Below are 57,671 nucleotides of genomic sequence, written 5' to 3' on the forward strand. Positions count from 1 at the left end.
ACGCGCGCCGGAATGTCCGCGATTACGAGACCCGTCCCGAGCACTCCGAAGCGATGCTCACCCTTGCCGCGATCACGCTCATGACCCGGCGTCTCGTCCGGCCCGCTGTCCAGCCCAACGCCGCGGCGCCACGGCCGTCAGCAGCTGTCTGGGCCGGGTGAACTCATCGGGGTGCGTGGGTTGGCGGCTGGATAACCGGCGCGGGATGTGCCCTCCGCGCTCTGCCTCTTGGGCTGCTACTGCCTACCCTTAAGGTTGCCGACGTACCGGTTGGCGCTCTTGCTCAGCGATCCCGGATCGAGTGACGACTCCACCGATTTCCCAGCGTTCCCAGTGGTTCCGAAGAACCCGCTATTTGTATCGAAACCCTCAGCGATCTGCTTCTGCCTTTCCGGCGTCTGGCTCTTCAGCCATGCCTGGTTGTCAGGGCTGAGCAACCCCATCAGTGTTTCGAGTGGATCGGTGGCCGTCCCGAGGATGTCGCTCAAGTCGTCGGTCATAGTGCCTCCTGGTGTGCGGGGCTTGAAGCCCGGGGCGCGGTACGGCCGACGCTGTCGCCGGTCTCGGGCAGCCCTGCCCTCCTGTGAGATAGGGAATGTCTGATGGGCGACGGATGCACCCTAATGGGCGCTTTCGATAGCGGCCTCGGTCGTGGTCAGGCACCGCCAACCACTCGGCTCACCAGTTCAAAGATGGGCTCTTATGGCCTGCAGCACTTGTTGTCACGGGCGAAGTGGGACGCCGACGCGGTCCGTGACGACCTCCGCAACTTCGTCATCGAGCAACTCGACGACGAGGACGTGGTGTTGGTGGTCGATGAGACGGGCGATCTGAAGAAGGGCACCGCCACCGTGGGCGTGCAGCGCCAGTACACCGGCACGGCCGGGCGCATCGAGAACAGCCAAGTAGCCGTCTACGTCGCCTATTCCAGTCCGCGCGGACACGCGGCGATCGACCGGGAACTGTATGTGCCGCGCTCATGGACCACGGACGAAGACCGCTGCCGGTCCGCCGGAATCCCCGAGGAAGCCGGCTTCGCCACCAAGCCCGCACTCGCCCTCCGCATGATCAACCGCACCCTGGACGCCGGAGTTCATGAGCCCTGGGTGGCCGCAGACGAAGTCTACGGAGGCAACCCGCAGCTGCGGGACACCCTGGAAGACCGCCAGGTCGGCTACGTCCTCGCGGTCGCCCGCGATCACCAGATTCCCACCCGGGCAGGGAAGGTCCGGGCCGATGCCCTGGCCAAGACACTGCCGAAACGGGCCTGGCAGAGGCTCTCGGCAGGCGCCGGCGCCAAGGGAAGCCGACACTACGACTGGGCCCTGGCCGACATCCTCGTCGACCGTCCCGGCCACCGCCATCTGCTCAACCGCAGCAACGGCGAACTCGCCTTCTACCGCTGCTACTCGGCCGCCACGGTGCCGTTGACCAAGCTGGTGCGGGTGGCCGGACGCAGGTGGACCATCGAGGAGATATTCCAGGCCACCAAGAGCCTGGCCGGGCTGGATGAACATCAGGTCAGGCGCTGGACGTCCTGGCACCGCTGGGTCACCCTCGCGATGCTCGCCCACGCCTTCCTAGCGGCATCAACCGCCCACGAACGCGCCCACCGCCCGACCCCCCACGGGCTGATCCCGCTGACCTGCAACGAGATCAAGCACCTGTTCACCGCACTTGCCGCAACAGCCGTACGTCCAGGCGGACATCGCCTCAGCTGGTCTGACTGGCGCCGACGCCATCAAGCCCGATCCCGAGCCTGCCACTATCAACGGCAGGCCGCTCATCAACGATGAAGATCACGAACTACAACTGGAGTATTAGTCGATGTCCTGCATCAGGAGGCACGACTCGTTTGGCTGGATCGTGTCAGCCCGGGGCTGCGGCACTCAGAGGATCTGTCGGATCAGGTGATGTCGAGGGTTGTCAGGGGCGGGTGGCGTAGCGGCTGTGCTTGCGCAGGCCGGTAGCGATGGTGTCGTAGCCGGTGAGGGGAGTGCGCCGATGGCCAGTTCGCGCAGCGTGGCTGTGGCCCGGCGCCCTTTCCGTGACATGAGTCGGTGCTGGCTCGACGCGATGTCCCAGAGCGTGTCGGGTACGGCGGCGATCCAAATTCGGGCCGGGTCGGCGTGGCTGAAATGGACGCGCAGCATGTCGTTGGCTCTCCCCGCTGAGCGCGACCGGTGGGGACATCGCAGCGCGAGGGATCAGGAGGTGATAACCGTGTCTTCAATGCGTGCGTACGGGGGCCGGCCAGGGGTGGCGGGCAGGTGCCCCTGGCCGGAGCGAGAGCGCGATGGTTCGCTTCGGGCTGGGAACCGGAGCGGACACGGTCAGTTGCAGGCGTGGCCCCAGCCCATGTCGGGGCGCCAGGTCTTGGTGCTCGCGGTCCCGCCCTGCTTCTTCCAGGTGAACTTGGCCTGTACCTGGAAACTGTTGGTCGGCCACCTGCACGGGTTGACCGACGAGGTGCTTGCCAGGTCTTGGGTGCTGTGCCAGCCGTCGTTGTCCTTGGCGGACTTCACCGTGAGCGTCCTGGTGCCGTTGAAGCGCAGGAGCTTCACGTCGTTTACCTTGACCGTGTAGTTGCCACCGCCGGCGGTGTCGGTGATCTTCGCCCGTGCCCGGTATGTGTCGGCCTCGTCGTCCCACCATACGGTCGCACAGCGCTTGACCTGCTTGCCGTAGCACTCCCAGGTGCTGTCCGCGGACGCCATGGACGGTGTGAAGACGATCGATGCGCCCACCGCTGCGACGGTGAGCCCACCAGCCGTACCGATCCGCCCGAGTTGCTTGAGCCTCATGAGGTTCCCTTCCAATGGCCCGCGGCCGTTGGACGGCCGCCGGGTCTTAAGCGCTGGCGACGGGAACGCTAGCCGGGAATCGGGGGTGGCCCGTGAGGCGTGCGGTGCTGTTGCGCAGCCGTGACAACGTCCGGATTCGGCTGCCGCCGCCAGCCGACCGAGCCCCAGATCTTCCAGGGCGCGAGCGACGGTCGGCCAGGAGGTGACGTCTGGGCCATACCCGGTGCGGTGGTTGGTGACTTCACTCTCAGCCCACCGGCCTGCCTTGCGAACGAAGCTGAGGTCGGCGGCGCGGTGTGCGCGCCCCGCGTTTGGGTTCGGGCGCGGGGACGCAGCCATCTGGGATGGCGTGTAGAAGGAGAAGGCCCGCAGCGTTGCCCGGACATCTCGTGCGGGACGTGTCGCCGCCTGCGGTGCGGGGCTCTGGGTGCGAAAGCCCGGCCGGGCGTGGGTGCTTGGCGTCGGTGCGGCCCTCGTGAGCGTGTTGCTCGTCGCGCTGATCGTCGTCGTGGCGCCGCACCATCTCCTGGCTTGGGACACTGCCGGCGCCCGCGTTCCGGACCGCGCGAAGGCAATCAACGACATTCGGACCACCCTGCCCAACCATGCTGGTGCGAAGGGCAAGCCCCTGTACTACATGGGTGACAGTGCGTAGAACTCCACGAACCGGGGTCGCATCTGCCCCACGGGGTGGGCTGCGGCAAACGGTGACGCCAGCGCGCTGGACGATGCGGCGGACAAGCTGAACTGTGACGAGTTCGCCTTCGCCTCCTCCTACAACAGCGGCGGCATGAAGAAGAGCGAGGGCGGCCTGAACGAAGCGATCCCGTCGGGCAGCACCACAGGGACCCCGAACGGGGATGCCTGTGTGCAGTCCTTCGCCAAGAAGCACGGCACGAAGGTGCACCTGTACAACGTCGACAACGGCAAGGTGCCGACGTTCTCTGAGGTGTGCGGGCGCTCGTCCATCTCCGGTATCCACAACCAGGAGTCCATGGGCGCGAACTTCAGCTCGTTCATGAAGGGCATGCGGATCATGGACAAGGATGCCTACTGGCTCGACACCCGCATGACCGGGACCTGCGCGGGCACCGACGTGTCCGTGAAGGCGGTGATCTGCACCATGGTCGCGAAGTAGCGGCCACCATGTGACAGCCGTGGGGGCGCCCCGAAGGGGGCGTCCCCACCGGTCTTGGGTCAGATCGCCGGCAAGGAGATCATGGCCAGCGGGAGCATTCCAGCCTCGACCGTGGCGCAGTCGATCGTGAGGCCGCAGTACTGTCCCACAGCTGTGAACACGGCCGGGGAGAGCTCTGCGCGGTGCTCTTCGACGTACTGCTGTGCCTCTTCCGCAGTAGTACCGGAGCCGTCATACGGGGAGGGGAACACCGCGTGCGCCGCGCGTAGTGCAGCGTCCAGTGCCGGCGACCACTCGGCGGCCTCGCCGAACTCCGCCTGCCGGGTCTGGCCATCCCCCGGCGCGTGAAGGAGCAGAGCTGGGGCATCGTGGTGATTCAACGTGAGACAGATGACTTCCTCACCCACCAGGGGCGCCATGGCGGGCACCCCCCGGTAGCCAAAGAACCAGGTAGCGGCGAACCCGTCCTCCAGCACGTACAACCAGTCCCCGCAGGTGCCATACATCGCACGGCTGATCTGCGTCATGTCCAGACCCGAGGGCATCGCCAACTCATCGCGGTCCTTGTAGAGGTCCTGGCACTGAAGCTGCTCCAAGTCCGCTCCCAGACGGACCAAGAACTCTTCCGCCTCGACGCCACGAACGGCTGTCAGGGAAATGCTGCCGCGCATCCCGGGCACGCCGCTCTTCGCGTCCTCAAAACTGTGCTCGCCAATCCACTTCAGCCCGGCCGCTTCCACTTCTAAATGCTGTTGCTCGCTCATCCCGCCAACCTACAAGCGGACAAGAAGGCCACTGCATGCACACCCGCTGGTCGACGGAGAGCGGAGGGCCTGGGGTGTGTTCGCCGTTCCACTCCCCAATCTCTGCCGCGGGTTCGGCGCGGCACTACTGGGTGCCCTGGCCGGTGGCGCGTTCACCATCCTCGGGTCGTGGCTTCAGGCACGGAGCAGCAACATAGCGGCTGCACTCGCGCAGGCCCAAGCGAACGCCCAGCGCGGATTCGACACCTTGACCCAGCTCAAAGTGCACCTGGAGGCGCAGACCTTTCAGGGCACCGGCAGCGAGGAGAGCCGGGCGGCCTGGAACCGGGAGCGCGAGACCCTGACCACCACGGCCAACAGCACCATCATGCTGCTGCCGGACAAGTACAAGGAGACGCGCGACAGGGTCCTGATGCTGCTCCGCATGATCAAGCGCTGGGAAGGTCTCCCCGCCTGGCCTGAGTACAAGGTGGCAACCAGCCTCCTCCTCTCCGAGGCGCTGAAGTTCCTCGGCCTCTTCGTCCGGGGCTCGGACGTCCCGGAGAAGCGCGACATGACCGAGGTCATCGCCCGGGATATCGAGCACTATCGACGCCAGGAGGCCCACCGGGAGCTGGAGTCCTTGGAGCGCGATGCCGAGCACAGCGGGCTGGACGAGGAGGACATGCAGCGGGCCCGCGATCTCCGGGAGTTCCTGGGGGAGCATCACCCGCCGGAGATCACGGGAGCGAGTGCCGACACCCCGTCATGACACCGGTCAGAGCAGGTACCCCCGGGGAGGTTGACGACAGTGCAGGCAGAGACGTTGGCGGGCCTCATGGGTCTCGCCGGTGCCGTGGTGGGTGCGGCGGTCTCCACGGGAGCCGTGACCTGGCAGCAGCGGAAGACCGCGCACGAGGCCGAGCGCGTACATCTGGCGGGCTTACAACTGCGCCGAGACGCTGCGATCCGCCTCGTCCAGATGACCCGCGGTGGATCCCGCGCCGCGGCTGCCCGCTACCTCGGCATCACCCTCGGCGCCCTTCAGTCCGCAACCGTCACCATCCGCGCCTGGCAGAAGATGCCGGGCAACGCGGACGCCTACCAGGACGCACTTCAACACATCGTAGAAATCGCCGCCGCGACCGAGGCGCCTTCCTCGACGAAGCTCACCGCTCCTGATGAGGTGACCGTCGAGCCTCGAACGCGTCGATGCGGGGACCGCCTCCCCCCGGCCACGGAACCGGGACCGGGATCTACGCTGGGCACTCCTTCCGCCCCGTCCGAGGAGTAGCGTGCCGCCGGCCCTCGTCCATCGGATCACCAAGTACGACCCCGCCGACCGCGACGAGCACGGTCACTACATCGGCGCCGAGGACACGATCAGCGACCACGGGCCTGTCGAAGCGGCGTACCTTGCGGCGGTGTCCGCCTTTGCGGAGGGCTCGGGCATCGACCGGCTGGAGATCCGCGACCCCGCGGTCACGGGCTTCGTCCACTTCGGCGGGGAACCCTCAGTTGCGGGGCACGGCCTCGGCGGGCTCTTCCCGCCCGACCTCACCGGCTACCACGACGGGGCCGAGGTCTCCCTTCCGGTCGCCCTGGAACTGGTCCGTGCGATGCTCCGCGACCAAGGCGCTTGGTGCCGACTGGAGGTGGGGGATTTGTTCACCGTGCATGTCGGATGGGACCAGTATGTGTACGTGGGCAGCGACCGGCCCTGCGCGAACGCCGTGGCCCGGACGCGGGAACTCGGCCTCTTCCCGGAACCTCTTACGGCCTCGCCCTACGCAGCCGAGTTCGACGAAGCGGAAGTGACGGAGCCAGCCGACGAGCACTTCTGGACACGCGTGCACACCGCGCTGGCCTCGCGGCATGCGTTGCTCCTCGAGGAAAGCTACGTTCGCAACGCCGCACGCTGGCACCGAATCACGCCGGAGAACCTCGACACAGTGCGCGCCGGTCTCGGCCCGCGCGCCTTGCTGACCGTCTGGCCCGACCTGACCCCGGACGTCGGCGCCGTCCTCGCCGCATTGCCCCAGGAGGAATCCATCGACTTCATCTGGGAGGCGCAGGACGGGACGATCAGCCACGCGATCGTCGACGACATGGACTACCAGGAGCTCAGCGCCCACGTGGCCGATGCCCGCGCCGCCTGCGCCCTGCCCCTGTCCCTCGCTGAACACCACCCGCTGCTCTGTGCTGCCCTCCCGGACAGCGACGGCGTACTGCGCGCCCGGTGGTGACCCGGTTCGCGCGCCGGGCGAGCCCCGAGATCCTGCGAGCCAGTCTCCGGCACCACCGGATCGTCCGCCGAGGTCCCCATCCCTCCACCGCGCTGGCCTACATCGCCGCCCGCGATCACCTGACCAGATGGTTCACCAGCGAGAGCAGTGGTGAGCCGCTTGGGCGGAGGTGAAACCGTCGGCTCGACGTGCTGGGCGAGGACACGTTCGGTGATCCCCACCGCCCCTCCGACGCCCGGATCGAGCTGGTCACCTACCCCGAAGCCGTCGTTCTCAGCGGCCTGTTGGCCTTGGCATACTGGCGAGACCATCCCCGACTGCCGGCCGAAGCGACACAGCGACTCAACATCGCACCCCTTCAGCTTCCGATGCACGAAATGGTCATCGCCACGATCGGGAAGGGGCGGTGATCTCACTGCCCGCCTGTCAGTGTCGATCGTCATCATGGGAGACATGACCAACCCCAACCTGACCACCGGCAGTATCTGGCGGCTCCACCACGGCGACCGGGAGATTGCCCGGCTGGCGGTCACCGGCGCCGATTGGCCCTGGATGCACGCCGACGTCGAGGCGCTTCCCGGTTTTGACGAGTTTCGTCCCCTCTTCAGCGAGCAGGAGCAGGCTGTCGACGAAGAGGACTGGGAGCAGATCGACGAGTGCTACTTCCGAATCCGCAGTGCGCTCACCCTGACGTTTCCCGACGGAAATCCCGTTGTTGAGTTCATGCTGCACATCCACGACGACGGCACCGCCGGCTGGCGCTGGCACGACGAGCCCTTCGACGCGGTGAACCCGTGACGACCTGGGTTCGCTGCTTCTGGGACGAGGAAGACGTCTGGTTCTACTTCGAGGTGGACGCCGATGGCTATGTGATCCGGCAAGTCGAGTTACTGGGGCCCGGAAGCAAGGCTCTGACCGCTGCCTCGCTGGCCGAATGGCAAGAAGCCAGAGGAGACGGTCGGTCAGCTGAATACGAGAGCGTCTACGGTCTGACCGCGGAACCGCCCATCTCCGAGTGGGAAGGGCACGACCCGCAGTCGTTGTCGGCCGATGAGTTCGAGAACGTTTGGTCGACCGCCCGTGGTGAGCTTCAGGATCGTCAGCGGCGCCCCTCTTCCTGAGTACGTCCATTACTGCGGCTTCCGACCAGGAAACTGCCATCTTCATCGCGAAACCGGCTGTCAAACGTCTCGCCAACCTGACAAGGTCCTGCTCAGGTGGCATCACCGTCGCCATGATCCATGAGACGCGTCAACCGCACCGCCCGCGCGTCTTCGCGATCCCTCGTCGCTACCCCGAGCAAGTCGCGGTTGATCCTGTCACCCCGCAGGTCAACGGCCTCGCACCTGCAAGATCTAATGAGACGGGACACCCGGACCGGCGATGCGCCACCAGACGCGGCTCACTCGGGGGTGAAGCTTCGGGGCGTGACGCTTTTCGCCCCCGTGACGCAGCGGCATGTGAGCCGACTGGTCATCGGACGTCGAAGCCCGCACGATGCCAGGGAGGCGCTATGGGAACCGAGTTCTGGCGGACGATCCAGATGGCTATCGAGAAGGACAACGGGACTGCCCGCCTCGTCGTGGCTCTCTGCGCTGCAGCAGTCGCCTTGCTCGGCGTCTACACGGTCGCCACTGCCAGGTAGACGGTTGCTGTACACGCTGGCGCCCGACAATCGCAGGTGATTCTGGTTTGCCGAAGGGTTGAACTGCGAAACAGCGGAGGCGGACCAGATCAACTGAGACGGCAGCTGGCGTTCACCCGCTCGGGACCACATCACCTGAGATTCCCGAGGGCCTCCGCGTCTCAGGTGAACTGGTCGCCGCAGGTCTGAACTGACTGCGAGCCAGATCAATTGAGACGGGACACGTGGCAGCAGATTCGAACTCCCACATCATTCGGGGCTGTGGCCGATCCCGACTTTCCTTCCGACCTCCTTGCGGCGCAGCTGGAACTGGCGCAGGCGCAGGCCGAACTCAGGGCCCTCGCAGAACGCCTCCCCTGGTCGGCGCAGCCGCTGCCCGGATACGACGACGCGAACCTGTGGCGGCCGCGGCAGCGGCCGGATTCGCCCGGATACACGCCAGAGCAGCAGGAATGGGACCGTCTCCGCGTCCGGGAGCTGGAGCTGGAGCTGGAGCTGGAGCTGGAGCTGGCCACGGTGATCGTGGAGCACGCGTACTGGCAGACCCTCTCGGGGCAACACCTGGTCGCGGCGCGTATCAAGCTCAAGCACGTCCACGAGCCGCCGGCCGCCCCAGAGAACACGGCCGCCTAGCGCGCCCTGCCCGACACCCCGTCACGCGCTGGTCACGGTGGTCGTCTCGGGATCTGCGGGCAGCGGCGCTGCGTCCCCGTACATGCACACGACGACGCCGTCCTCACCGGGCACCCGGTAGGGCTCGGAGGTGCCGGTGAGGGTTGTGGCCGGCGATGAGCCGGTGGGCTACGGCCAGAGCGGTCTGCTCGTCCGCGGCCGCCACGGTGATGCGAGCCAGGCCGGGATGGTTCAGGTACACGGAGCGCGAGGTCATGCCTGCACCGACGCCCGGAACGGCCCCAGAAGTTCGGGCCCGCGCACGAATTCACTCGTCCGGGCACGGTGGAAACCGGGCCGTGCAGTCTCGACGACGCGTCGCGCACGCACCCTGGCCAACCTTGAGGAAGCTCTGAAGACCAAGCGCGATCCCTCAGGGCATATCCGTCTTCACGCAGGGAGCTCTGAGGGTGAACGGCGTTGTAAAGCGGGAGACTTGGTGGACCAGGAAGAGTCCGACAGGCCGCGCGAGGGGACATGGCACCGAATGATGTCGCTCATCCAGCAATTGCCTCGCCCCAGAGGGTGCATCGGCTGGGGCGTACTGACAGCAGGTGCTGTCCTTGTGATGGCCACCCTGCTCCTTTTCGCCCCGATGAGTGAGGAGCCAACGGCCCCAGGGCAGAAGAACTACCAAGCCTCCATCGTGGAAGCTCAGAACCAGCTCTTCACGGGGCAGCTCACCCATACAAACGCGAAGTCCCTCCTCCCCCTTGCTCCTGGCGAGGAACCGGCCCTGTTCACGGCCGAGGTCCGCGGCACTTGGAAGACAGGCACCCCCATAGACCAGTACGACAGATACCTGCCGGTCAAGGCGGGGGCGCAGTTGGGGGTGAAGCTGCACTGTTCCGGCCCAGGTGTCCGGTGCGAACCACACGGTGCAGAGCGCAAGCCCGTGATCAGGAGATCTGACCGTGCGCACTGGTCGTGGGACGTGAGCGTGAAGCATCCAGGAAAGGTCAGAATCGCTCTCACCGCGACCTCTTACTATCGCGACAGCGACAGCGTGCTGGCTGAGACAAAACCCAAGATCGTGAGCGTCATCGTGCCGGAACCTGATCCGAGCACGTCGTCGCGCATCACCAGTGCGTGGCAATGGCTGGTCGGCGTAGTGACGAGCGCCGCTGGGCTCGCAGCGGCCGTCCCAGTCTTTGTTGCCGCAGGCGCTGCGGTCCTCGCGCGTCGGCGGCGCTCGTCCCAAGGTGCGGAGCGTACGCCCAGCCTCCGACCACGGAACCCGGCGGGAGCCGTTCGTACTGAGCGCTACCGCCAAAGGCGTGGAGGACGACGGCCTCCACGTGGCTGAGCTCGCCCCTCGCCGCGCGTCGTGGCCGCCCGCTGGCCGGCTGCGCCGGTGGGCCTCGTCCGGCGTCGACCTGGCACCGCGCTCGGGGTGCCGGGCGGCCCATCGGTTCGAGCCACTGATGGCAGACGAAATGAAGCCTCACCCGGCCCCCCGTGGGGGCTGAACCATACGAGGGGCTCGACCACCCACGTGGAGGGTAGGGACGAAATGCGGCTCCGGGTCTGTCCGTCTGCGAAAGCGTTACGTGGCCTGCGCCGACGGATCGGCAGTGCGCCGGTGCGGGCGTTGTTCGAGGTGCTGGCCGGGCTGCTGGCCCGACCGACGACTCCAGGCGTTCGCTTCAGTCCGCACGGGACGGTGTCGTTCGACGGCTGCAGTTCGCTGAGAGTCCCCGATTCCGAACGGAACCAGGCCTGGCTGGGCAGGACTTCGCACCATGGCTATCCGACGCTGGAGTTGATGACGTTGATCGAGACGGCACCCGGGCCCTGGTCAGCGCCGTGTTCGGCCCCACTGCCGAGGATGACTGAGTGGGCGGTCGCCGCGTCCCGCTTCCTGGCGGGTCTTGCCCCGCGCACGGTGCGACGTCACCCGCGATGACATGACGCCGCCTCAGTCGCACAGGGCCGCCATCTGCGTCTTCATCAGTCCCTTGCTTCGCGGGACGGGCGGCTCGCCCCTCAGGTCCGCGCCGAGGTCATAGACATTGACGGCGAGGACCAGCTGGCGCTCACTGTCGGCGGTCGTGAGGGACACGCTGGTGAAGCCGGGTCCGCCGCCGTCGGTCGACCAAGCCCTGATCGGCTTGGTGTCCGGCTTCGAGCCGCATGGCACGTCCATGCGCTGTACGCCGAGTCCGTACGCCGGCGCGTCCGGGAACCGCACCGTGGTCTTGAGCTCGCGCTGCTGAGCGGGTCGCAGCAGCTTGCCGGTGAACAGGGCCCGGTGGAAATGGGCCAGGTCATCGACCGTAGAGATCATGGCGCCGGCGGTCCAGTCGTACGACGGGCTGAACCGGGTCACATCGCGTCCCGCGAGGTCATAACCGTGCAGATGAGGGCCGTGAATGGCCGGGTCGGTCACCGGGAAGGAGGTGTCCTTCAGGCCGAGCGGCGCGAGAATCCGCCGATGAATCTCGGAGGGCGCGCTGTGACGTGTGACTGCCTCGATCACCAGACCTGCGAGCAGGTAGTTGGTATTGGAGTACGACCAGCCGCCGCCGGGCGCGAAGAGCGGCTTGTGCCGGACAGCGCGTGCGATCACCTCCCGAGGAGTGTAAACGTGGCCCCATTCGTGGCGCTCCAGGTAGGGGGCGAAGAACTCCGCCTCGGTGGTGGGGTCATAGATGCCCGAGGTGTGGTTGAGCAGTTGCCGGACGGTGATGGCCCTGCCGACGTTGCCGTTGCCCCGGACCACGCCGGGCAGCCATTTCTCCACGCTGTCGTCGAGCGAGAGCCGTCCTTCGCCCTCCAACTGCAAAAGCACCGTCGACACAAATGACTTGGTGTTACTGGCGATCCGGAACCGCTGGTCCGGCCGGGCACGCTCGCCGCTCGCCGTGTCCGCGAGCCCGGCCGCCACCCGCGACTCCCGCTCTCCGTGCCTGGCGTACGCCACGACACCCGGGAATCCGTCCGCGACCGTCTGCTTGATGGCCTCCCTGAGTCCGGCAGGCGGCGAGGCCGACGCCCGCTCTCCCACCGCGGAGGTCCCTGATATCGCCACCGCGCACATCCCCACCAACAGTGCTGCGGCCCCCGCACGTAACTTCACCGACTGCTCCCTGCTTCTGTTGCCTGTGCCGTGCCTGCCCCAGCGTGCCGGGCCGGCGCACCAGTCGCCCATCCTGCTGACGCCCGGGTTGATACGGGGGCTGTCCCCATCCCCCACCGCCTTGTCCCTTGCCAAGTCTGTGCATGGCGAGGTCCGGGGCTACTGAACTTGATTGGGTGATGTCGGATCCGCCGTTCCGCACCTCCTTCGGTGTGGAGACCAGCCGCGACGTGCTGCTGGTCCGCGTCGTCACCGCCGACGGAACCGAGGGCTGGGCCGAGTGCGCGGCCATGTCCGAGCCCCGCTACTGCTCCGAGTACGTCGACGGAGCCCAGGACGTCCTGCGTAAGTTCCTCATCCCCGCCCTGCCCAAGGGCAGCGTCGACGCCGCGGCCGTGGGACGGATCCTGGAACCCTTCACCGGCCACCACATGGCCAAGTCCGCGCTGGAGAGCGCGGTCCTCGACGCCCAACTCCGCATCTCCGGCGAGTCCTTCGGCTCCTACCTCGGCGCCGCCCGCGACCGCGTCCCCTGCGGCGTATCGGTCGGCATCATGAACTCCATCCCCGAACTCCTCGAAGCCGTCGAGGGCTACATCGCCGAGGGCTACGTCCGGATCAAGCTCAAGATCGAGCCCGGCTGGGACGTCGAGCCGGTCCGCGCCGTCCGCGAACGCTTCGGTGACGACCTGCTCCTCCAGGTCGACGCCAACGCCGCCTACACCCTCGTCGACGCCCAACACCTCGCCATACTCGACGACTTCGATCTGCTGCTGATCGAACAGCCCCTGGCCAACAACGACATGGTCCAGCACGCGCAGCTCGCGAAACTCCTGCGTACGCCGATCTGCCTGGACGAGTCCATCGAGTCCGCCTCCGACGCCGCGGCGGCCATCTCCCTGGGCGCCTGCTCCATCATCAACGTCAAGCCGGCCCGGGTCGGCGGCTACCTCGAAGCTCGCCGCATCCACGACCTCGCCCGCGCCCACGGCATTCCCGTGTGGTGCGGCGGCATGCTCGAGACCGGCATCGGCCGCGCCGCCAACGTCGCCCTCGCGGCTCTGCCCGGCTTCACCCTCCCCGGCGACACCTCCGGCTCCCACCGCTACTTCGCCACCGACATCACCGAACCGTTCGTCCTCACCGACGGCCACCTCGACGTCCCCACCGGACCCGGCCTCGGCACCGAACCGCTCCCCGAGGTCCTCGACGAGGTCACCACCTCCAGCGAATGGATCACACTCTGACGCCCCTCGACGAGACGTAGACGCGTAGAGCTCCCCGAGCGGACAGGCGCCCGGGGAGCCTCGCCATCTCGCGGCGCGTCGGCCTTCCGGCACTCGTACCCCCAGACGAATCGCACTCGACCCATTCTGAGCGCGACACCAACAAACACGGGTTCCGATCCCCGATGGTGGAACCACCCCACCGCTTCGCGGCATTGACCCAGCACCCGCGGTACCGCCCTCACTACCGTGACGGTTTCGGTATCACCGCACCCGCGCAGACGAAGCCTCCGCCTACAACGCGTCGGCCGTCCCGCGCCGCCTGCCTGCCGCTTTCACCCCTGCCGGACCACCCACCGCAGCGGCGGGCAGGCACCTCCTTGTGACTCCACGGGCCTCGTCGCAGAGCTTCAGCGACGACGTAGCAGGTTCGACGCCGGCCGAGGTAGATGGTCGACGACCCTGGACTGGAACGTGAACTGGGCGCCGCTCAGCGTCACCTGGCCGACCCGCCTGATTGGCGGCTGTCCGGCCCGTTCACCCCGCCAGCAGCAACTTCGCCCTCCTCACCAACGACGGGTACCAAGAAGTCACCTCCACCACCAGCAACCGCCCGGGCACCTCCGGCTGCGCCGACTGGGGAGTCGCGGTCTGTCAGCGACATGTTGGGTTTCCTTCACTTCGCGGCCGCGGCGTATGCCTTGGCCAGCGGGGTCCAGATGTTGTCCGAGACGGTGGGGGACGGGCGGTCGCGGTTCGTGAGGACCACCAGCGTGACCCCGCGCTGAATGTCGGTGAAGGCGGTTGAGGTGAATCCGCCGAACGTACCGGTGTGCCCCTGCCACGTCACACCGTCGACGACCGTGTTCCGGGTGGCGAGGCCATACGTGGCGTCGGCTGCTCGTGCCTGTGGGGTGGGCTTCACCATCTCTTGCACCGTGGACTTCTTGAGCAGCTGGTCACGCGTAAAGAGAGCGTCCAGAACTTGAGCGGCACCGAGAGCGGTACCGGCGAACGAGCCGTCGCCGAACGGGAATCCGAACGCATCGGTTGGCACGCCGGTGGCGCCATAGGCCGTGTTGTAGTCCTGCACGCCGAGGCCGTCCTGCAGCGGATGGTAGCCGTGGGCGAAGTGGGAAAGCGTGTTGCGCGCGTACCGGTCCTGCGTGATCTGTTTACCGTTCTCCGGCGCTACAGAGCCTGCGCGGGCAAAGAAGCGAGCGATTTCGTGCTGGACCGCTGCCTGTCCGCCGAGCTTCTTCACCAGCACCTGCAGGAGAATGATGAAGTTGGTGTTCTCGTATTGGAAGCGCGCCCCTGGCTTCTTGGGACTGTGGATTCCGACGTTCAACTCCGAGAAGGTGAACGGTTTGTTCGGCTGGTACTTGTTGGGGCCCGTGCCGCTGGGAGCGCCTTCCGTGCCGGGCGGGAACAACGGGATGATCTTGGGATCTGCGTAGAGGTTGTTGTAGCCGGTGGTATGGGACAACAGCATGCGGAGGGTGATCTGGTGCGACCCGGCGATGTCGTCCCCGACGTACTTCGAGATCGGCGCGTCGAGATCCAGTTCGCCCTTCTCGACTTGGTGGAGGGCGAACACTCCCAGGAGCATCTTTCCGAAGCTGCCGTAGTTGAACAGCGTGTCGTCGTCCACCCGCATCGCGGGGTGAATGTTGTTGATGGCCATGCCCCGGTTGGACGACCAGACGAGGTGGCCGCGCTTGAGTAGAACCGCTTGTACGCCCTGGTCGGGCGCGCCGGCGATTGCCTTGGTGAGCTCCGCGTCGAGTGCCTTTCTCAGGTGCCGGGTCTTCGTGCTCTGATCATCCTGGTGCGACGACGGCCGTGTAGCCGACACCGGTTGCCCGTCGGCGGTGCCGACGAGGGTGAGTGCCGCGACGGTGACTACTGCGACTGACGAGGCGCGCCAATTTCTCCAAAGCATGTTCAGTCCTCAATTCCACTCTCGGGTGTACGAGTTCTGCGTCGCCCTGCTTGTGCCGGGCTGTTGCTGGATGGGTGGCTCATCTTGCGGATGGAACGTTCAGGGGTGCAGCGCAGGATCGGGGGCGTCGCCGGCGGGCTGGAGGCGAGAGTGGTGACGGCTGTAGAGGAGGTATACGGCCGTCGCCAGGGCCATCCAGATGGCGAACAACAGGTAGGTGTGGGTGGGGAGTTTGTAGAGCAGGTAGCAGCAGAAGACGACGGAGAGCACCGGGACGACGGGGTAGCCGGGCACCTTGAAGCCGCGCGGCAGATCGGGTGCGGTGCGGCGGAGAATCATCACCCCGACCGACACCACCACGAAGGCCACCAGGGTGCCCATGCTGGTGAGATCGGCGAGCTCGTCCAGCGGGATGGCCGCTGCCAAGACGGCAACCAGGGTGCCGACGGCGACGGTGCCGGCCACCGGTGTACCTGAGCGCGGGTGCACGCGGTGGAACAAGGCGGGCAGCATGCCGTCCCGGCTCATCGTGTACAGGATGCGGGTCTGTCCGTACAGCACGACCAGCACCACACTGACGATCGAGAGAACCGCGCCCGCCGACAGCAGGGCCCCCGGCCAGCTGGCCCCTGTGACCTTGACCAGGATCGCCGAAAGCCCCGCCTCCTGACCGCTGAACGCCGTCCAGGGCTGCGCGCCGACGCCGACCAGCGCGACGAGCACGTACACCGTAGTGACCACCACCAGCGAGCAGATGATCGCCAGCGGCAGGGTGCGGCGCGGGTTCTTGACCTCCTCGCCCGCGGTGGAGACGGCGTCGAGGCCGATGAAGGAGAAGAAGACGGTGGACGCTGCCGCGCCGATGCCTGCCATGCCCATCGGGGCGAAGGGGTGCAGGTTCGAGGAGTGGAAGCCGGTCACTGCGAGTGCCACGAACAGCACCAGCACGGCGAGTTTCACCAGCACCATCACGGTGTTGACGACGGCTGATTCCTTCGCGCCGCGGACCAGCAGGAGGCAGCAGAGCAGCACCAGGACGGCGCCGGGCAGGTTGAAGTACCCACCGGCGCCGGGCGGGGCGGCGATCGCGGCGGGTATCTGGAAGTCGAACAGCCGCTGGGTGAGGTCGTTGAGGTACTGGCCCCAGCTGACCGCGATCGCCGAAACGGAGACCGCGTACTCCAGCAGCAGACAGCAGCCGACCGCGTAGGCCGCGAACTCGCCGAGAGTGGCGTAGGCGTAGGAGTAGGACGAGCCGGACACGGGGACGGCGGAGGCGAGTTCGGCATAACAGAAGGCCGTCAGCGCGGCAGTGATCGCGCCGATGACGAAGGAGACGATGACGGCCGGCCCGGCTTCGGGAACAGCGGAGTTCAGCACGAAGAAGATACCGGTGCCGATCGTCGCACCGACACCGATCATGGTGAGCTGGAACAGGCCGATCGTGCGTCGCAGCCCGCCGTGCTCGGCGTCGTCCTCGAAGGACGCCAGGGGCTTACGCCTGAGGAGCTGTCGACGAAAGGTCAGGTCAGCGGGCATAGAGAAGTGCCTCTCAGGTACAGGGTCGCCAAGGCAAGGTCAGGGCAGGTCGCGGCGCATCAGGTCGTCGTAGGTCTCACGGCGCACCACCGCCCGGGAGCGGCCATCCCGGCAGAACACGACGGGCGGGCGCCGGGCGCCGTTGTAGTTGTTGCTGAGCGAGTAGGTGTAAGCGCCGGTGGCGGGCACGGCGATCAGATCTCCGGGCCGTGGGTCCTGGAGGGGGACTCCGGCACTGAGGATGTCTCCCGACTCGCAGTGGCGTCCGACCAGCGCGCACGGCTGGCCGCCGCCGACGCGGGTGGCGACGGTGGCCTCGAAACGCTGCCCGTACAGCGAGACCTCCAGGTTGTCGCCCATGCCGCCGTCGACGGCGACGAAGGTCGGCTCACCGGGCTTGACGGTGACGGCCCGGTAGAGAGAGACACCGGCCTCGGCGACCATCGACCGGCCCGGCTCGATCAGAATCCGCGCCTTGGCGGGCAGTAGCTCCCGGGCGGTGTCCACCAGGGCGTCCAGGTAGTCCTCGACGCTCGGCGGCCGGTCGGCGTAGGTGTAGCGGGCACCGAGCCCCCCGCCGAGGTCGTAGACGGCGAACTCGCCGAGTTCGGCGATGGCCTCCACGGCCTGCGTGAAGGGCTTGGTGTCCAGGATCTGCGAGCCGATGTGCACATGGACGCCGTCCAGACGCAGCCGGTCGCTGCCCCGCAGCCGGGCGATGGCCTGCCGGGCTTGGGGCACCAGCAGCCCGAACTTGGATCCTGCCCCACCGGTGGAGACCGCCTCGTGAGTGTCGGGCCGGATGCCGGGGGTGACGCGGACCAGCACTCCTTGGGTACCGCCGGCGGGCACGATGCGCTCCAGCCGGTCGATGTCGTCGAAGTTGTCGATGACGATCAGCCCGGCTCCGGCGTCGACGGCCAGACGCAACTCCTCGTCCGTCTTGGCGTTGCCATGCACTACCAAGCCGGCCGGATCGGCCCCGGCCGCCAGGGCGAGGGTGAGTTCACCTCCGCTCGCCACGTCCATCCCCAAGCCCTCCTCCGTCAGGAGCCGGTACACGGCGGTGCACGGGAACGCCTTGGAGGCGAAGGTGACTCGCGAGTTCGGCCAGCGTGCCGCCAGACCATCCGTGTAGCGGCGAGCACGCTGGCGCAGTGCGTTCTCGTCCACCAGCAGTGCCGGTGTCCCGTACTGCTCGGCCAGCTCGTCGACCGGGCAGCCGCCGATCACCAACTGGCCGCCCGGGGCGATCCGGGTTCCGGGCGGGAAGAGGCTGAGCAGATCGTTCACGGGGTGCCTTTCGGACTGACTGGCTCGTTCTCCGCTGTCCAGCGGTGCGCACCATGCTGAGGCGAGCAGGAGCCCCAGTCATTGGCGAATTCGCCTAAGCTCGCGCCATGGAGTGCACAGAATCGTCAACCGGAGAGGGGACCAGCGAGGAGCTGTTTGCCCTGTCCACCGCCATCGCCGCCGTGGTCGGCGGGTCGGTGGCCATCGAGGACCTGGACCGCCGGGTGCTCGCCTACTCCACGCTGCCCGACCAGCTGATCGACGACCTGCGGCGCCAAGGCATCCTCAACCGCCAAGTCCCCGACGAGCCCAGACAACTGAGCCAGTACCGTGCGGTGCTGAACACGACGGGAGTGCGCCGGCTCCCGCCGCTTGCCCCGGACGAACTGCCCAGGGCCGCGGTTGCGATCCGGGCCGGCGATCTTCCACTCGGCACCATCTGGGCCATCGAAGGATCCGAAGGGCTCACCTCGGCGAGCGAGCGGGCGCTGCTGGACGGGGCGCGGCTCGCCGCCCTCCACATGCTGCGCCGCCGCAGCGCCGCGGAACTCGACCTGCATGCCCGGCAGGAGGCACTGCACGGTGCACTGAACGGAAACGGGTCCGCAGCCGAGACACGGTTCCGGCTCGGCCTGTCCGACCAACCCCAGTTCAGCCTCCTCGGTCTCGCCCCGCTGCGCGTCGCGGGCCGTGAGTCACCTCCCGTGGTCCGGCTCGGTGTGTCGGCCGCGGGGCACTTCGCCGCAGTGCACACCGAGGCAGCGGTCACCACCCTGGGGCGGACGGTGTACGTGCTGCTGCCCGAACTGTCCGCACCTGCCGTCCGGCGCCTCGCCGAGCAGGCTGTGACCGCCCTGGCCCGGTCCCGCGACGTCCCCCTGCGGAGCGCGATCAGCCGATGTGACGTCGACCCCGGGGAACTTCCCCAGCTCCGGACGGAAGTGGACGACATCCTCCGGGTCACGACAACCGATCCGACCGCTCCGCCCGTCGCCAGCCTTGAAGACGCCCACGCCCGCGTCCTCCTCGCCCACATCGGCGACACACTGGCCCGCGAACCCCGTCTGCGGCATCCCTCGATCGCAGCGATGCTCGAACACGACCGCGAGCAGCGCACCTCCTACGGGGCATCTGTGCTGGCCTGGCTGGACGCCGTCGGCAACATCGGCCAGGCCGCGGACCTCCTCGGCTGCCACCCCAACACCCTCAAGTACCGGCTCAAGCGCGTGCGGGAGCTGTTCGGCCTCGACCTGAACCACCCGGACGACCGACTCTCCTGTTGGCTTCAACTACGCCTGAGCAGATGACGCAGGCCCGGCGACCTGGTGACACGCCTCGCTGACCACCTCGTCGTCGAAGCCAGCGCGCGTCTCTTGTTCGACGGTCATCTAACCGCCGCAGCCGACCAGCTGTGTCGCCACGACCGACTGGGAAGGCGAGCAGGCCGACCCCACGCCTGCACCACCGCCCCAGCACGTCCCGGGCATGCCGGGTCTCTGCCGGGGCGGCGGCGCTTTGCGGAGCGTCAGCGCTGCGCGACTGTCGCGTCGCCGCCGTTACTGCGCGCTGTGACCTTGTGCACCGAACTCTTGTCAGTCTTCACGCCGACCTTGCGATCCCCACCATTGGCCTGAGCCTGCACCGCATACCGCCCGGCTGGCAGATCCACGTCCACATCGCCGCCGGCGCTGAAGGCATCGACATCCGTCGGCGCCTTGGCGAACGCAAGATCCACATCCCCGCCGTTCGTCTTGGCGGCCGTGCTCCCCGCCAGCGCCGACCCAGTGATATCGCCGCCCCCGCTTGAAATCCTAGAGGCCAAGCGCTCGGGGACCTCGATGCGGTAGCTCACCGAACAGCTCCCCGACCGGCAGTCGTGATCCTTGAGTGTGACCTCGCCGCCGCGCGACGTGTGGGATGTTTTCGGCTTGTCAGCCGAGTACGTGATCTTCTCGGTCCCTTCAGGCTGGACCGGTCCGACGCCACGATGCGAACGTCACCGGCCGTGGTGTCCACGCTGAGCTGTGAAGCGGCGCCGCGCACTTCGTACGTAGCGCTGGAGGACTTCTTGTCCCGCATGTTCGCCGACCCCTTCGAGCTGGCGGGATCGTCGGGCGAGCAACCTGTCAGGAGCGCTATACCGATAGCCGTTGTCAGGGAGTAGGCGGTCAGAGTCCGCAGCTTCATGATGATTCGCATTTCGTTGTGGAACATGTACTCGCCGGCCTCCGCGAACAATCAGGCCCGGTGGCAAGCGCGGCGAAGACACACACGGAATCCGTCCACAGCGACGCACGACGCATACCGTCTCCTGCCGCGCTTCTGCCGGCCGCCGTGCGCACTTCGCGCCAGAGGAATCTACCGACAAGATCCCGGGTGGCCACGAACGGGTCTCCATCCTCCGCCGCCAGTATCCGGATCACACCGGCACTCACGCTCGTCCTGCGGCCCGAGCAACGGCGGCAGGATTTGTGCGCACATACGAAACCCGGCCCTCAGAGGTGAGCCTCGGCCGATGCCGCCCTGGTCCCACCGACCTGCTCGCCCGGCGAAATGGACCACCGCCGTCGCCGCAGCACGCGGCGGCTAGCCTGCCACCCGGGATGCAGCCGCACCCGCCCTGCGTACAGGTGCGGAAACCGACGATGAGGAGAAGATCGACCATGACGACCACCGCCCGCGCCGCTTTGCAGAACGAAGACGAGCGGGTCCGGGTCACCCGCTGGGACTTCGAGCCCCAGGAGAGCACCGGCCGTCACGTGCATGAGCACGACTACGTCGTCGTACCCGTCACCGACGGGCAAACCGACGTGATCACTCCCGACGGCACCGTCACCACCTCGCAACTGCGGGCCGGCCAGTCCTACGCGCGCCCGGCCGGCGGCGAACACGAAGTCGTCAACACCGGCTGCCCCGCTGACCTTCATCGAGATCGAACTGAAGTGACGGCACCTGAAGTCAACAAAATCCACTGAACGAACGGACCCCGCGCGGTTAGTCCCTATGCCTGAACCTCGCAGGCATCGTCCGGTGCAGGCTGTGATGACGGGGTGCGCCGTTGGAACGGTCGTTGCGGCGGTGACGTCGATCTGAGCGTCGCCACGACTACACATGGGAGCCTTCAGTCTGCTCGATGAGTCGGTTGATCGGTTGCGTATCTGCTGGGGCTGCGGTCGTTAGGCAATCCATGATCACGAACATGCTTGCCGCCGCTGGTCTGGCTACCGGCGCTCTTCTCCTTGCCGCTGTCCCCGCTTCTGCTGAACCGGGGCCTCTCGAAGAGTTGAGTGCCGCCGCCGCAAAAATGGCTGCGGGGGCCGAGGCCAACAAAGACGAGGCCATGCAGGCCGAATGGAACAGTGCTGCCGATTCCCTGAACGGCACCTTGGCCCTCCAGCCCAAGGCCCCGTGAGGGAAGCCTCTGAGGCACCTGATCCCGATGCCGACATGACATGGTGCCCGGTCAGGCGACTGGGGTGAGCCCGCCGGAGTGATGCCCCCGGCGCTCGGATGCAGAGCGCCGGGTTCGCCTTCCTCTCCCGCGGAAGTCGCCGACAGCCCGGCCGACCCTCAGGGCAACTTGGAGGCCGGGCCGAACCACGCCCCCGACTGCCTGGAGGGAGTGATCCAGCGGCACAAGCACACCTCACAATCCCACCGCAAGCCCCTAACTGACGTCAAAATAAGCCGACATCGCAAACTCGGTCAGAACGCGACTCCCACACTCATCGCGAAGCGTCTCCCCAACTCGGGTTCACAGCCGGGCTTCGATCATTCCGCCGGACGTTGCTATCGTGCCGAGGCGTCGTTGCTCTTGGTATGGAACGGTTTGAGGTGGCTGGCCGGGATGTCTTTCATGCCGAGTTGTCCGGCGCGTACTTGCTCGATGCTTCTGAGCACGATCCCGAGGGGTGTCCCCGGTGTGGGGCGTCGCAGTCGACAGCCGCGGAAGCGGCCAGGTTCGGTGTCCTGCGGACCACGATGACGGGAGTCGCAGCAGGAACAGTGGCGGCGGCCGTGATGATGATCGTGTGCCGCTGAGTCAGAGGTGACCGGCGTGAGACGGATGGCCCGGGGCGTGGCCCTCAGCCGCAAGGCCGGTTGAACCGGTTCGGCCTCGGAAGCCGGGCACTTCCATCGGGGCATTTGCCTCGTCCTCGTCGTGCTCGCGGGCACGCTCGTGCTTCTCACCGGCGTCCTGCACCGTCGCCCGACCGAACTCGCCCTCACCGGCGCCCTTGCCGTCACCGTCGGTGTCGCCGGTTGGTGGCTGCCGGGGCACTTCCGCGCCTCACCTGCCAACTTCCCCCCGTCCGAGGCAAGTCTGCCCCCTGCCCGCAGTCCGACGCGTACGCGACCACGTGGAGCTCGGACACCAGGAGGACCCCATAGTCTGGCTCGTACCCCTGCTCTGCTGCTTCGCCCTGCTGGCGGCAGTGGACTTACCGCGCATGCTGCGCGAATACGAGCGCGCCGTCGTCTTCCGTCTTGGCCGAGTACGACCACTGAAGGGCTCCGGCCCTCTGCTCCTTGTGCCGATCGTGGACCGCATGGTGCGGGTGGACTGGGGGGTGACTCACTCGGCCTCGTTGTCGGCCTGCCGGGGCAGGCAGAACATCAGAGCCCACATCAGGGCGAGCAGGCTGCCGACCCACCACAGCACGGTGAGGAACGCGTCGCGGTTGAGCCCTGCGTCGGGTGAGCCGTCGGTGGTGGCGAAGAACACCAGGGCGGTCAGCGCGGTGCCCAGTGCGATGCCCAGGTGCATGGCGGTGTTGAACAGGCCCGAGGCGGCCCCGGCGTTGTCGTGCGGGACCCTGGCGAGGGACATGTCGGCGAGCGGGCCGCTGACCATGCCGAGGCCGAAGCCGATCAGCACCACCGGAGCGGTCATCCCCAGCAGGGTCAGGTCCGCCTGGCCTGCTGCGATCTGGAGGCCGTAGCCGGCCATCGCCGCGATCGTGATGAGGATGCCGGTCTGGGGAAGCCGACGGGCGAAACGTCCGTTGCTCTTCGCCGCGATCGTCGCCCCGGCCAGTTCACCTATGGACAGCAGTACGAAGGCCAGGGCGGCGTGGAAGGGGCTCATGCCCAGTCCGTGCTGGAGGTAGAGGGTCCAGGTCATGAAGAACAGCCCGCACAACAGGCCGTGCATCAACTGCGCGGCCGTGCCGCCGGGGAACTGCCGACCATGAAAGAGGGACAGGGGCACGAGCGGGGCGTTGTTCTGCTTGCGCTGCTGGTGGCGCAGGAAGACGCCGAGCGTGAGGAGGCCGGCGGCGAGCAGGGCGAAGACCCACATCGGCCAGTGGTGGAGGTGCCCCTCGGTGAGCGGGAAGACGATCAGGACGATGGCCAGTGCGGACAGCGCCATGCCGGTCAGGTCGGGCCGGTCGGCCTTCTTCTCGGTCGACTCGGGGATGAACTTGCGTCCCAGGAGGATGACGGCGAGGCCGACGGGCACGTTGACCAGGAAGATCGGCCGCCAGGACAGCCCGAACAGATCCGCTTCAGTGAGCAGGCCGCCCATCACCGGTCCCAGGACGTTGGCGATCGAGAGGACCGCCCCGTAGAGGCCGAACGCCTTGCTGCGGTTCTGCCCCTCGAAGGTGACATGGAGGGTGGCCAGGACCTGCGGGATCATCAGCGCGACTCCCACGCCCTGAAGCGCGCGGGCGCCGATCAGCACGCCCGGCCCGGCGGCGATGCCGCACAGCAGCGAGGCCGTGGTGAACACGACGGTGCCAATGAGGAGGAGCCTGCGCCGGCCGCAGAGGTCGCCGAGGCGCCCGCCGGTGATCAGCCCGATGGCGACGGGCAGGGAATAGCCGGTGGTCAGCCACTGCAATGCGGCCGGTCCTGCGCCGGTCGATTCCTGGATCGCGGGCAGAGCGGTCAGCACGACCGACTGGTCGAGGATGTCCATCAGCTCGGCGGTCAGCAGCACCAAGAGGGCGATCCGGGCCGCCAAGGCCATTTTCGGGTGGTGAGGTGCTGGGTGGTCTGGGGACTGGGCGGTGCGCAGCGGCTCGTTATCGAGCGCGGAGGAAGACACGACGGGAAACTCCTGATCCTAAGGAATCGGGGAGCCCTGCCGACAGCCGCACCGGGGCCGGAAAACACGAAACCCGGGACAGACAGCAGAGCTGCACCCGGGGAAGACAGAAAAACTACGGGGGGGGTGACGCAACTCAGGCCAGCGCGACGTCCGCCCCCGGACACGTGCGACAACACAGCACGCGGGGAACGCGGACGACTACATGGCCTGGTTAATAGGACGTCACCTCAAGATCGACGCAGAAGGAACAAAAATCCGATCACTGCCACCGACACTCGGCACAGGAACCCGACCACCTTACGACGCCTCGGTCCTCGACGCACACCAGAAAGTGGACCCGCCCCTGTCGGTCTGGCTGGCAGAAGGCCGAGCCGCCGCTGTGAGGGTCTGTTCCTTCGAATACCCCGCAGGCTACGCGAAGCGGGGTATCGCCGCAGCTCAGAGTGCCTGAGGCACCGGCCGTGTGTCAGTGGTCCGTGGCAGACTCGAAATCATGATGCCCAGGTCGAGATTCACCCTGCTCCCGAACGAACAGACGGAGCGCATCGAGCCCCTCCTCCCGCCGGCCGAGAGCCGTACGGGGCGAGCGGCCGGTGGCCTCGACGTGACTGTGGGCGGGCGTTGAGATGGCCGATTTCAAGGATGAACTGTCGCCGGAGCTCATTGGGCGTCTCGCGGGTGACCTCGCGGGTGCCTCGGCCTCGTTCGACCGGACGGCGTTCGAGCAGCTCGCATGCACCGGTATCGGTGACCTGGAGCTGAAGGCCCGTATCGACTGGATCGCCCGTGCCCTCGCGGAGACGATGCCGACGCCCCCCGAGGAAGCCGGCCGGGTGATCCGTGGTGCCCTCGACAGCGGGGGCCTCACAGGGTGGGCTTCCATGCCCGTCAACGCCTACGTCGCCTCAGCGCTGCGGGACCGGCCCGACGTCGCGCTGCCGCTGCTGGCCGCGCTCACTTCCCGCTACACCGCCGAGTTCGCCATCCGCCCGTTCGTCGAAGCCCACTACGAGGTCACGATGGGCCAGCTCAGGGCGTGGACCACCGACCCGGACGAACACGTTCGGCGGCTCGTCTCGGAGGGCACGCGCCCGCGGCTGCCCTGGGCGTCACAGCTCTCGCGGTTCGTCGCCGACCCCGCTCCCGCGCTGGCGCTCCTGGAGCCTCTCGTCAACGACGAGTCCCTTTACGTGCGCCGGTCCGTGGCGAACCACCTCAACGACATCAGCAAGGACCACCCCGACCTCGTCCTCGACGCCGCACGGCGATGGTCCCGCGGCAGCACGCAGGGCGATTTCGTCGTACGTCACGGCCTGCGGACACTCGTCAAGCGAGGACACCCGGAGGCTCTCGCGGTTCTCGGGTTCGACCACCATGCTCCGATCGAGATCACGGACCTCGCCTGCTCGCCCTCCACCATCTCCGTCGGGGAGGCGACTACTGTCACCTTCACGCTGCACGCCACCGAGGCGACGAGAGCGGCGGTCGATTACCTGGTCCACTACCAGGGGGTTCGCGGTCCCAAGGCGGGCAAGGTGTTCAAGCTGACCGTCCAGGACCTCCCCGCGGGCCAGGCGGTCCACTTCTCACGCCGGCACCGGTTCGAGAGCCTCTCGGTCCGCACGATCCACCCCGGCCCGCACCGCATCGAGGTCCAGGCCAACGGACGCGTCCTCGGCGCGACCGAGGTCCACATCACCGCCGCCGAAACATCGGAAGGCCCAGTCTGAGCTGCTGAGCTGAACGTACTGGCTCTTGGCCCGGCGCACTGGCCGTCACCGCACACCGGCAGCCACATCTTCCGCCGCGGCGATGACATGATCGAGTTCCTCCGCAGCTGCGAGGCGTCCGAGGTGCCGGCGACCGCGCCGGAGCGCGAGCGGCAGGACGAGCCGGGCTTGGCCCTACAGCTCCCAGCATCTACTCCCAAGCCGCGGTCGGCCAGCGCCGCATCATCGGCCCCGCAGGCCGACGGGGGTCAACATCTGTCACGGCAGCCCCTATGAGCGGGGTCCTGACCGTAACTGTATGACCAGGTGGAAGACCTCTCGGGCCGCCTCACGGCTCAACACCTCCCGGCTCTCTTCAACAGATCGCGGAATCCCGCCCCGGTTGCCTGGAACTCGCCGATGGCGAGCGCGGTGCCCGTCACGGAGAGCGCCGCAGCGGCATGGGCATCCTGGTGCATGTCCCCTCCAGCACCATGTGCCCTGTTTGGCGACGACGACGGCCTACGGAGCGGGCTGCGTACTCGACATGATCGATGTGCATGGTCGATCTGGACATGTCCGTTCCCCTTCCGGTCCGGCTGCGCGTCGCGTTGCCGGTACGTGGTCGGCGGCGGGCAAGTTGATGACCCTGTACGCGAAGACGTTCCCCGGCTCGGACGGGGACCGCCGCCGTACTGGTACCGGTGGCCGCCCGCTCCCCCGACGAGTCCGGCGACTTTGGCGCCCGGGTGTGGAGTGGCGCCGCCTGCTCGCCAGATCACCGCTATCACGACCGAGCCTGTCCGAGTGGTGGGGGCCGTCGACACGCTGTACTGCCAGCGGTAACACCAACGTGCTGATCTGTGTGACTAGATTGCAGAGCTGGTTCGGCACCTTGAGCAGTGTGTCGTAGAGGTGTGGTGGTTCGTCAGAGAGCTGCTCGATGTTCGGAGAAGCGAGAATTGTGCTTTCCATCAGCCCCGTTCAACCGGATACGCGAGACATTGTTGAGCGGCTCTTGCGCGACGCGTCAGCTTGGCTGGTCAACCGTGGGATCGATCAGTGGAAGGAGTACCCCGGTCTCCGTGACTGCATCGAAGCGGCAATGAGGTGCGGCACGTGCTTCCTGGCCTTCAAAGGGCAAACGCCCGTTGCGACGTTGCAGGTGGACTCTTTCGCCGATCCCGATTTCTGGACAGCGGGCGATCAGCCCGGTGTAGCGCTGTATGTGCATCGCATGGCCGTGGACCGCGCGGCGGCTGGGGAAGGGTTGGGGAGGGTGCTTATGGACTGGGCCGCGTGTCGGGCTGCGGCGTTCGGCAAGGCGTGGCTGCGTCTGGATGCGCAGAAGGACAATCTCGGGCTGCACCAGTACTACGCAAATCTCGGCTTTACTCGTGTACGCGTTGTGGATCTGCCACACCGCGTCTCCGGCGCCCTTTTCCAGCGTTCGACAGCGAAGCCATGTTTGGGGGGCGTGGCTGGAGCATGTCCCAGCCATTGTGCCCTGCAGGGGCCGTCGGCCGACTGGAGCAATGATGGAGCCCCTGCTTCGTCACGCGGCAGAACCGAAGCGGGGCTTCTGCCCCCGCTGGGCCACGACGAGGTTCACGGCCCAGCGGGGGAGGCTGTCACCCGCGCATCTGTGCCTGAGAGCGGGATCCGCTCAGGCTGACCGGCTGGCGAAAGACCCATACCGGTTAGGTGAGCAGATCGGTGACGAACTTACGCAAGGTCCCGCTGCGGACGGGATTAACGCCGTGGATGACCTGTGCGCCGTAGGCAACAGCCGTGCCCGCGCGGGCATCGGTGATCCAACGTGTGCGTTGGGCCGCTGTCAGCCACTCGGGAGCGCCGTCGTGCTGCCGTGTGTCAGGGCCGGGCGCGTGCGGCAGATGGTGCGACAGGAGCGTGCCGGTCGGGAAATTGCAGTGTTCCTGCGTTGTCTCTCCTGCCCAGACCGTATTGCTGGAGGTGGTCTCGATGTAGAACTCGCCTCCGGTATCTGCGTCGTCGAGCACGACACCGATACGACCGAGCCGGCAGTGGACCGCGCCCGGGTCAGGGATGCCGTCGAGGTGAGTGGGTACCTCCTGGTCGGCTCCCAGCTCGGTATAGCCCCAGGAGGCGGCGGAGTTGATGGAGGGCAAGGCGCGGCGGATGGCGGGCAGGGCGCGGGCTGTGGCCTCTTGGAGGATCTCCTGAGCCAGGGGCGGGGCTTCGACGACGTCGGCTTGGAATCGCGGCTTCCAGCCGGTGGCATCCAGTTCGGCGTCCATAGCCTTGCGCAGTCGGGTCAGCTCTTCGGTGGTGAGGAACCCTTCGACGGTCTGCAGTGCGAGGGTTTCGCTGAGGTGGATCACGCGTTCCTCCACGGGTTGGACCTTCGGGCGCGGAATACTCAGCCCACCGTCGGGGTCTCCGATGCGGTGCGTCCAGGGGTTGGCGGGGGCGCAGAGAAGCGCGGCGGGCGGTTCCCGAGCCGTCGACCTTATGAAAGGGCACCGGTGAACGCCTGGGTGGTCTCCATGGCGAGGGTGCGCGCGGCGCATCGGTGGCGGTGGCTTAGCGCCAGGGCGCCGCGCTGACCGGGGCGGCGGCAAGCCGTGGGGTCAGGCTCGCAGCCCAAGGACCAGATTGCCGGGAGCGTCAGCATCGGTACTGGTGTAGTACTCCATCACTGCCTGCTGCCACTCTTCGACTGTAACCCGCCCGTCCCCATCACGATCAAGGGCAGCGAATGCTTCGCGGGCCCGCGAAGCCGCCGGCTCGCCGACCGCCTTCTGCGCCCGGACGAACTCCTCCAGGCTGACCGTGCCGTCGCCGTCACTGTCGATAAGCGCCACATGTGCCTCGACCGAGGGGCGGAGAAGGTCGGCGATCGTGCCCGACTCGTTCGCCCTCTCCATAGCCCGCACGTACGCCTGCTCGTTCAGTTGCCCGTCCTCGGGAATCTGAGCCGCCTTAGCCAGGCCCTGCCAGACCGCGTGGGCGCCCGCCAGGACGGCTTCACCACGCGGGGACGCAGCTGCTACACCCATGCCGTCGAGCAGCTGCTCAGCTCGAGCAACAACATCCGCCCTGTCCACGAACCCGTCGCCGTTGGCGTCCCTCGTGTGGAAGCGGTGCGCGTACTTGGCGCGCAGATCGGTGCCAGCCATGCCGAATCATCCCCTCTTTGTGCAAATCTTGGTCGCTACCACCGTAGAGCCGGGCCGCGCTCGGGCAGGCGACCGACGCGGCCACGGTCCTCGCGGTCGGACAGTCGGAATGAACGCGGTACGGGCCGGGGAGCGGCCGACGCGTCACAAACAGCCCCTATGAGCGGAGTCCTGACTGTAGCTGTTTGACCAGGTGGAAGAACTCGCCAGCCGCCTCACAGCTTCCCGCTTCCTGGCCCGATGGGATATCCACTCCCAGCACCACCGCCCCTGCAGGAAGACGACGACGGGTCTGCGCAGCAGGCGGCGTACTGGACAGGTCGAACTGGACACGCCCCCTCCCGGTCCGACGGCGCCGGAGACCCCGCCTGCAACCCCGCTACGGTTCGGGGCTGTCGGCGCACCCCCATATGATCAACATCCTGGCCGTGGCGGTGTGCCCGCGCTAGAAGCCGTGCGGGAGGGGAAAAGACGTGCGCAAGACGGTCGTTGGAGTCACTGCGGCGATGTCGGCTGCGCTGCTGCTCACGGGGTGTGGCAGCGGGGGCGACGGTGCGAAGGCCGACGCGGGCAGCTCTGCCACTTCACCGAAGGGGTCGACGAAGCCCACGTCCAAGTGGGGCAAGCCGAAGACCTACGAAGTGACCGTTGCGGTCGAGGGCAAGGGCAAGGGCAACGTCCTGTACATCACGGACACGAATCATTCCGCGCAGGTCTCACTCCCCTGGAAGAAGACCACCGACGTGACGCTCGAGGGCGCGTACCTCAAGTCGGGCACAACCGTGTCCGTGTCGTCCCAAGCCGTACTGACCGCCAGCGGATCGTTCGACTTCCCGCCGTGCAGCATCACGGTCGACGGCAAAACCGTCGCCGAGTACGCAGGAGGCGAGTCCGCGAAGGGCTGCAAGTACCACCTGAAATAGCGGGGAAGCTATAACTCCCCACACCCTCAGGGGGCCGGGCCTCGAGCCGGGGGGGTGTCCTTGTCGTAGTCCCACGGCGCTTCGGAGGCGGGGCCGGGTACCTGATCTACCCGGTGTCCAGATGATCCGTAACCGTAAGAGGGTCAGGCCGTCGATGCCGTCGTCGGCGGGATGTCGGGGCGGCATACGTTTCTTGACGGCGGGGTATTCTCCATGGCCAGCCCGCGGACGTTCGTGTTCATGATCGCTTTCCTTCCCCGGTTCGTCGATCCCATGGCGGGGCCGATCTGGCTGTAGTCCGCCATCCTCGACGGCGTCCTGGAGTTCCTGGTCGAAGGAATGGTCGGTGTCCTGGTAGGGCGCATCGGCGGCTGGCTGCGTGGGCATGGCAGTTCACCGCCGGATGGACGCGGCGGCAACCGGGCGCGTGTTCATCGGACTGGGCGTCACCCTCGCCGCCTATCGCGCCTCACGCTCGTGAGCCCTGCGCCGGCCTGGCCGCCCCTGATCCGTGGGGCGGCTGCCGCCGGAACGCACCGAGCCGAGGGTGGTGCTGGTAGACGGGCTCGCCATGCTCTGACACAGACGTCTGCCCGTATGTGCCCATCGCGACTTGCGTGTTGTTGACTGGCTCATCGCACCTGGTGGAGGTGGCCTCGACGGGCGGGCTGTTGCAGCGAGGGCTGCCTCACACGCAAGACCTCAGGGGGCAGGCAGGAAGTAGGACGCGCCATAGCGCGGGTGGGCCGCCGAGCTGAGCCACGAGCCGGAATGCCCCGTCGGGTGCTGAGCGCTTGGGGCCGCGGGCGCGGCGGCCCGTCGCGCTGTCACCGGCGCAACCCAAGCCCCACGCTTCGAGGGCCGCATCGTGCCCTCCACGTTCGCGAAGAAGGCAGCCGCCTACCTCGCACGAGACGGCATCGTTCTGTTCGACAACCCAGACGCCCTCCTGATCTGCGCGTTCAAGCGCCCTGGTCATGCGGGACTTACTGAGCGTTTGGTCCATGGAGGTGTGTTTGGTCCCGTGGGGTCAGGTTCCGCGCCAGTTGGGAGTGGCTTCGCCGGTGAGGCTGCGGGACATGAGGTCGATCATGGCGAGGTGGATCATGGCTTCGGAGCGGTGTGGGTGGGTCTCGCAGTCGCGGGCGAGTCTGCGGTGGTGCACGAGCCAGCCGATGCTGCGCTCGATCGTCCAGCGGCGCGGAATGATCGTGAATCCGCGGACGCCCGGCGGGCGTTGGACGGGGTGGACGTCGATACCGAGCCGGGCGCCGTGGTCGATGGCGGTGGTGCGGTAGCCGGCGTCCACCCATGCCTTGGTCACCCGCGGGTGGGCGGCGGCGATGCGGGACAGCAGCGTCACGCCGGCCGCGGTGTCGGACACGCTCGCGGCGGTGACCAGCACGGTCAGCAGCAGCTCCAAGGTGTCGCAGCCGAGGTGGCGCTTGCGGCCGATGATCCGTTTCCCGGCGTCCGTGCCCTGGTCGGCGAGTGCACGGTGGCGGAGGTCTTGATGGTCTGGGAGCCCAGCACGCAGGCGGACGGCAAGCGGTTGGGCGCGGTACGTTTCGAAGGAAGTCAGCGTGAGCCGTCCCGGGGGCGCTACTGGGAAAGCGGGTGTTCTGCCGAATCCTGTGCAGTGGCTGCCCGTTGATGGTGACCTTAGTTATGGGGAATCCATCTCGATCCTGATCGCCGTTGCGGGAACGCTCCTGGGTTCCTTGCTGACGCACTGGTCTCAGCGACGGGCTGTACAGGACGCCGACAGGTCTGCGCGGGCGCGTGATCTGGTAAGTGCGCGGCCCGGCTGCGCGAGGCCGGCGCGGGACAAGGGCGACCGGGGCGGCCGCGCGGCGCCCGCATTTTCGTCTGATGTGGAGCGATCCCGGCGAGGGCAGCGCGGAGGCCCCGGGAACTCAGTCCCGGGACCTCCGCGGCAGCGTGGCATCTGCAAGACGCCCCTGGGCTCTACTGGCCGTCTACGGGGATCAGATTGGACTGTGCAATGGGCTGGTACCAGTCCTTGGTCTTGCTGTCGTAGCGCAAAACCTTAAGCCGCACGTTGCCCTTCTCCTTGTAGTCCTTGTTGCAGTAACCCCAACTGCCAGCCTTGTTGCTGTTGACGCAGCCGTAGGCCGGGCGTCCGTAGTCGGTGTAGACGACCGTGACGGACGAGAGGCCGTCCGACGCGGTGTCCTGCGACCAGATGAGGTCGCCGTAGGGCTGGAAACAGCCGGTCGATCCGTACGTGGAGGTCACTCCCAGGCAGGGGCGGCTCGGAGCCCTGGAAGCAGCCGCAGAATCGGGCGCTGGGGTTGCCGCTGTCGCAGGAGCTGCCTCCACGATCTCCAGATCCGCCGGCATCTCCACCTTGACGAGCTCCGTCGGCGGCTGGTCGTCAGCCTGTGCCGGGAACGCGACGATCGCGGACAGTGCAAACATCGCTGCGCCGCTCAGGACAGCACACTTCAAACGCGTCTTCGTGCTCATGTATCTGTGTCCCCACCCCTGACCTCGTAGTTGAGGTCTTCAATCAATTGTGAACGCGCCGTGATCGTAATCGAACGAGCGCGTGAAAAGTATGGGGACTTTGTGAACACGGGAGGCGCAGAGCAGCCTCGGTCGCGCTCGTCCTGGGCGCGACCGACAAAGCCGGGGTCGTATAACAGATGTGACGCACAATCGCGCGGGCACCGCGGGCTCGCCGATGGCACTCTCAGCCCTGCCGACTCTGACGCTCCCCCGTCGAGCCAGGCCACCCGTCATGGGCGCAGTCACTGCGTCGAGGGTACCCACGCATTCGTCGCAGGCGGCTCCGTGGCAGGAGTTGCCTCGCCCATCTCGGCTACATCCATGTCGACCGCGCAGCCTTCCGGGATCTTCTCGCTGGAAGTCGCGCAGGCCGAGGGATCGGCATCGGGGGCGACCCTGTTCGCTTGGCGCTGACTCTTCCCCTGTTCGTCCGAGGTCGAGGTGCCCGAAGACGGGTTGCCGTTCGAGGGCGACGAGCAGGCCGCCGAGCCCATCACAGTGCACAGGATCAAAACGGCCGAAGCTGCAGCAGTACGAGTACGCATGAAAGTCCCCCCAACGCGGACGCGGAGTGTCCGGCCCGTCAGTCGATCAACCATGCCACCTTGCGTCGCGCAGCTGGCGTGGGAAGTGTGAAGAGATTACATGCCTGCTTGACGCGTACGCGCCCAAATCTGGCATTCGACGCACGATCGTGTCCCGGATCTGACAGGCGCTCACGTTATGAAGCGGAGCTGGAGGTCGGGTGTGGAGCAGGGCGGCCAGACCGAAGCCGCAAGCCCAATGAGCGCCCAGGTGCAGAGCGCCGGCGAGGGTCGCGTCGGCCGCCTGGCGGGGACCGACCCGCTGTAGCCCAGTTGAGACGGCGTCTTGAAAGGTCTACCGGCGCTTCACGGACTGGTCGTCGGCCCAGGTCCGGGCCAAGCTGTACCGCATGGTCGGCTTGGTGCCCACGGCGAGCTGAACACGCCCGCCTGCGCGCCTGTCTGGCGGGCGCTGGTGTCGGGGAACCCTGGGAAGACCTGCACCACTTCCCCGTCAAGTGTGTGTTCAGGTCTGTCGGGTGGCCTGGGCGGGATCGACGCGCCTGAGTCGGCCTGATGGGTGCGCTGAAGTGCGGGTCGTTCGTAATGGTGTCGTGGTGAGAGCAGGCTCGGCACCGACCCCGACCCCGACCCCGACCCCGACGCAGCGTTCCGCGGCTTCGCCGGGCTTGTGCCACATGTGCCCTCGGATGTGAAATCGGCCAACTGCGACGCGGCCGTGGGTCGCTCACAGCGGTTCTACCCATTGCAAGCATGCGGTCACGGCGGGGTAAAGATCGTGGGGGAGATTGTTCCGTGAAACGGGCGAAGCGGATCTGTGCGCTTGCCCTCTAGGTGACGGCTACATCAAGATCCGTCACAACTTGCACACAGCCAACTCCAAGTTGTGTGTCTTTTGTGGGGGTGGGGTTGTGCTGGCCGCTGTGTCTGCGCGCATGCGTGTGCTGATCGTTGTCCTGGTGCTGTCGGTGGTCGCGGGCGGCGGCTGGCTGATCCGCGTGTCGGTCGACGACACCGGCGGGGGCGAAGCCAGCGGCAGTTCAGGGCGGGGGCCTGCTCCGGCGGCGTATCAGAAGCCGGTGACGCCCCAGGAGCGGCGTGAGCAGACCAAGGACCGTGCGAAGGCGACGAAGTCGCGGGCCCTGCCGACGACGAAGAGCAAGCCCGCTACCGCCGCGCAGCTCAAGTTGTTGAAGCAGAACCAGCGGTCCCTGAAGGCGGGCGGTCCGAAGGCGGTAGCGCAGCCTGCCGGATCTGGTGTCCGCCGGGCCTCGTACTCACACGCGGCCGCCGCGGCCTCGTATTCGAGCGGTGCGCTGTATCAGTACACGGCCGACCCGTTCGGTAACACCGCTGCTCAGCAGGGCGGTTGGCTGGGTGCGCTGGGCAATCACATCGGTGCCGGTGTGCCGGGGGAACCGCTGCAGCTGTCGGCGGCGATCTGGCAGAGCGGGGGCGCCGATGACGAGGTGCATCCGGTCAAGGTGCGCTGGAAGCTGGACGCCTATGGCTGCCGACTGAGCCAGGAGGACAACAAAATCTTCGACTTCGGCCAGAGTGTGCAGGCGCCGACGCTGAACACCGACAAGGAATTCCCGGTCGTCAACGCCTCGATCACGCTGCCGACGACAGAGTGCACCCAACCGGTCCCGCGGTACTTCATCTGGGCCTGCACGACAGTGGCCGACGACCCCACCGACACGGAGTCCTGCGGCTCCTACAACGCCTTCGACATTCTGCCCGTGCTGCCCGAGGGCGCGGCCTGCGGTTCGGTGTGCGGGGACGCCAGCGGCTCGGTGGGCACCACCGTCACCCGGGCGGACCCGGTCAGCACGGCGACCGGCGCGTTCACCGAGTCCTTCACCGATGCCCAAGTGCCTGCTCCCGGTGTCCCGTTCACCGCTGGGCGCGTCTACTCCTCGGACAACACGACCACCGGCGCACTGGGCAAGGGCTGGCAGCTGCCCTGGGAGACCCGCCTCAAGGTTGAGACCGACGGAGACGTCGTACTGACCGGTGAGGGGGGAGCGCGCAGCACCTACACCAAGAAATCGGGCGGTACCTTCTCCACGCCGGGACAGGCCCGCTCCACGCTGGCCGCGGACGGCAGCGGCTACAAGCTGACCACCGCAGATCACCGCACCTACGCTTTCAACGCCTCGGGGCAGCTGACCTCTCTGAAGGACCGCACGGGCAAGGGCCTGACCCTGGCCTACACCGGCAGCAAGCCGACACAGATCACGGACGCCGCTGGGCGCGCCGCCGTGCTCTCTTACACCGGGGACCGCCTCGACAAGGTGACGCTGGCCGATGGGCGGTTCGTCGACTACGACTACACCGGCAGCCAGCTGACCAGCGTTAAGGCGTTGGACGGGGCGATCGAACGCTACGGCTGGGAGGGCGAGCTACTCAAGACGGTCACCGACGCCCGCGAGAAGGTCGTCACTGTCAATGAGTACGACAGCCAGGGCCGCGTCTCGTCGCAGACCGACGCGCAGAAGTACACCACCCTCTTCAAGTATTCCAAGAACGGGCAGTTCGACCAGGTCGACGTGACCGCCCCCGACGGGGGCGTGTGGACCGACATCTACTACAAGAACGTCCTGTTCACTCAGCTCGACCCGCTCAACAACAAGAGCTACTACCGCTACGACGCACACTTCAACCGCACCAGCGCCGTCGATGCCGAGATACGCGAGACTGAGTGGGATTTCGACACCTCGGGCCGGATAAAGCGACGCGCGTCGGATGCGTCGAGCGAGTCGTGGACCTACGACAGCAACGGCAACGTCGCCACCCACACCGGCGGTGAGTACGACAAGACCGTCTTCGGCTACACCGACGACCTGCTCACCTCCGTCACCGCCCCGCTGGGCCAGAAGACGATCTATGAATACAACGCGACCACCAAGTTGTTGGAGAAGACGACCGCGCAAGGCCGCAAACCCGCCACCTACGGCTATGACGGTGCCGGAAACCTGACGTCGGTCACCACCCCCGAGGGCAACAAGACCACCTATACCTACGACAGTTCCGGGCGGGTCAAGACGGCCGTCGACCCGCGCGGCAACGTCCCCGGTGGCGACCCGGCGAAGTACACGACGTTCTTCGAGTACTACCCCTCCGACCGCCTCAAGTCCGTGACCGATGCGCGCACGAACACCACGGCCTACGAGTACGATCCGGCCGGCAACCTGCACAAGGTCACCGACGCCAAGAAGCGCGACACGCTCTACGAGTACGACGACACGGGTCGCCTGACCACGGTCACCGACCCCACGGGCAAGAGCACCCGCACCGGCTACGACAAGGTGGGACGCGTCAACTCGGTCACCGACCGTACCGGCGGCGCGACTACCTGGCTCTATGACAAGGCCGGTCGCCAGTCGCAGATGGTGACCGCACGCGGCAACGTCACCGGAGCTGATCCGCTCAAGTACACCTGGGCATACGGCTACGACAAGGTCGGAAACCGCACCACGGTCACCGACCCGGTCAAGAACACCAGTGCCTTCGCCTGGGATGCCGACGACCGCCCCCTGTCGATAACCGATCCTCTGCTGCACACCCGGTCGGTCACCTACGACAACAACGGCAACATCCTCACCACCAGAGACGGTCTCCAGCACGGGATGACCCTGACCTGGGACGACAACAACCGCCTCGCCACCTCCAAGCCCTGGTCGGGCAAGGTCACCAGCTATGAGTACGACGACGGCGACAATCTGACCGCCCAGGTCACCCCGGAGCAGGAACGCACCACCTACGGCTACGACGACGACGGCCGGCGAACCAGCATGGTCGACCCGCGGGGCAACGTCACCGGTGCTGATCCGCTCAAGTACACCTGGACGTTCGGCTACGACGCGGCCGGGCATCCCACTTCGGTCACCGACCCGCTCAAGAACGAGAACAAGACCGGCTACGACGCCGTCGGCAACATCGAAACGGTCACCGACGCCCGTGAGAAGCGGACCGTCTACGAGTACGACGAGCTCAACCGGCCCAAGAAGGTCACCGCCCCGGACACCGGTACCACGGACCTGACCTACAACCTGGCCGGATTCCTGGAGACCAGCACCGACGCCAACATCCACACGATGACCTACGGCTACGACGCCGAAGGGCGCCTGAAGTCGGTCAAGAATCCGCTGACGCGGACCGTCGGCTACGACTACGACCCCGAGGGCAACCGCACCAAGGTCACCAACGCCCGTGGGCAGACGATCACCACCACCATCGACGCCCGGCAGCTGCCCACCAAGGTCACCTACTCCGACGGCACCCCCAGCCAGAGCTACGTCTACGACGCGGCCAGCCGTATCCGCGAGGCCACCGACGCCACCGGTAAACGCACCCTGACCTACGACGACGACGACAAGATCCAGACGATCACCTCGCCGGGCGCCGCCAAGCCGTTCACCTATGCCTGGAACACCAACGACACCCTCAAGTCCCGCACCTACCCGGACGGACGGGCCACCAGCTACGGCTACGACACGGTCGGCCGGATCACCTCCCAGACCACCGACAGCAAGGCCACCGGCTACGCCTACGACAAGGCCGGCAACCTCACCTCGGTCACCCTGCCCACCACCACCGCACGGGCCGAGACCCGCACCTACGACGAAGCCGGCCGCCTGGCCACACTGACCACACCGACCGGCAGCAACACGTACGGCTACGACCTCAACGGCCGCATGAGCACGGACACACCCAAGGGCGCCAAGCCCGCCCGCTACGGCTACGACGACGTCGGCCGCATGACGCGGGCCTGCACAGACACCACCACCGAGTCCTGCCTGCCCGGCAAGACCGGCGGCACCTACACCTACGACAAGGTCGGCAACCTCAAAACCTCCCAGACCTCCAGCACCACCACCAACTACACCTACGACGAAGCCGACCAGCTCAAATCCACCACCGCCGGAACAACGACCAGCAGCTACGGCTACGACGCCGACGGCAACCAGACCAAGGACGGCGCCGACACCTACGCCTACGACCCGCTGGGCCGGGTCAAGTCCGCCACCATCGGCGCCGACGCCTACACCTTCGGCTACGACGCGGACGGCAACCGCACCACCGCCAACAAGAACAACGCCCTGATCCGCACCTCCCGCTGGGACATCAACAACGCCCTCCCGCAGATCGCCACCGACACCAACGGCTCCGGCGCCCTGCTCGGCGACTACCACTTCGACCCCGACGGCACAGCCCGGTCCATGGACCGCACCAACGGCAGCTTCTACTTCACCCAGGACCGCCAAAGCTCCGTCAGCACCGTCTTCGACGCCACGGGCACCGACAACTACCGCTACACCTACAGCGCCTGGGGCGCCCCCACCGGCAAGGCCACCATCACCGGCGGCCAGTCCAGCATCTACGGCTACACCGGCCAGTACAAAGACCAGTACCTGACCGACCGCCTCCTGCTGCGCGACCGCTCCTACGACCCAGACCAGCGCCGCTTCACCACCCAGGACCCCATCCCCGCAGCCCTGGACAACCCCAACAAGTCGCCCTACAACTACGCCGACAACGACCCCACCAACCTCTCCGACCCCACCGGCAACTGCCCCATGTGCATCGGAGCAGGCATCGGAGGCGTCCTCGGCGGAGGCATCTACGCCCTCACCCACCGCGACGACTTCGACTGGGGCGACTTCGCAGGCGCCACCGCCAAGGGCGCCGTCATCGGAGCCGGCGCCGGCTACCTCGCCCCCGCAGGCGCCGGCGTCGCCAGCAGCCTCGGCCTCTCCGGCGGCCGCGCCCTGGCCACCGCAGCCGCCACCGACGCCGCCATCGGCATGGGCTACACCTACGCCGTCAACACCGTCCAATGCCAGCCCACCAGCCCGACGGACCTACTCCTTGGAGCGGCCGGGGGCGCATTGTCCTCGGTTGCCCTTGCACGGTCCAGTGTTTCCTTGCCCGCGGCGGGGCGGGCGTACGGACCGGGCGTAGGCCCTGCCGCAAACAGGGTTGCCATCGGAGGGAATGCCAACGGTGAGACGGTGTTCTGGTCACGGAAAGTGGAACCTGTGGAACGGGTGGACCAAGGTCCCCGAAGGAACAGAATTGAGAATGTACAGCAAGCACGGGAAACCTATTCAGGACCGTGAAGGGTTCGCCATCGAGGCCGGAACACCGCTTAGTCCACCAGTTAACGTCTACGGTCCCGGGGTACGGGTGAAGAATTACACCCTGTACCCATCCGATGATCTGACGGTCCTAGGAAGTTCCACTACTGTCGACAAGGCTCACACGTTGAGAACCCTGCTCAAGAAGAATGCTGGTATCTGCCACTGGGCCGCCTGTAGATGATCTGGAAAGCAGGCATGAAAGATGGGAACCGCCCACGCTAAAATTGGTACGAGCCCGCTCGTAGGAATCGATCACTTCGAGACTGCAAAGGTTGGGGTAACGTTGGCCTACTATCGAGACATGTCGGCGTACAGATACGGGAATGGAGTGCCCAATGCCGTCAATATCGGGTGGCTGGGCTGGCGAAACCCGTTCTTCCGGCGTGGACAGATGCCTGAAGAATTGGTTGAAAAGCTAAAACGGCTGGCTCTTAACCCCGAATGGAAAACGAGAGGGTATCATCGATGCCCATTCTGCCCTCCCGGTAAACGCGCGACGATTCGCGTCGGAGCAAAAGTCTTGATCCTCGGGTCTGCCGAGATCGTGGTGGAATCTGACCTCGGGAAGGTGTACGACAGTCCTGACTTGATCGTGCATTATGTTGAGAAGCATTCCTACTTGCCCCCACCCCCCTTTCTTGAGGCACTGGGTTCTATGAAAATCTAGGGCTGCGGATCTAGACGGCAGTTCTACCGTCCGCCTGGGCCGTGCGGAACTGTACAAACCTTCCTTGAGGGTCGACTGTGCCCCTGCCACTCAGTACCGAACGTCGAATCGCGGCTGAACCAGGCCGTGCTAGCTTTCCAAGCTCGGCGAGCGGGAGTACAGCAGCACCCCACCTGACCGGACATCCAGCAGCACGCTGGATCTCCACCTGGTCGCGGCGAGGTTTCAGCGTGCTGCTGGCGCCGTCGGCGGGGGGGGCAGTTGCGCTCACCCGGCGACGGGGTTCAACCCGGGAGAACCGGCCGGCGATCCGGCTCATCAGTCCTTCGAATGCCTCCTGCCAGTGGGCAGGCACTACGCCGGCGTCCGAGGCCGCCGCGTGATCATTGGTTGTCCACACAACACCCCATGATCAACGGCGGCCTCGGATGCCACCGAAGCCAGTAGTCGGGCCCCTCGACTCGGTAGCGAACGTCGACACCGGCAACGAACCGCAGCTCACACACGAGCCGACGGGCGCCGTCCGGCGCCAAGCGGTGCGGCGCCAACAGCAGCTCCAGCTCGTCATAGCGGGCGTCGACCCCGCCGTGGCCCGGATGGCTCTCCTGTCCAACCTCCCCCGCCTCACGGCGCTCATACCACCTGGCGTAGATCGCCCACTGTTCGCGCTCCAGCTCCGCCACCGCCTCGCTTGCGGGCCAGACCTGGTACTCATCGACTTCATGGCTGTGGTCGTAGACGTGCATCTCGAAGTAGTGAGGCTTCCCGTCGATGTCAGCAAGGCCTGCCCACGGTTCGCCGTACCACTCCGACTCGGCGTGCACACGCTCGAAGCCGTCCGCGATCAACTGCTCTTCGCCCCAGATCTCAGCCACGCAGGCAGGCTACCGGCGAGCAGTCTCCGTATCCATGATCACGATCTACGGCTGGAGTACTAGTGGAGTTGACATGGTGTGTCGGCCGTCAGCCCGGAGGGCACCGTGCCCACCTACGAGACGCTCCCCGCTTCACCGCCGACCTCCAGCACTCGCCCCCGCCCAGCGCCGGCGCTTCCGCCGCATCCTCGACCGCCTCCATGCGGATGCGCTCGCGAAATGCCCGCCGTTCGTCGGTCAAGCCACCGCCTTGCGGATACCTCATGCTTCGGGCATACCGCAACGATCACCACACGTCAGCACTCAACGACACCACGCTCGAACGCTCAGTAGCGATCGTTCGATCGATGGCGTCGATGCGGCGAATGCGGGTCGGTTCGTCTGGGGCCGGCTGGCCCTGGAAGAGGGTGCAGTATTCGTCCAGGAACCATGAGAAGAATGCGCCGTCTCGCGTCCGTTCGATGTGGCAGGTGGGAAGGAACGCGTCGCGGACTTCGCGCGTTGGCACGTCAGTTGGCGGTCGGCGGGCGGTTCAGGCGTTCCGTCAACCAGGCTCTCAGTTCGTGGTGGCGGAACTCATAGGCCAGGCCAGCGACACGCAATAGGCCCGTTTCGGCGGCCCAGTTGAGGAATGCGCCCGTGCGCCAGGGCAGGCGGCCGCAGGCCCACAGGCGAAATGCCAGGTACCAGGCGCACCAGCGTGCCGGCTCGGCGAGTACGCCCCACCCGAACAGGACGAGGATGTTGGCCGTGATTCCCACCCACGTCGGCAGAGCAGTCGAGGTGTATTGAAGCGTGAAGAGTGCCGCCACTCCGGTTGCGGCCACTGCACCGGTCAGCAGAACTCGGCGCATCGGCCTCAGGGGACTGCCTGGCAGGGTGCTGCCGGGGTGGACTGCGATGACAACGGGCCGTTTGCCGGTGAGTACGGCCCAGCCGCTCACGCCGATACCGCTCAGGCGAGCAAGAAGGGCGAATGCGGGCCAGCCGACGGCTACTGCCACAAGGGAGAGGAACACCACGTGCAGGTAGGAGGACCAGTACGAGGAAGATGCGTTGTCCGCCCTGTCATAGAGGTTGGGCCAGTAGTGCACGCTCATCACCAGGGCGCCGAAGGAGGCGACGGTGCAGAGCAGAGCATGCAGGCAGGCGCGCATGCAGGTCCTGAATTCGGCGACTGCCTGCCAGTGCTGCTCAACGGGCACGAATCTCACCATGCGGGGCCCCTGCGGGTCGCTGGCAGTGAAAGCTCCCAGGCTCGCACCAAAGACAAGGCACAACAACCCGTTGAACCCAACAGAGCCACTTGCCCACGGCGTTGTGGCCTGCGTGTTGGCGTATGCCCAGGGCGTGAACAGCAGCACTCCTAGGAGGGTTCCTGTGAGTGCGGCCACCGCCTTGGCTCTGTGACCCCTTTCCAGGCCCCACAGTTCGTGCAGCACGATGGCCTGCTTGCCGCTGTCACGTAAGTACCGGGCCAGTTCACCAAGCCATCGCTCGGCATCGCGTGGGCTGTAGCGGTGGCGTGTGTCGAGCGGATGCAAGGCAGCGGCCGAGGACACGTAGAGGCCGATGAGGTATTCATCGGCGGCGGCCAAGCCGCGTCGGACATGGCTGAGCAGTTCCCGGGGGTGGGTGCCGCCGGCCAGGGCTGCGGCGACCAGGGTGACACGCCACGGTGTGGACAACCAGGGCACGGGTGCCGCCGGGTCGCTTGCATCCAGCGCGTCCAGGAGCACCGCCAGGCGGCCGGCGGGCGTTGTGCTGCGCCGGGTGAGGTAGCCGCGGGCCTGGCCCGCGGTAAGCGGGGCGATCTGGATACGAGTGGACTGGGCCAGAGCGTGGCCGGAGTCGGCTAACGCGCGGTAGTGCCCAGAACGGCAGGCGAGTACGACGGGGGCGCCGCCGTGGCCGCCGAGGTAGGCGTCGAGAGCCTTCATCACAGCGATGGCACGCGGCGCGGCAGCATCAGGATCACTGCCCGCGTCCATCTCGTCGAGTCCGTCCAGCACGGGCAGGATCCGGCGCTTGTCCACCAAGAGTTGTGCACTGTGCGGCACGACGCCGTACTCGGCGGCGATGCGTTTAACCAGCCACACCTCGAATGCAATGCCGGTGTCCCAGTCGGTGAGCGCCAGCCGGATCGGTATAGGACCGTCGGCGGTGTCATCATGCAGCAGGCCCAGGACAAGCTCGATGGTCAGGAAAGTCTTCCCAGCACCGGGTGAGCCCGTGATGACCAGCCTACGCCGACGCTGCGCGCGGTAGAAGGCGACGATGCCTTCGACGTGACAGTCCTGGCCTGGATCGGCTGGCGCACCGGACGGCTCGTCCATGACCTGGAAGCTGAGGTTGATCGCATGGTGGTCACGGCCGAGCAATTGGTAGCGCTGCGGCCCCCATCGCTTCTTGGAGGAGGACACCAGCTCCTCGATCACCTTGTCCACGTCGGGCTCTGCCCGGTTCTGCGTCCGGGCCAACAGCAGCCCGTACAACGTCAGGGGCACGCCGATGACAGCGGCCCAGTCAGCCCCCCTGTAATCGCCGCTCAGCCCCGCCTGCAGCGCCCAAATCGTCGCCACGAACGCAAAACATGCCAGTACGCGGCTTTCCAGACGTCGGCGACGCCAACGCCGTGCTCCCCCATCGGACATGAGCTGATGATGCTCCAAAAGCAAGGCCCGAAACGGGTGCGATGGCATGCCCCTCGGCCTTCGACCTCCTGATCGAGACCGTGCACGAACACACCGCCTAAACCGAAAGATCGTTAACAGACGGCAACTGACAACTGCTGAACGTCACCGCTGGCCATGACCACGTCGAAGTGTTCAAACGGTGCGCGTGCACTGGCGGCGTCGTAACGCACCCGTGACCGAAGGCCGGCCGACCCCGAAGGCCACCACAGCAGCCCCCGTACCGCGATCTCCCAACCCGGTGACAGGGAACCCACGATCGGGAAGAAGTACGCCGCGAGCACTCGAGCCCATTGTGAGACGGTTCTGCGGACCTTCTACGACTTCCACCTCGCCAGCAACTCTGGCTCGCTGCTGATCACCCCGTTCCCGCTGGACCGTTCCCGCCGCCGCGGGCGAGCCAACGCCCATCACCATCCGATGGAGGACTTCAGGGCCCAGCGGACCGGTCGGTACCGTCCGCGCGTCCCCGAGCGGATCCCGCGCCGAATACCCGACGACAAGTACACCGAGGTCTTCGCCGGGCTGCGCTCGCACCGGGACCGGGCCCGCTGGCCTCATGGGTCTCCACCGGCGCCCGATCGGAGGGAAGCCGCCGCAGGGCCAACTCGCCCAACCCGGGCGGCCCTCCTCACGTCACGGGCCGACCGCTACCGCTCCCGAGGTCGTTAGCGGAAGTCGTAGTCCTCATCCATGCCGCTGGAGAGCCAAATTTCCTCGGCTCCAGCGAAGGAGTGCCCCTCAGGCTCCTCCTCGTGATCAACGAAGTCCGGACCCTCGATGTGATCCTCACCGATCGTGCACCGGCAGGGGAAGACCTCCTGTGCAGGCTCACCGTTGACGAGGCTGTTGACGGCGCGGTCATGCAAAGGTCCCGTAGGCATAGCCCGATGCTACCGAGTCGGACCAACGCTCCGGCTTCCGCAGCCGCAGGCTTCGTCATTATCTTCATCGGTGTGGGTACGTTCGGGTCGCTCGGCACCAACATGGTCGTCGGATCCGTACCGCCCGAGCGGGGCGGTTCCGCGGCGGCTCTGTCGTCCATCAGCGGTGACCTGGGCAACGCGCTCGGTGTCGCCACGCTCGGCAGCCTCGGCGCCGCCGTCTACCGCGACACGCTCGCACCTCCGGCCAGCACCCCGGCGGAGGCCGCCGACGCTGCCGGGGCGAGCATGGAGGACGCCGTCACCGCCGCCGGCGGGCTGCCCGCCGAGGCCGCCGAGGCCCTGATGGCGGCCGCTAAAGCGGCCTACACCAACGGGCTCAACACCATCGGCATCGCCTGTGCCGTCATCACCGCGGTCAGCGCGGTCATCTCGCTCACCATGCTGCGCAAGCGCGGTGGCACCGTCCCGTCCGGCGAGGTCCCGCAGCAGCGGGAAAACCAGCATGAAGGGAGCACCGGGGCAGCTGCGGACTCGCTGTCGACGCCTGGATGAACCCGCCCTTGTCGAAGGCCCGGTGAGCCGCTGAAGACCCTGGCGCGGCAGAGAACAGCCATCGCCTGACGGAAATCGCGAGCGCAGGGCGGCAGCCCCACCGACCGAACTGCACACGGTGGAGAACCGATGCCCCACTCAACCACCTATCCACAAAACGTCGTTGTGGACGGGTGGTTGTCGGCTGCTGCCAGGGGTCTGGAGGCCGTGCTCACCGGAGGCAAACGGTTGGCGGCGATGGCGGTGAGCCCGGACGGCGCCTACCTGGCCACGTCCGAGATGGAGATGGGCGACGAGCCGTGCATCTGGCGGATGGCCGACCGGGAGCCCATCCTGCGCTGCCGGATCGGTCTCGGGGTCGGGGCCCTGGCATGGTCTCCCGACGGCCGCTGGCTGGTGGCGAACGTGGACGCTGAACCCTGCGGCGACCCGACAGAAACGTACGTCTTCCGCATCGGACTGCCGGCCGAGCCCTCGGCCGCCGCTCAATAGCACTGGTTTCAAGATGCTTCGACGGGTTACCCCGTGTCGTTCCTCTACGCGGCGTCGGCGATGAGGTCTTCGATGGTGATGGGCAGCTTGCGGATGCGCCGTCCGATGGCGTGGTGGATGGCGTTGGCGATGGCCGGGGCCACACCTGCCTGGCCCACCTCTCCGACGCCCTTGACGCCGAGGGGGTTGACCACGGTGTCCTCGACCTCGACGAAGTCGACGTCGATCTCGGGGGCGTCGGCGTTGACCGGCACCAGGTACTCCCCCAGGCTCGCGTTGGCCCAGCGGCCGGTGCCCGGCTCCATGTGGGTGGCCTCCAGGAGTGCCTGGCCAAGGCCCCAGATCATGCCGCCCATGAGCTGGCTGCGGGCGGTCTTGGCGTTGAGCACGCGGCCCGGGGCGAAAGCACCGGCCAGGCGCCGGACTCGTACGACGCCGAGTACGGGATCGACCGCGACCTCGGCGAACTGGGCGCCGAAGGTGAGCGAGGCGAACGGGGTGTCGTGCGGGGGCGGGCCCCAGGAGCCGGTGGCTTCGGCGTCCGGCAGGAAGTTCCGCCGCAGGAGCTCGGCATAGGACTCCCCCGTACCGGGGGTTTCGCGCAGCACCATCCGGCCGCCGCGCAGGACGACGTGGCCGGGGTCGGCCCCGTGCAGGGGCGAGCCCGGGTCGGCCACGGCCTGGGCGATGAGCTGGTCGCGCAGCGCGCCCGCCGCTGCGTGGACGGCGGCGCTGACCATCCCGGCCCCGGAGGAGCCGACGGTGGCGGCCACATGCGGCAGATCGGTGTCGCCGCCCTCGAAGCGACACTGCTCCACCGGCAGGCCGAGGGTCTCGGCGGCGACCTGCGTCATCGCGGTGAGGACTCCGGTGCCGATGTCGGTGACCGCGGCCTGGACGACGGCGGTGCCGTCCGCGTACACGCGGGCACGGGCGCGGGCGGGGTTGCTGGGGCCATAGACGGGATAGGCGGTGGCGGCCATGCCGAGGCCGATCAGCCAGTCGCCGTCCCGGGCCGGGGCTTCGGCCCGGCGTTGCCAGCCGATGCGTTCGGCGCCGCGCCGGTAGCACTCCTTGAGACCGTTGCTGGACCAGGGGTTGCCGGAGGCCGGGTCGGTCTCGGCGTAGTTGCGCAGCCGCAGCTCCAGCGGGTCGAGGCCGAGCCTCTCGGCGAGTTCGTCCATGGAGGTCTCCAGGGAGAACAGGCCGGTGGCCTCGCCCGGGCAGCGCATGAAGGTGGGGGTCATGGTGTTGGCGCGGATCAGCCGGTACGTGCCTTCGTAGTTCGGGCACGCGTACATCTGTCCGGCCACCCCGAGCGACGGCTCGGCCCAGTGGTCGAAGTGCGAGGTGGGCGACAGCTTGTGGTGGCGCAGTACGGTGAGCCGCCCTTGGTCGTCCGCTCCCAGGGTGAGCCGGTGTTCCTGCTCCTCGCGATGTCCGCAGGAGGAGAACATCTGCTCGCGGGTGACGGCGAGACGCACCGGTCGGCCGACCTTGCGGGCGGCGAGTGCGGCCAGGGCGGGGTGGTGCCAGACCATGGCCTTGCCGCCGAAGCTGCCGCCGGTGAAGTGGCTGATGACGCGGATCCGGGTGTGCGGGATGCCGAGTTGGGCGGCGACGGTGTGCTGGGTGGCGGTGACGCCCTGGGTGGTGTCGTGCAGCGTGAGCCGGTCGCCTTCCCACCAGGCGGTGGCGGCCGAGGTCTCGATGGGATTGTGGTGATTGGCGGCGTACGTGAAGGTGTTCTCCACCGTGACGGCGGCCTGGCTCGACCCCGCCGCCACGTCGCCGCGTCCGGCCCGGCCGGGGATGAAGCCCGCGAAGATGGCCTCGGGTTCGTACGCCTGGTCGCGGGCCTGGTCGATGACGGTGACGGAGGGCTCTTCGGCGTACGAGAACCGCACGAGGCGCGAGGCGTACAGGGCGCGCTCGTAGGTGTCGGCGACGACCAGGGCGATGTGCTGTCCGGCGTAGTGGATCTCGTCGCCCTGCATCGGGAAGAACGTCTCGCCGGGCGCGACCGCACCGGCGAGGGAGGGCAGCAATGGAGGCTGGCCCGCGATCTTCCCGATGTTCTCGTGGGTGAGGACGGCGAGGACCCCTACCGCCCGCTCGGCCTCCGCGGTGTCGATGGAGGTGATCCGGCCGCAGGGGATGCGCGCGCCGACGGACACGGCGTGAGTGAGGCCGGGCAGCGCGATCTCGGCCGCGTAGCGGGCGGCGCCGGTGACCTTGGCGTGGCCGTCGACCCGGTCGAGGGGGCGGCCGATCACGCCGTCCGCGGGAGTGCTGGTACTCATCGCCGATCACCGTCCCGGGTGAGGGTCTCCAGGGCGCGGACCAGGGTGCGCCGCGCGAGTTCGGGCTTGAAGGCGTTCATGGCGGTGGTGCGGGCGGCGGAGAGCTCCTCGCGTGCGGCGCGTGCGAAGTTCTCGGGTGTCGCGGGGGCCCCGAGCAGGAGCTCCTCGGCGCGGCGGGCCCGCCAGGGGCGGGTGCCGATGCCGCCGAGCGCCAGCCGTACGCCGCTGATGACACCGGACTCGACGCTGATCGCCGCGGCGACGGAGACCAGGGCGAACTCGTAGGACTCGCGGTCGCGGACCTTGAGGTAGCTGGAGTGACGTGCCAAGGGCAGCGGTGGCAGCTCGATGGCGGTGATCAACTCTCCGTGTTCCAGCGGGTGTTCCCGATCCGGGGTGTCTCCGGGCTCCAGGAAGAAGCCGTCGATGTCGTGGACGCGTTCCCCGCCGGACGTGCGGGTGTGGATGCGGGCGTCCAGCGCCACAAGCGCCACCGCCACGTCGGAGGGGTGGGTGGCGATGCAGTGCTCGCTGGTGCCCAGTACCGCGTGGGTGCGGCTGATTCCGCCGAGGGCGGCGCAGCCGCTGCCGGGCCTGCGCTTGTTGCAGGCCGACTCGCCGTCCCGGTAGTAGCCGCAGCGGACCTTCTGCAGCATGTTGCCGCCCATCGAGGCCATGTGGCGCAGCTGGGCTGACGCCCCGAGCACGAGCGCCCGGGAGACCAGGGGGAAGCGTTCCCGTACGGCGGGATCGGCGGCCACGTCACTCATCCGGGCCAGCGCGCCGATCCGGACGCCTCCCTCGGGCAGCGCCTCGATGCCGGCCAGCTGCAGCCGGTTGATGTCCACCAGGCGGCGCGGCGTCAGCACGCCCTGGCGCAGCAGGTCGACCTCCGTGGTGCCGCCGGCCAGGAAATGGGTGTCGGGGTCGGCGGTGACGGTACGCACGGCGCCGTCGATGTCCTCGGCCCGCAGATAGCTGATGGGTCGCATGCCCTGCTCGCTCCTCAGACCCTCTCGCGGGCGGCGCTGATGGCCGCCCTGATGTTGGGGTAGGCGGCGCAACGGCAGATGTTGCCGCTCATCCACTCCTTGATCTCGGCGTCGTCCGCCGCATGCCCTTCCTGGACGCATCCCACCGCCGACATGATCTGTCCCGGCGTGCAGTAGCCGCACTGGAAGGCATCGTGGGCAATGAACTCCTCCTGCATCGGATGCAGTTGACCGTCACCCGTGCCGTCCGGCTCGGCCAGCCCCTCGATGGTGGTGACCTCCGCGCCCTCGCAGGTGATCGCGAGCGTCAGACAGGACAGGACCCGCCGCCCGTCCACCCAGACCGTGCAGGCGCCACAAGTGCCCTGATCACAGCCTCGCTTGGCCCCCATCAGATCGAGTTCCTCACGCAGCGCCTGGAGCAGGCTCACTCGCGGCTCGATCGCCGTGCTCCGCTCGCGCCCGTTGACTCTGAGCCGCACCCCGACCGGACCTGGACCGCGCTCGGCCGCTCCCGCCGCCTCGCCCGGTCCCGGTGCCTCGTCCGCCCCCGGTGCCTCGCCCGCCCCCGATGTGCGCACTGCCATGACGGTGTCTCCTTCGGCCGCACTGATGACGCCTCACGCACAGCGAGCCTCGCACGGAGAACGAAGCGCAGCAATTTGACCAATAAGTCGCAAATAGGCAATGTCCCTGTTTGCCGTGTCGCCATGGCCGAATCAGCACAGAGGGCCGACGCCACCGGCGAGGACCAGGTCAGCGCCGTCTGCACCTGGCTGATGGAACCGGGCAGGGAAGCCGACTTCGAGGAGCGGGCGCACGGCATCCAGCGGGCGGCCGTTGCCTTCCGCGACCACCCGGAAGAGCCGCACGTACTGCTCATCCACCCTGTCGTGCGCGGTCGGCTCGCCCTGGCGCGGCGGCTGGCGCGGCGAGGCCCGTGCCTTCCGCCGCCTCTCCAGCCATGTCCGTCGAAGCCGGGACCATGACGCAACCACATTCATGATCTCGAAGGACTCTTCTGGACCCGGGAACGCGTGAACCAGAAGCGAACATTCCAGAGGCAAACGCCATGGTTCGCCACCTCTTCCGCGCAACAGATATATCTACCAACATGAACATGCCTGGTCAGAGCACCCCTGGCAGGTGATGGGGGTAGCGCGCCCCGCTTGCGCGGGCCAACGGATCCCGGAGGCACACCATGCGCACCGTCACGAAGCAGGCCGTGGAGTGGCTCGCCGCCGCTGCGGCCAACCCGCGGGACTGCAAGCGGGAGTGGAACGGCGAGATGGGGGCAGTGGTGCTGGCCTGCGGGCGGTACTGGGACGTGCTGAGCGTGCCGGAGGATCTGGGCATGCTGGCGCTCGACGCACTGCTGTGCATCCCGCAGCCGCCCGGTCCGCGCTCGCGGACACCGCCGCCCGCCGGGTGGCCTTCTTCCTGCCGCCGGACCCCGAAGGCCGCTGGATCGGTACGGGCGTCCGGTATGCGGGCCGAGGCGCCTGGATCGCGGTGCCCGCACCGCATCGAGCCGCCGGGCGACTGCGCTGGCTGGTCCCGCCCGACGGCACCGGTGCGCTGTTCGTTCCCGCCGCCATGGAGCTGTCTCTTCAGCTGGCGCTCGGCCAACTCGCTGCCCAGGCCACCACGAGGCGACGGTGCCCGACGTGCGGGGTGCCGACCGCGGGACCCCGCAGCCGCAGTGGCGGCCGGCCGGGCTGACCGGGGGCGGGCGCCCCAGCGGCAGTTCGACGCCGCGTTCCCACCGGCCCGGGCTCGGCACGGCAGTCGACTGCTGGCGCTGCCCGGTCATCGCGGGGGCGACGGAGGCGAGGGCGGCCCACTGCGCGTCCCACGCACCTCGGCGCCCGAAGAACACCACCGTTCACATCTGCCGTCTATAACACGCTTCCTTAACCTCTCGGCTCACACGCTCGGACTTCGATCCCGTATGACCCCAGAATTTCCGTGATCAGAGAAGCCTCGACCTGGGTACCTTGCCACCCGCCGGTCGTGTAGCCCATGCCGATGGCGGCGTCGGTGGCTGCTGCGGCGGCCAGGGCGCGGCCGCCGGAGAGGCCGAGGCTGCTGGCGACGCCGGCGCCTGCGGGGGCGAGGTAGCCGGCGCCGGCGCCGATGACGGCGCCCTTGGCGGTGGCGCCTGCGAAGTCACCCCAGTCGAAGTCGTCGCGGTGGGTGAGGGCGTAGATGCCGCCGCCGAGGACGCCGCCGATGCCCGCCCCGATGCACATGGGGCAGTTGCCCGAAGGGTCGGAGAGGTTGGACGGGTCGTTGTCGGCGTAGGTGTAGGGCGACTTGTTGGGGTTGTCCAGGGCCGCGGGCATGGGGTCCTGGGTGGTGAAGCGGCGCTGGTCTGGGTCGTAGGAGCGGTCGCGCAGCAGGAGGCGGTCGGGCAGGTGTCCTAAGCCCTCTGGTGCCCTTCGAAGCCATTGCGCCTTGTTGGCCACCGTCCAAACGGCTACGTCAGCCGAGCAGGCTGTCTGGTGCGGCGCCGAGTGGCGGTCTGCCGCAGACACCGGCAGGGACGCACATGGCCGATGAGCGAGAAGTACCAAAGGTCACTGCCAGGCGCCTGGTTCACCTCGCTCTCCTCGCGATAACTCGAGGAGCCGGGACCGCAGTCGGCGCTGCCCTCGTCAGCGCAGCCCTCTCCCTGTTTCACCAGGGAGTCCTGGGTTGACTGATGGTTTCAAAATGAGGTTCGGAGTCGTCTCAAGCAGATGATGCTGCAGGCGAGTTGGAGGAGACCCAGGTGGAGGTCTGCGCGCATCTCGTAGCGGATCCGCAGGCGTTTGAACTGGTACAGCCAGGCAAATGTGCGCTCCACGACCCAACGGGTCTTTCGGCGCTGATCGCCGGCGTGCTGATCGATATGGCGTCGACGGTGTTCACGGCCGTGCCGATCGCCGTGCAACTCGAGGGCAGCCGCCCGGCGCCGCCGGTGCACCCCAAGCGCGGCGAGGACAACGGAGCGCGGAGCCCGCTGGCGCAACGCGGACGGGCGCGGGATTCCGGCGCCGTGGTGTGAGCGGAAGGTTGGGGGGCGACGAGCGGTGAGTCGGACCCCACCCTGCCACCGGCCACCGGCCACCGGCCACCGGCCACCTGAAGACGGGTTCAGGTGGCTTCAGGTTGTCTTCAGGATCAATCCGCCACTGTGGATCTTGTCGAGCCCACCGCCTCGCACCAACCGACGCGCCGTCAATTGGCGTGCCAGGAGGAACTTTCCGATATGCAGCCCCTCATCGATCACGCCCGGTCCTTCGACCTACAGTCCGCGGCACGACCCGAGGAGTTTGCCCGACTCGCCGAAGGCCAGTCCCCGCAGGTTCTGTTCATCACCTGTTCCGACTCCCGGGTCGTCCCCTCATTGATCACCGGGGCCCGTCCTGGTGAGCTCTTCGAGCTGCGGACCGCGGGCAACATCGTCCCTCCGTACGCCTCCGAGCAGCCCACAGGCGAGGCGGCCACCATCGAGTACGCGGTGGAGGTGCTCGGAGTCCAGGACATCGTCGTCTGCGGCCACTCGCACTGCGGCGCGGTGGGCGCGCTGCTACGCGGTGACGACCTGACCTCCGTCCCCGCGGTGCGCGACTGGCTCGCGCACGCGACGCCCCGGCCCGACGGGGTGGTGGAAGACCCGGCCGTCGCCCAGGCCGTGCAGAACCACGTGCTGACACAACTGTTGCGACTTCGTTCCCATCCTTACGTCGAAAGCCGCCTCGCGCAGAACCAACTCCGCCTGCATGGTTGGTTCTACGAAGTGCACACGGGGTCCGTACTGGCCCATGACGTGCACGGCGACACCTTCCAGGCCCTGTGAGCGCGACCGTGGACCACCGGACGAAATTCCCTCATCTGCGGCAGGACTTCGCCGCCTCGCTCGTCGTGTTCCTGGTCGCCCTGCCGCTGTGCGTGGGCGTCGCCGTGGCCTCCGGTGTGCCGGCCGAACTGGGCCTGATCACCGGCATCGTGGGCGGTCTGGTCACCGGCATGATGCGCGGCAGCAGCTTCCAGGTCTCGGGCCCTGCCGCCGGACTGACCGTTCTGGTCTTCGAGGCCGTGCAGGAATTCGGGCTGCCCGCACTCGGGGTGATCGTGCTCGCGTCCGGCCTTCTCCAACTGGCTATGGGAGCCTTCAGACTGGGGAGCTGGTTCCGAGCCATCTCGGTCTCGGTCGTCGAGGGCATGCTCGCCGGCATCGGACTCGTGATCATCGCCGGCCAGTTGTACGCGGCGGCCGGCATGACGGCTCCGGCCTCCGGCCTGGGCAAGATCTCCGGGCTGCCCCGGGCACTGGTCGATGCCGCCGGGAGCAGTACTGCCCTCGCATCCCTCGCTCTCGGCGCGGGCACCATCGCCGTCATGCTGGTGTGGAAGCGGCTGCCGCGGCCCGTACGGTCCGTTCCGGCGGCGCTCGCCGCGGTCGCGCTGGCCACACTGGCCTCTCTGGCATTCGCCATGCCGGTCGACACGGTCGAGGTGCAAGGGCTGGCCGGCTCCATTCAACTGCCCGGGCTCAAGGCCATCGGTGGGCTCGCCGACGTGAGCGTGCTCGGGACTGTTCTGGCCTTCACCCTGATCGCGTCGGCCGAGAGCCTCTTCAGCGCGGCGGCCGTGGACCGGCTGCACGACGGGCCGCGCACCGAGTACGACAAGGAGCTCATCGCCCAAGGCACAGGCAACGTCGTGAGCGGGTTCCTCGGCGCGCTGCCGATGACCGCGGTCATCGTGCGCAGCTCCGCCAACGTCCAGGCAGGCGCGCGGACCAAGGCCTCGCGCGTCCTTCATGGCGTATGGCTGCTGCTGTTCGCGGCGTTGCTCCCCTTCGCACTGGCGCTCATCCCGATCCCGGCCCTCGCGGGCGTCCTCGTCCATGCGGGGTGGAAGCTCATCCCGCTGCGTTCGACAGTGACGCTGTGGCGCGCGCACCGGGGCGAGGCGCTGATCCTGGTGGTCACCGCGGTGGCGATCGTCGCGGTGAACATGTTCGAGGGTGTTCTGATCGGCCTGGCTCTGTCCGTGGCGAAGACCGCCTGGCAGGCCTCGCACATCAGGCTTGAGGTCACCGACAAGGGCGCCGGCCCCATCGAGGCGTGCCTGACGGGCAACGCGACCTTCCTGCGGCTGCCGAAGATCCTCGACAACCTGGAGGCGCTGCCTCAGGACCGTCCCATCCGGCTGGATCTCTCGGGCCTGCACCACCTCGACCACGCGTGCGGGACGGCGCTGGAGAACTGGTCGGCGCGGCACAGCGCGGCCGGGACCGAGCCGGTGAAGGTCACTGAGCTGCCATTGGAGCGGGCAACGTCCGGCTGACGCACCCTCTCGCGGGAGCGTAGCGTCCCTCGCTCGGGCCCCTGTCTGACGTGGCGGGGCCCGAGAGAGGGACGCTGGTCGGCGATCAGGGCTCAGGTTCCGGGCGCCGCGGAGTGTCCTGGTGTCGCCGCTCCCCCAGCGCCGGAAAAGCGGTTCGACCGCGGGGCTTGCGGTGGGACGGTGGATTGTGCTTATGCCACTGGGGGCCGTGTGGGGACGTCGCAGTCGAAGGTCGATCTGTATGCAGCGATCCGCCGTGACCATCAAGGGGGCATGTCGCAGCGGGCGTTGCAGCGCAAGCACAACGTCACGTGGCGGACCGTGCGGCGAGCGTTGGATGGCCAATGGCCGGAGACTCGCAGGCAGCACCGGCGCCGTGAGTCGCGGCTGGATTCTTACAAGTCGCTGATCGATGGAACCTTGCAGGCGGATCTGGATGCGCCGACGAAGCAGCGGCACACGGCACAGCGGATCTTCGACCGGCTGGTGGACGAGCACGGCGCCCAGGACATCAAAACTCGCTGACATTGATCTTGCTGAGCCACACGAGTTGACTCCCGAAAGCACCTCCAAATGACTCCCCAACGAAGGCTCTGGTCCACTCTTCGTGGTGGGCTGACAGACCGTAATGTCGGCCTCCTATGACCAGCAGTGAGAGGCTGACGTGAGCCAGTACTACGACTTGGGCGACCGAACCCTGTGGAACCCGTCGAACGGGGCGTCCCGGCTGTTCATGAGCCAGGTCACCGTCTATCAAGCCGAAGTGGGTCTGCCATCCGGCATCGGCCCCATGGAAGCTGATGAGTGTCAGATCGACCCCATCTCATTCGCAGTGTTCGTCGACGCCCTGCTCGACTGGCATAGCAAGACCAGACACGCCGTCATGGCCACACTGTCCGAAGGGTTCGTTGCCACGGTGCTGGCCTTGGCTGAGACAGCGAACATCGAGGTGAACTGGCAGACGGCCGAGCGCGCCGAGAGCCATTATCTCAAGACGGCTTCGAACCCCCATGCAAAGGAGTGGACAGCCGCGCTGCAGCAGAAGTCACGGGAGCTCATCCGACACATGGCGCCCTGAGCTTCATCTGCCCGCGCCTTTTGGCAACTCGCGAACGTGGCCCTACGTGTAGAGCAGGACACGCTTGCGGAGGAGACCGAAGCCGGCTCGGCCGAACATCTGGCGCTTGAGCATCTTGATCCTGTTGACGTGGCCTTCCACGACGCCGGAGTTCCAGGGCAGGCTGAGGCCAGCCGTGACGGCGTCGAGGTCGCGCAGTAGGTGCTGAGCGAAGTGGCGAAGGCTGGGCAGTTCGGGGGTGGCGCTGGCTGCTTCGATCCACTCGGGGAGCCGGTCGCCGTGTAGGTGGGTGAGCATGTGGCCGAAGAAGCGCACGTGCTCGGCGAGTGCCGTCAGTTCGGGGCAGTTGGCCAGGGCTGCTTTGAGCTGGATCCGGTCGCCCTCCGGTAGGGCGTCGGGGTGGGTGAGGATCCAGCGCGTGACCGCGCGGGCCGATGGCGGCCGGGGGCCGACCAGTTGGGGCTTGCCGCGAAGAGTCCTGCTGACGTAGTCGCGGACGCTGGCGTATCCGCGTGGATAGCCCTGTTCCTTGATCTCCTCCCACAGTTTCCAGGCGTTGGTGCAGCCTTCCTGCCAGCGCTGATCGAGGTAAGGCTTGTAGGCGTCGAGCCTGGTCGCACGGCTTTGCCACTGACCGGTGAACATCTCCTCCGGAGTCGTGGCGCGGGAGAAGCGCAAGATCGTGTTGAGGGTCATGCCGAGCTGCCGGGCGACGGACCGCTTGCTGTGACCGGCGGCGAGGAGGGCGTGAATGGTCGCGTGCTTGGCGCGGGTGCGCTCGGCGAACCGGTGCCCTGTCGGCCAGGGCGACGAGCCGGTCGGCTCCGCCTGCTCTTGCAGTTTCTCCGGCCGTGCCGGCATGGGACGCAAGCAGCCTCGGTGCCGGTAGACCCATTTTTCGGCGGCCTCGCCCAGGTTGTGCCACAGGTGCCATCGGTCGGCGACCTGGAGGGCCTGTGGGGCGCCGCGGGTGGCGCCTTCGGCGAAGAAGGTGGCCCGGTCACGGCAGATGATCTCGATGCCGGGCCGCTCGGCGAGCCAGACCGCGAGCGTGTCGGCCTCCCGGTCGGGAAGGAGGTCGATCGGACGTCGTGTTTCGACGTCGACAAGCACGGTTCCGTAGACGCGGCCCTTGCGCTGGGCGTATTCGTCCACGCCGACCACGCGGGGCGTGGTGGCGGCGGCCGCAAGGAAGGCGAGCAAGCCGCCTGAGCGGCTCGTAGGCGACCGATCCCGTCCCCTGGGGTGAGAGCACCTAGGGGGTACAGGGCGGCCCACACGGCCCGGTTCTCGTATAGCTACGGCCAGGTGTCGTGTGCCTGAGAGTGATGCTCTGGGGTTTGATCCCGTGGTGGGCTCTGACCCCGATAGCGTCCCGCCTGAAGTACGAGACATGGGAGGACGTCGCCAGGCCACGGCAGGGACTGTGGCCGGTGAAGCAAATCTCGATCCCTGAACGGGGGCCAAGGCTCGATCACCTGGCGTGTCCAACGCGTTCGAGCGGCTACAGCCTGCCGAGAACCTCGGCGGCCGCGCAGTCCTGGCAGGCGCGGCCGCCCGGCCGGGCCAGTGCGGCAAGGGCCTGGCCCAGGTCGAGTTCCGGACCGCCGGGCGGGGCCAGCTCGCACCCGTCTTCGTGAACGACGGCCCCGGTTGCCGGGCTGCCCGGACCGCCAGCCTGAGTCTGCTCGACGGTCCAGGCGTTGAGGTGCGGCAGGAGCGCGTCGGGGACGGTCAGGGGCACAGGTTCGAGGTTTACCTCGTCCTGAGTGAGATAGTCGTGGAGCCTGCGCGGGCCTTTGCGCGGTCGGTAGGACGCATCGTTGTCGTAACGGTCTTTGGCGGTTTGCGAGAGGTATTCGTACCCGTCGAGAAGACCTTGTTTGTTCGCGGACTTTCCGATGGGCCGGTGCAACCGCGGGACCAGTCGGTAGAAGCCCTTGCGTGAGTTGTGCTTCGCACCCATGCTGTCGGGCTCGGGCGGCACCAGGAAGATGCTGGGTTTCGGGGGCATCTCGCTTGGCTCGCCCTCCCTGGGGCCGAACCGCAGCCCGTATCTGTGGGCCTGGCGGATCATCCACAGCAGGGTGATATCGGACAGCCCCTTCTCCGGGTAGCCGCCGCCGACGTCTGTGTGCACTCCAGCGAACCACACCTGCTTGAGTTCCTGGCCCTTCTCGGCGGCACCGGGCTGCTGATGCCACAGCGTAGGACGGAACCGTCGCCGCTGCTCATCGATGGCCAGCGCCTGGAAACCCCCCTTCACCCAGCTGCTCAGCTCGGTGTCATGGAAGGCCCCCCGGCGCGGCAGCCACCGGGGACCCGGGATCCCAAGGGCACCGACCGTGTCCCACACCCCGATGAAATGAATCCCCGTCTCATGTGCGC

The 57,671-nt window shown here is 67.4% G+C and carries 51 protein-coding genes and 5 pseudogenes (1 of these 56 running past the window's edge); 30 read left to right on the forward strand and 26 right to left on the reverse strand.

Annotated features, from left to right (window positions below; translation table 11 throughout):
* Positions 1-236 precede the first annotated feature (236 nt).
* Positions 237-500 (reverse strand): hypothetical protein, encoded by a 264-nt coding sequence (locus ABD378_RS19585; protein ID WP_344522212.1) that lies wholly within the window; start codon positions 498-500, stop codon positions 237-239.
* A 192-nt stretch (positions 501-692) separates the two neighbouring features.
* On the opposite strand from ABD378_RS19585, the gene ABD378_RS19590 reads away from it, so the two are divergent.
* On the forward strand, positions 693-1,796 hold the full coding sequence (locus tag ABD378_RS19590) for an IS701 family transposase (protein WP_425583857.1): 1,104 nt from the start codon (positions 693-695) through the stop codon (positions 1,794-1,796).
* Positions 1,797-2,333: 537 nt separating this feature from the next.
* On the opposite strand, the gene ABD378_RS19595 is transcribed toward ABD378_RS19590, so the two are convergent.
* Positions 2,334-2,804 carry a hypothetical protein gene (locus ABD378_RS19595; RefSeq protein ID WP_344522213.1) on the reverse strand — a complete coding sequence of 157 codons (471 nt, stop codon included), beginning with the start codon at positions 2,802-2,804 and terminating at the stop codon, positions 2,334-2,336.
* A gap of 475 nt (positions 2,805-3,279) precedes the next feature.
* Here ABD378_RS19595 and ABD378_RS19600 point away from each other — a divergent pair, with 475 nt between their 5' ends.
* A complete protein-coding gene (locus ABD378_RS19600; RefSeq protein ID WP_344522214.1) occupies positions 3,280-3,459 on the forward strand; it encodes a hypothetical protein in 180 nt (59 codons plus the stop codon).
* A gap of 135 nt (positions 3,460-3,594) precedes the next feature.
* Positions 3,595-3,942, forward strand: a complete 348-nt coding sequence (locus ABD378_RS19605) for a hypothetical protein (RefSeq protein WP_344522215.1) — start codon at positions 3,595-3,597, stop codon at positions 3,940-3,942.
* A 59-nt stretch (positions 3,943-4,001) separates the two neighbouring features.
* On the opposite strand, the gene ABD378_RS19610 is transcribed toward ABD378_RS19605, so the two are convergent.
* Complete coding sequence (locus ABD378_RS19610; RefSeq protein ID WP_344522216.1) at positions 4,002-4,706, reverse strand: hypothetical protein; 705 nt, start codon at positions 4,704-4,706, stop codon at positions 4,002-4,004.
* A 247-nt stretch (positions 4,707-4,953) separates the two neighbouring features.
* On the opposite strand from ABD378_RS19610, the gene ABD378_RS19615 reads away from it, so the two are divergent.
* From ABD378_RS19615 to ABD378_RS19650, 8 genes are all read left to right on the forward strand, one after another.
* Positions 4,954-5,457, forward strand: a complete 504-nt coding sequence (locus ABD378_RS19615) for a hypothetical protein (RefSeq protein WP_344522217.1) — start codon at positions 4,954-4,956, stop codon at positions 5,455-5,457.
* Positions 5,458-5,496: 39 nt separating this feature from the next.
* A complete protein-coding gene (locus tag ABD378_RS19620) occupies positions 5,497-5,979 on the forward strand; it encodes a hypothetical protein (RefSeq protein ID WP_344522218.1) in 483 nt (160 codons plus the stop codon).
* Between the two features lies 1 nt (position 5,980).
* Positions 5,981-6,931, forward strand: coding sequence for an RNA-binding protein (locus ABD378_RS19625; RefSeq protein WP_344522219.1), 951 nt, complete (start codon positions 5,981-5,983; stop codon positions 6,929-6,931).
* 188 nt (positions 6,932-7,119) lie between these two features.
* Positions 7,120-7,341, forward strand: coding sequence for a hypothetical protein (locus ABD378_RS19630; RefSeq protein WP_344522220.1), 222 nt, complete (start codon positions 7,120-7,122; stop codon positions 7,339-7,341).
* A 43-nt stretch (positions 7,342-7,384) separates the two neighbouring features.
* Positions 7,385-7,729: a hypothetical protein gene (locus tag ABD378_RS19635; RefSeq protein WP_344522221.1), complete on the forward strand. Its 345-nt coding sequence runs from the start codon at positions 7,385-7,387 to the stop codon at positions 7,727-7,729.
* A complete protein-coding gene (locus tag ABD378_RS19640; RefSeq protein ID WP_344522222.1) occupies positions 7,726-8,052 on the forward strand; it encodes a hypothetical protein in 327 nt (108 codons plus the stop codon). The genes ABD378_RS19635 and ABD378_RS19640 overlap by 4 nt, the downstream gene beginning before the upstream one ends.
* Before the next feature lie 392 nt (positions 8,053-8,444).
* Entirely contained in the window at positions 8,445-8,576 is a 132-nt protein-coding gene (locus tag ABD378_RS19645; protein WP_344522223.1) for a hypothetical protein, read from the forward strand.
* Between the two features lie 261 nt (positions 8,577-8,837).
* The gene (locus tag ABD378_RS19650) at positions 8,838-9,209 is read left to right on the forward strand and encodes a hypothetical protein (protein WP_344522224.1); all 372 of its coding nucleotides are present in this window, start codon (positions 8,838-8,840) and stop codon (positions 9,207-9,209) included.
* Positions 9,210-9,312: 103 nt separating this feature from the next.
* Here ABD378_RS19650 and ABD378_RS44190 read toward each other — a convergent pair whose 3' ends face one another.
* A complete protein-coding gene (locus ABD378_RS44190; protein ID WP_386546488.1) occupies positions 9,313-9,465 on the reverse strand; it encodes a DUF6207 family protein in 153 nt (50 codons plus the stop codon).
* Positions 9,466-10,779: 1,314 nt separating this feature from the next.
* On the opposite strand from ABD378_RS44190, the pseudogene ABD378_RS19655 reads away from it, so the two are divergent.
* A pseudogene (locus ABD378_RS19655) lies at positions 10,780-11,081 on the forward strand (IS4 family transposase); the annotation flags it as partial.
* A gap of 85 nt (positions 11,082-11,166) precedes the next feature.
* On the opposite strand, the gene ABD378_RS19660 reads toward ABD378_RS19655, so the two are convergent.
* Positions 11,167-12,288, reverse strand: a complete 1,122-nt coding sequence (locus ABD378_RS19660; protein ID WP_344522427.1) for a serine hydrolase domain-containing protein — start codon at positions 12,286-12,288, stop codon at positions 11,167-11,169.
* Between the two features lie 218 nt (positions 12,289-12,506).
* On the opposite strand from ABD378_RS19660, the gene menC reads away from it, so the two are divergent.
* Complete coding sequence (gene menC, locus ABD378_RS19665) at positions 12,507-13,574, forward strand: o-succinylbenzoate synthase (protein WP_344522225.1); 1,068 nt, start codon at positions 12,507-12,509, stop codon at positions 13,572-13,574.
* Between the two features lie 655 nt (positions 13,575-14,229).
* On the opposite strand, the gene ABD378_RS19670 is transcribed toward menC, so the two are convergent.
* From ABD378_RS19670 to lysA, 3 genes are all read right to left on the reverse strand, one after another.
* Positions 14,230-15,498, reverse strand: a complete 1,269-nt coding sequence (locus tag ABD378_RS19670; protein ID WP_344522226.1) for a serine hydrolase domain-containing protein — start codon at positions 15,496-15,498, stop codon at positions 14,230-14,232.
* 99 nt (positions 15,499-15,597) lie between these two features.
* Positions 15,598-17,037, reverse strand: coding sequence for an amino acid permease (locus ABD378_RS19675; RefSeq protein WP_344522227.1), 1,440 nt, complete (start codon positions 17,035-17,037; stop codon positions 15,598-15,600).
* Positions 17,038-17,076: 39 nt separating this feature from the next.
* Positions 17,077-18,330, reverse strand: a complete 1,254-nt coding sequence (lysA, locus tag ABD378_RS19680; protein ID WP_344522228.1) for a diaminopimelate decarboxylase — start codon at positions 18,328-18,330, stop codon at positions 17,077-17,079.
* A gap of 107 nt (positions 18,331-18,437) precedes the next feature.
* On the opposite strand from lysA, the gene ABD378_RS19685 reads away from it, so the two are divergent.
* Complete coding sequence (locus ABD378_RS19685) at positions 18,438-19,637, forward strand: PucR family transcriptional regulator (protein WP_344522229.1); 1,200 nt, start codon at positions 18,438-18,440, stop codon at positions 19,635-19,637.
* Positions 19,638-19,855: 218 nt separating this feature from the next.
* Here the strand turns inward: ABD378_RS19685 and ABD378_RS19690 are convergent, their stop codons facing one another.
* Entirely contained in the window at positions 19,856-20,182 is a 327-nt protein-coding gene (locus tag ABD378_RS19690) for a DUF4097 family beta strand repeat-containing protein (RefSeq protein WP_344522230.1), read from the reverse strand.
* Between the two features lie 811 nt (positions 20,183-20,993).
* On the opposite strand from ABD378_RS19690, the gene ABD378_RS19695 reads away from it, so the two are divergent.
* Both ABD378_RS19695 and ABD378_RS19700 read left to right on the forward strand, forming a co-directional pair.
* Positions 20,994-21,305: a cupin domain-containing protein gene (locus ABD378_RS19695; protein WP_344522231.1), complete on the forward strand. Its 312-nt coding sequence runs from the start codon at positions 20,994-20,996 to the stop codon at positions 21,303-21,305.
* A gap of 212 nt (positions 21,306-21,517) precedes the next feature.
* Positions 21,518-21,742: a hypothetical protein gene (locus tag ABD378_RS19700; RefSeq protein WP_344522232.1), complete on the forward strand. Its 225-nt coding sequence runs from the start codon at positions 21,518-21,520 to the stop codon at positions 21,740-21,742.
* Between the two features lie 1,164 nt (positions 21,743-22,906).
* Here the strand turns inward: ABD378_RS19700 and ABD378_RS19705 are convergent.
* A complete protein-coding gene (locus ABD378_RS19705; RefSeq protein WP_344522233.1) occupies positions 22,907-24,307 on the reverse strand; it encodes an MFS transporter in 1,401 nt (466 codons plus the stop codon).
* A 707-nt stretch (positions 24,308-25,014) separates the two neighbouring features.
* On the opposite strand from ABD378_RS19705, the gene ABD378_RS19710 reads away from it, so the two are divergent.
* The gene (locus tag ABD378_RS19710; RefSeq protein ID WP_344522234.1) at positions 25,015-26,118 is read left to right on the forward strand and encodes a DNA alkylation repair protein; all 1,104 of its coding nucleotides are present in this window, start codon (positions 25,015-25,017) and stop codon (positions 26,116-26,118) included.
* A 335-nt stretch (positions 26,119-26,453) separates the two neighbouring features.
* On the opposite strand, the gene ABD378_RS19715 is transcribed toward ABD378_RS19710, so the two are convergent.
* Complete coding sequence (locus ABD378_RS19715) at positions 26,454-26,576, reverse strand: hypothetical protein (RefSeq protein ID WP_344522235.1); 123 nt, start codon at positions 26,574-26,576, stop codon at positions 26,454-26,456.
* Positions 26,577-27,040: 464 nt separating this feature from the next.
* Between ABD378_RS19715 and ABD378_RS19720 the strand changes: the two genes are divergently transcribed.
* Entirely contained in the window at positions 27,041-27,772 is a 732-nt protein-coding gene (locus ABD378_RS19720) for a GNAT family N-acetyltransferase (RefSeq protein ID WP_344522236.1), read from the forward strand.
* Positions 27,773-27,797: 25 nt separating this feature from the next.
* Here the strand turns inward: ABD378_RS19720 and ABD378_RS19725 are convergent, their stop codons facing one another.
* Together ABD378_RS19725 and ABD378_RS19730 are read right to left on the reverse strand one after the other, a co-directional pair.
* Positions 27,798-28,472 carry a hypothetical protein gene (locus ABD378_RS19725; RefSeq protein ID WP_344522237.1) on the reverse strand — a complete coding sequence of 225 codons (675 nt, stop codon included), beginning with the start codon at positions 28,470-28,472 and terminating at the stop codon, positions 27,798-27,800.
* Between the two features lie 237 nt (positions 28,473-28,709).
* Entirely contained in the window at positions 28,710-29,258 is a 549-nt protein-coding gene (locus ABD378_RS19730; protein WP_344522238.1) for an EF-hand domain-containing protein, read from the reverse strand.
* Between the two features lie 473 nt (positions 29,259-29,731).
* Here ABD378_RS19730 and ABD378_RS19735 point away from each other — a divergent pair, with 473 nt between their 5' ends.
* Positions 29,732-30,181, forward strand: coding sequence for a hypothetical protein (locus ABD378_RS19735; protein WP_344522239.1), 450 nt, complete (start codon positions 29,732-29,734; stop codon positions 30,179-30,181).
* A 1,030-nt stretch (positions 30,182-31,211) separates the two neighbouring features.
* Here ABD378_RS19735 and ABD378_RS19740 read toward each other — a convergent pair.
* Both ABD378_RS19740 and ABD378_RS19745 read right to left on the reverse strand, forming a co-directional pair.
* Positions 31,212-31,726, reverse strand: a pseudogene (locus ABD378_RS19740) (transposase); the annotation flags it as partial.
* Between the two features lie 423 nt (positions 31,727-32,149).
* Positions 32,150-32,671, reverse strand: coding sequence for a hypothetical protein (locus ABD378_RS19745; protein WP_344522240.1), 522 nt, complete (start codon positions 32,669-32,671; stop codon positions 32,150-32,152).
* Positions 32,672-34,193: 1,522 nt separating this feature from the next.
* Between ABD378_RS19745 and ABD378_RS19750 the strand changes: the two genes are divergently transcribed.
* The 3 genes from ABD378_RS19750 to ABD378_RS19760 are packed head-to-tail and all read left to right on the forward strand — an operon-like array spanning position 34,194 to position 40,071.
* Entirely contained in the window at positions 34,194-39,383 is a 5,190-nt protein-coding gene (locus ABD378_RS19750; protein ID WP_344522241.1) for a DUF6531 domain-containing protein, read from the forward strand.
* Positions 39,268-39,585 (forward strand): putative adhesin, encoded by a 318-nt coding sequence (locus tag ABD378_RS19755; protein ID WP_344522242.1) that lies wholly within the window; start codon positions 39,268-39,270, stop codon positions 39,583-39,585. Before ABD378_RS19750 ends, ABD378_RS19755 begins: the two co-directional genes overlap by 116 nt.
* A 21-nt stretch (positions 39,586-39,606) precedes the next feature.
* Positions 39,607-40,071: a DUF7919 family protein gene (locus ABD378_RS19760; protein ID WP_486389300.1), complete on the forward strand. Its 465-nt coding sequence runs from the start codon at positions 39,607-39,609 to the stop codon at positions 40,069-40,071.
* Positions 40,072-40,454: 383 nt separating this feature from the next.
* Here ABD378_RS19760 and ABD378_RS19765 read toward each other — a convergent pair whose 3' ends face one another.
* From ABD378_RS19765 to ABD378_RS19780, 4 genes are all read right to left on the reverse strand, one after another.
* Complete coding sequence (locus tag ABD378_RS19765; RefSeq protein WP_344522244.1) at positions 40,455-40,946, reverse strand: hypothetical protein; 492 nt, start codon at positions 40,944-40,946, stop codon at positions 40,455-40,457.
* 286 nt (positions 40,947-41,232) lie between these two features.
* The gene (locus ABD378_RS19770) at positions 41,233-41,454 is read right to left on the reverse strand and encodes a nuclear transport factor 2 family protein (RefSeq protein WP_386546471.1); all 222 of its coding nucleotides are present in this window, start codon (positions 41,452-41,454) and stop codon (positions 41,233-41,235) included.
* A 1-nt stretch (position 41,455) separates the two neighbouring features.
* Positions 41,456-43,528 carry an NACHT domain-containing protein gene (locus ABD378_RS19775; RefSeq protein WP_344522245.1) on the reverse strand — a complete coding sequence of 691 codons (2,073 nt, stop codon included), beginning with the start codon at positions 43,526-43,528 and terminating at the stop codon, positions 41,456-41,458.
* Between the two features lie 779 nt (positions 43,529-44,307).
* Positions 44,308-44,523, reverse strand: coding sequence for a hypothetical protein (locus ABD378_RS19780; protein ID WP_344522246.1), 216 nt, complete (start codon positions 44,521-44,523; stop codon positions 44,308-44,310).
* Between the two features lie 72 nt (positions 44,524-44,595).
* On the opposite strand from ABD378_RS19780, the gene ABD378_RS19785 reads away from it, so the two are divergent.
* Both ABD378_RS19785 and ABD378_RS19790 read left to right on the forward strand, forming a co-directional pair.
* Entirely contained in the window at positions 44,596-45,078 is a 483-nt protein-coding gene (locus tag ABD378_RS19785) for a hypothetical protein (RefSeq protein ID WP_344522247.1), read from the forward strand.
* A gap of 129 nt (positions 45,079-45,207) precedes the next feature.
* Positions 45,208-45,570, forward strand: a complete 363-nt coding sequence (locus ABD378_RS19790) for a hypothetical protein (RefSeq protein ID WP_344522248.1) — start codon at positions 45,208-45,210, stop codon at positions 45,568-45,570.
* 44 nt (positions 45,571-45,614) lie between these two features.
* On the opposite strand, the gene ABD378_RS19795 is transcribed toward ABD378_RS19790, so the two are convergent.
* Genes ABD378_RS19795 through ABD378_RS19805 form a run of 3 tightly spaced genes read right to left on the reverse strand, consistent with a single transcriptional unit; the run spans position 45,615 to position 49,452 of the window.
* Positions 45,615-47,873 (reverse strand): xanthine dehydrogenase family protein molybdopterin-binding subunit, encoded by a 2,259-nt coding sequence (locus ABD378_RS19795; RefSeq protein ID WP_344522249.1) that lies wholly within the window; start codon positions 47,871-47,873, stop codon positions 45,615-45,617.
* Complete coding sequence (locus tag ABD378_RS19800) at positions 47,870-48,865, reverse strand: FAD binding domain-containing protein (protein WP_344522250.1); 996 nt, start codon at positions 48,863-48,865, stop codon at positions 47,870-47,872. Before ABD378_RS19800 ends, ABD378_RS19795 begins: the two co-directional genes overlap by 4 nt.
* 14 nt (positions 48,866-48,879) lie before the next feature.
* A complete protein-coding gene (locus tag ABD378_RS19805) occupies positions 48,880-49,452 on the reverse strand; it encodes a (2Fe-2S)-binding protein (protein WP_344522251.1) in 573 nt (190 codons plus the stop codon).
* Positions 49,453-49,575: 123 nt separating this feature from the next.
* On the opposite strand from ABD378_RS19805, the gene ABD378_RS19810 reads away from it, so the two are divergent.
* Both ABD378_RS19810 and ABD378_RS19815 read left to right on the forward strand, forming a co-directional pair.
* Positions 49,576-49,854, forward strand: a complete 279-nt coding sequence (locus tag ABD378_RS19810) for a hypothetical protein (RefSeq protein WP_344522252.1) — start codon at positions 49,576-49,578, stop codon at positions 49,852-49,854.
* Positions 49,855-50,066: 212 nt separating this feature from the next.
* A pseudogene (locus tag ABD378_RS19815) lies at positions 50,067-50,587 on the forward strand (hypothetical protein).
* Positions 50,588-50,778: 191 nt separating this feature from the next.
* On the opposite strand, the gene ABD378_RS19820 reads toward ABD378_RS19815, so the two are convergent.
* Complete coding sequence (locus ABD378_RS19820) at positions 50,779-51,333, reverse strand: RHS repeat-associated core domain-containing protein (RefSeq protein WP_344522254.1); 555 nt, start codon at positions 51,331-51,333, stop codon at positions 50,779-50,781.
* 242 nt (positions 51,334-51,575) lie between these two features.
* A pseudogene (locus tag ABD378_RS19825) lies at positions 51,576-51,728 on the reverse strand (transposase); the annotation flags it as partial.
* 390 nt (positions 51,729-52,118) lie between these two features.
* Between ABD378_RS19825 and ABD378_RS19830 the strand changes: the two are divergent.
* From ABD378_RS19830 to ABD378_RS19845, 4 genes are all read left to right on the forward strand, one after another.
* Positions 52,119-52,709: a carbonic anhydrase gene (locus ABD378_RS19830; RefSeq protein WP_344522255.1), complete on the forward strand. Its 591-nt coding sequence runs from the start codon at positions 52,119-52,121 to the stop codon at positions 52,707-52,709.
* Positions 52,706-54,205: a SulP family inorganic anion transporter gene (locus ABD378_RS19835; protein WP_344522256.1), complete on the forward strand. Its 1,500-nt coding sequence runs from the start codon at positions 52,706-52,708 to the stop codon at positions 54,203-54,205. The genes ABD378_RS19830 and ABD378_RS19835 overlap by 4 nt, the downstream gene beginning before the upstream one ends.
* A gap of 210 nt (positions 54,206-54,415) precedes the next feature.
* Positions 54,416-54,730 (forward strand): hypothetical protein, encoded by a 315-nt coding sequence (locus tag ABD378_RS19840; RefSeq protein WP_386546462.1) that lies wholly within the window; start codon positions 54,416-54,418, stop codon positions 54,728-54,730.
* A 139-nt stretch (positions 54,731-54,869) separates the two neighbouring features.
* Positions 54,870-55,283, forward strand: coding sequence for a DUF6086 family protein (locus ABD378_RS19845; protein ID WP_344522257.1), 414 nt, complete (start codon positions 54,870-54,872; stop codon positions 55,281-55,283).
* Between the two features lie 42 nt (positions 55,284-55,325).
* On the opposite strand, the pseudogene ABD378_RS19850 reads toward ABD378_RS19845, so the two are convergent.
* A pseudogene (locus ABD378_RS19850) lies at positions 55,326-56,447 on the reverse strand (ISL3 family transposase); the annotation flags it as partial.
* 340 nt (positions 56,448-56,787) lie between these two features.
* Positions 56,788-57,671, reverse strand: the 3' portion of a protein-coding gene (locus ABD378_RS19855) for a phospholipase effector Tle1 domain-containing protein (RefSeq protein ID WP_344522259.1). 442 nt of this gene lie beyond the right edge of the window; only the last 884 of its 1,326 coding nucleotides appear in the window; its start codon lies beyond the right edge, outside the window; the stop codon is at positions 56,788-56,790.

This window comes from Streptomyces rectiviolaceus (genome assembly GCF_039533825.1).
Lineage (GTDB): Bacteria > Actinomycetota > Actinomycetes > Streptomycetales > Streptomycetaceae > Streptomyces > Streptomyces rectiviolaceus.

Bases quoted from the DNA above. Each gene is read 5' to 3' on its own strand.
- ABD378_RS19585 (WP_344522212.1), bottom strand. From the start codon at position 500: ATGACCGACGACTTGAGCGACATCCTCGGGACGGCCACCGATCCACTC.
- ABD378_RS19590 (WP_425583857.1), top strand. From the start codon at position 693: ATGGGCTCTTATGGCCTGCAGCACTTGTTGTCACGGGCGAAGTGGGAC.
- ABD378_RS19595 (WP_344522213.1), bottom strand. From the start codon at position 2,804: ATGAGGCTCAAGCAACTCGGGCGGATCGGTACGGCTGGTGGGCTCACC.
- ABD378_RS19605 (WP_344522215.1), top strand. From the start codon at position 3,595: ATGAAGAAGAGCGAGGGCGGCCTGAACGAAGCGATCCCGTCGGGCAGC.
- ABD378_RS19610 (WP_344522216.1), bottom strand. From the start codon at position 4,706: ATGAGCGAGCAACAGCATTTAGAAGTGGAAGCGGCCGGGCTGAAGTGG.
- ABD378_RS19635 (WP_344522221.1), top strand. From the start codon at position 7,385: ATGACCAACCCCAACCTGACCACCGGCAGTATCTGGCGGCTCCACCAC.
- ABD378_RS19645 (WP_344522223.1), top strand. From the start codon at position 8,445: ATGGGAACCGAGTTCTGGCGGACGATCCAGATGGCTATCGAGAAGGAC.
- ABD378_RS44190 (WP_386546488.1), bottom strand. From the start codon at position 9,465: ATGACCTCGCGCTCCGTGTACCTGAACCATCCCGGCCTGGCTCGCATC.
- ABD378_RS19660 (WP_344522427.1), bottom strand. From the start codon at position 12,288: ATGTGCGCGGTGGCGATATCAGGGACCTCCGCGGTGGGAGAGCGGGCG.
- menC (WP_344522225.1), top strand. From the start codon at position 12,507: ATGTCGGATCCGCCGTTCCGCACCTCCTTCGGTGTGGAGACCAGCCGC.
- ABD378_RS19670 (WP_344522226.1), bottom strand. From the start codon at position 15,498: ATGCTTTGGAGAAATTGGCGCGCCTCGTCAGTCGCAGTAGTCACCGTC.
- ABD378_RS19675 (WP_344522227.1), bottom strand. From the start codon at position 17,037: ATGCCCGCTGACCTGACCTTTCGTCGACAGCTCCTCAGGCGTAAGCCC.
- ABD378_RS19685 (WP_344522229.1), top strand. From the start codon at position 18,438: ATGGAGTGCACAGAATCGTCAACCGGAGAGGGGACCAGCGAGGAGCTG.
- ABD378_RS19695 (WP_344522231.1), top strand. From the start codon at position 20,994: ATGACGACCACCGCCCGCGCCGCTTTGCAGAACGAAGACGAGCGGGTC.
- ABD378_RS19700 (WP_344522232.1), top strand. From the start codon at position 21,518: ATGATCACGAACATGCTTGCCGCCGCTGGTCTGGCTACCGGCGCTCTT.
- ABD378_RS19705 (WP_344522233.1), bottom strand. From the start codon at position 24,307: ATGGCCTTGGCGGCCCGGATCGCCCTCTTGGTGCTGCTGACCGCCGAG.
- ABD378_RS19710 (WP_344522234.1), top strand. From the start codon at position 25,015: ATGGCCGATTTCAAGGATGAACTGTCGCCGGAGCTCATTGGGCGTCTC.
- ABD378_RS19715 (WP_344522235.1), bottom strand. From the start codon at position 26,576: ATGCACCAGGATGCCCATGCCGCTGCGGCGCTCTCCGTGACGGGCACC.
- ABD378_RS19720 (WP_344522236.1), top strand. From the start codon at position 27,041: ATGTTCGGAGAAGCGAGAATTGTGCTTTCCATCAGCCCCGTTCAACCG.
- ABD378_RS19730 (WP_344522238.1), bottom strand. From the start codon at position 29,258: ATGGCTGGCACCGATCTGCGCGCCAAGTACGCGCACCGCTTCCACACG.
- ABD378_RS19745 (WP_344522240.1), bottom strand. From the start codon at position 32,671: ATGAGCACGAAGACGCGTTTGAAGTGTGCTGTCCTGAGCGGCGCAGCG.
- ABD378_RS19750 (WP_344522241.1), top strand. From the start codon at position 34,194: ATGCGTGTGCTGATCGTTGTCCTGGTGCTGTCGGTGGTCGCGGGCGGC.
- ABD378_RS19760 (WP_486389300.1), top strand. From the start codon at position 39,607: ATGGGAACCGCCCACGCTAAAATTGGTACGAGCCCGCTCGTAGGAATC.
- ABD378_RS19780 (WP_344522246.1), bottom strand. From the start codon at position 44,523: ATGCCTACGGGACCTTTGCATGACCGCGCCGTCAACAGCCTCGTCAAC.
- ABD378_RS19790 (WP_344522248.1), top strand. From the start codon at position 45,208: ATGCCCCACTCAACCACCTATCCACAAAACGTCGTTGTGGACGGGTGG.
- ABD378_RS19795 (WP_344522249.1), bottom strand. From the start codon at position 47,873: ATGAGTACCAGCACTCCCGCGGACGGCGTGATCGGCCGCCCCCTCGAC.
- ABD378_RS19800 (WP_344522250.1), bottom strand. From the start codon at position 48,865: ATGCGACCCATCAGCTATCTGCGGGCCGAGGACATCGACGGCGCCGTG.
- ABD378_RS19805 (WP_344522251.1), bottom strand. From the start codon at position 49,452: ATGGCAGTGCGCACATCGGGGGCGGGCGAGGCACCGGGGGCGGACGAG.
- ABD378_RS19810 (WP_344522252.1), top strand. From the start codon at position 49,576: ATGGCCGAATCAGCACAGAGGGCCGACGCCACCGGCGAGGACCAGGTC.
- ABD378_RS19830 (WP_344522255.1), top strand. From the start codon at position 52,119: ATGCAGCCCCTCATCGATCACGCCCGGTCCTTCGACCTACAGTCCGCG.